Origin of the sequence: Azospirillum sp. A23 (assembly GCF_042938965.1) — a bacterium.
Taxonomy (GTDB): Bacteria; Pseudomonadota; Alphaproteobacteria; order Azospirillales; family Azospirillaceae; genus Azospirillum; species Azospirillum melinis.
In genome coordinates this window covers 173,015-228,870 of record NZ_CP170672.1, presented here as the reverse complement: position 1 = coordinate 228,870, position 55,856 = coordinate 173,015, and the positions used below count along the sequence as shown (strand labels likewise).

The 55,856-nt window shown below is 61.7% G+C and carries 56 protein-coding genes and 4 pseudogenes (2 of these 60 running past the window's edge); 37 read left to right on the top strand and 23 right to left on the bottom strand.

The window, feature by feature from the left end; all coding sequences use genetic code 11:
• Window positions 1-111, bottom strand: the 5' portion of a protein-coding gene (locus ABNQ40_RS35975) for an NAD(P)-dependent oxidoreductase (protein WP_170296062.1). It extends 888 nt beyond the left edge of the window; only the first 111 of its 999 coding nucleotides appear in the window; its start codon is at window positions 109-111; its stop codon lies beyond the left edge, outside the window.
• A gap of 939 nt (window positions 112-1,050) precedes the next feature.
• Here ABNQ40_RS35975 and tnpA point away from each other — a divergent pair.
• The 7 genes and pseudogenes from tnpA to ABNQ40_RS35940 all read left to right on the top strand — a co-directional run bounded on the left by tnpA (window position 1,051) and on the right by ABNQ40_RS35940 (window position 6,669).
• Window positions 1,051-1,443, top strand: a complete 393-nt coding sequence (gene tnpA, locus ABNQ40_RS35970; RefSeq protein ID WP_377806517.1) for a transposase — start codon at window positions 1,051-1,053, stop codon at window positions 1,441-1,443.
• Window positions 1,440-1,787: an IS66 family insertion sequence element accessory protein TnpB gene (gene tnpB, locus ABNQ40_RS35965; RefSeq protein ID WP_109047194.1), complete on the top strand. Its 348-nt coding sequence runs from the start codon at window positions 1,440-1,442 to the stop codon at window positions 1,785-1,787. Before tnpA ends, tnpB begins: the two co-directional genes overlap by 4 nt.
• An 82-nt stretch (window positions 1,788-1,869) precedes the next feature.
• Window positions 1,870-3,285 (top strand): annotated as a pseudogene (gene tnpC, locus ABNQ40_RS35960) (IS66 family transposase); the annotation flags it as partial.
• Window positions 3,266-3,760, top strand: coding sequence for a hypothetical protein (locus ABNQ40_RS35955; RefSeq protein WP_391349817.1), 495 nt, complete (start codon window positions 3,266-3,268; stop codon window positions 3,758-3,760). The pseudogene tnpC and the gene ABNQ40_RS35955, both read left to right, overlap by 20 nt.
• Before the next feature lie 2 nt (window positions 3,761-3,762).
• Complete coding sequence (locus tag ABNQ40_RS35950) at window positions 3,763-5,835, top strand: recombinase family protein (protein WP_377806519.1); 2,073 nt, start codon at window positions 3,763-3,765, stop codon at window positions 5,833-5,835.
• A 25-nt stretch (window positions 5,836-5,860) separates the two neighbouring features.
• Window positions 5,861-6,085: pseudogene (locus ABNQ40_RS35945) on the top strand (transposase domain-containing protein); the annotation flags it as partial.
• A 104-nt stretch (window positions 6,086-6,189) separates the two neighbouring features.
• Window positions 6,190-6,669 (top strand): transposase, encoded by a 480-nt coding sequence (locus ABNQ40_RS35940; protein WP_391349730.1) that lies wholly within the window; start codon window positions 6,190-6,192, stop codon window positions 6,667-6,669.
• Window positions 6,670-6,806: 137 nt separating this feature from the next.
• On the opposite strand, the gene ABNQ40_RS35935 is transcribed toward ABNQ40_RS35940, so the two are convergent.
• From ABNQ40_RS35935 to ABNQ40_RS35905, 7 genes and pseudogenes are all read right to left on the bottom strand, one after another.
• A complete protein-coding gene (locus ABNQ40_RS35935) occupies window positions 6,807-9,239 on the bottom strand; it encodes an ATP-binding protein (protein ID WP_377806521.1) in 2,433 nt (810 codons plus the stop codon).
• Window positions 9,240-9,355: 116 nt separating this feature from the next.
• Window positions 9,356-11,020 carry a methyl-accepting chemotaxis protein gene (locus ABNQ40_RS35930; protein ID WP_391349727.1) on the bottom strand — a complete coding sequence of 555 codons (1,665 nt, stop codon included), beginning with the start codon at window positions 11,018-11,020 and terminating at the stop codon, window positions 9,356-9,358.
• Between the two features lie 531 nt (window positions 11,021-11,551).
• Window positions 11,552-12,346 (bottom strand): EAL domain-containing protein, encoded by a 795-nt coding sequence (locus tag ABNQ40_RS35925; protein ID WP_377806741.1) that lies wholly within the window; start codon window positions 12,344-12,346, stop codon window positions 11,552-11,554.
• Window positions 12,347-12,372: 26 nt separating this feature from the next.
• Window positions 12,373-13,851: a PAS domain S-box protein gene (locus tag ABNQ40_RS35920; RefSeq protein WP_377806522.1), complete on the bottom strand. Its 1,479-nt coding sequence runs from the start codon at window positions 13,849-13,851 to the stop codon at window positions 12,373-12,375.
• Between the two features lie 636 nt (window positions 13,852-14,487).
• Window positions 14,488-15,073 (bottom strand): annotated as a pseudogene (locus ABNQ40_RS35915) (Tn3 family transposase); the annotation flags it as partial.
• A 456-nt stretch (window positions 15,074-15,529) separates the two neighbouring features.
• Window positions 15,530-16,489: an AraC family transcriptional regulator gene (locus tag ABNQ40_RS35910; protein ID WP_377806523.1), complete on the bottom strand. Its 960-nt coding sequence runs from the start codon at window positions 16,487-16,489 to the stop codon at window positions 15,530-15,532.
• 300 nt (window positions 16,490-16,789) lie between these two features.
• Entirely contained in the window at window positions 16,790-17,611 is an 822-nt protein-coding gene (locus tag ABNQ40_RS35905) for an IS5 family transposase (RefSeq protein ID WP_391349725.1), read from the bottom strand.
• Between the two features lie 335 nt (window positions 17,612-17,946).
• Between ABNQ40_RS35905 and ABNQ40_RS35900 the strand changes: the two genes are divergently transcribed.
• The 6 genes from ABNQ40_RS35900 to ABNQ40_RS35875 all read left to right on the top strand — a co-directional run bounded on the left by ABNQ40_RS35900 (window position 17,947) and on the right by ABNQ40_RS35875 (window position 24,183).
• Entirely contained in the window at window positions 17,947-19,131 is a 1,185-nt protein-coding gene (locus ABNQ40_RS35900; RefSeq protein WP_377806524.1) for an IS110 family transposase, read from the top strand.
• A 424-nt stretch (window positions 19,132-19,555) separates the two neighbouring features.
• Window positions 19,556-21,031: a DNA cytosine methyltransferase gene (locus tag ABNQ40_RS35895; RefSeq protein ID WP_377806525.1), complete on the top strand. Its 1,476-nt coding sequence runs from the start codon at window positions 19,556-19,558 to the stop codon at window positions 21,029-21,031.
• 218 nt (window positions 21,032-21,249) lie between these two features.
• Window positions 21,250-21,552, top strand: a complete 303-nt coding sequence (locus ABNQ40_RS35890) for a hypothetical protein (protein WP_377806526.1) — start codon at window positions 21,250-21,252, stop codon at window positions 21,550-21,552.
• 11 nt (window positions 21,553-21,563) lie between these two features.
• A complete protein-coding gene (locus tag ABNQ40_RS35885; RefSeq protein WP_377806527.1) occupies window positions 21,564-22,763 on the top strand; it encodes a DNA methyltransferase in 1,200 nt (399 codons plus the stop codon).
• Between the two features lie 230 nt (window positions 22,764-22,993).
• Window positions 22,994-23,413, top strand: coding sequence for a DUF4258 domain-containing protein (locus ABNQ40_RS35880; RefSeq protein ID WP_377806528.1), 420 nt, complete (start codon window positions 22,994-22,996; stop codon window positions 23,411-23,413).
• A 134-nt stretch (window positions 23,414-23,547) separates the two neighbouring features.
• Window positions 23,548-24,183, top strand: a complete 636-nt coding sequence (locus tag ABNQ40_RS35875; protein ID WP_377806529.1) for an HD-GYP domain-containing protein — start codon at window positions 23,548-23,550, stop codon at window positions 24,181-24,183.
• A 191-nt stretch (window positions 24,184-24,374) separates the two neighbouring features.
• On the opposite strand, the gene ABNQ40_RS35870 is transcribed toward ABNQ40_RS35875, so the two are convergent.
• Window positions 24,375-24,701 carry a hypothetical protein gene (locus ABNQ40_RS35870; protein ID WP_377806530.1) on the bottom strand — a complete coding sequence of 109 codons (327 nt, stop codon included), beginning with the start codon at window positions 24,699-24,701 and terminating at the stop codon, window positions 24,375-24,377.
• Between ABNQ40_RS35870 and ABNQ40_RS35865 the strand changes: the two genes are divergently transcribed.
• The 6 genes from ABNQ40_RS35865 (at window position 24,685) to ABNQ40_RS35840 (ending at window position 28,364) form a co-directional block, all read left to right on the top strand.
• On the top strand, window positions 24,685-24,999 hold the full coding sequence (locus ABNQ40_RS35865) for a hypothetical protein (protein WP_377806531.1): 315 nt from the start codon (window positions 24,685-24,687) through the stop codon (window positions 24,997-24,999). The two genes, ABNQ40_RS35870 and ABNQ40_RS35865, sit on opposite strands and share 17 nt — an antisense overlap.
• A 336-nt stretch (window positions 25,000-25,335) precedes the next feature.
• Window positions 25,336-25,818, top strand: coding sequence for a hypothetical protein (locus ABNQ40_RS35860; RefSeq protein WP_377806532.1), 483 nt, complete (start codon window positions 25,336-25,338; stop codon window positions 25,816-25,818).
• A gap of 108 nt (window positions 25,819-25,926) precedes the next feature.
• Window positions 25,927-26,739: a hypothetical protein gene (locus ABNQ40_RS35855; protein ID WP_377806533.1), complete on the top strand. Its 813-nt coding sequence runs from the start codon at window positions 25,927-25,929 to the stop codon at window positions 26,737-26,739.
• A 110-nt stretch (window positions 26,740-26,849) separates the two neighbouring features.
• The gene (locus ABNQ40_RS35850; protein ID WP_377806534.1) at window positions 26,850-27,350 is read left to right on the top strand and encodes a hypothetical protein; all 501 of its coding nucleotides are present in this window, start codon (window positions 26,850-26,852) and stop codon (window positions 27,348-27,350) included.
• A gap of 121 nt (window positions 27,351-27,471) precedes the next feature.
• On the top strand, window positions 27,472-27,738 hold the full coding sequence (locus tag ABNQ40_RS35845) for a hypothetical protein (protein WP_136705957.1): 267 nt from the start codon (window positions 27,472-27,474) through the stop codon (window positions 27,736-27,738).
• A 77-nt stretch (window positions 27,739-27,815) separates the two neighbouring features.
• Window positions 27,816-28,364 (top strand): hypothetical protein, encoded by a 549-nt coding sequence (locus tag ABNQ40_RS35840; protein WP_377806535.1) that lies wholly within the window; start codon window positions 27,816-27,818, stop codon window positions 28,362-28,364.
• A gap of 97 nt (window positions 28,365-28,461) precedes the next feature.
• Here ABNQ40_RS35840 and ABNQ40_RS35835 read toward each other — a convergent pair whose 3' ends face one another.
• Genes ABNQ40_RS35835 through ABNQ40_RS35825 form a run of 3 tightly spaced genes read right to left on the bottom strand, consistent with a single transcriptional unit; the run spans window position 28,462 to window position 31,159 of the window.
• Window positions 28,462-28,728 (bottom strand): XRE family transcriptional regulator, encoded by a 267-nt coding sequence (locus ABNQ40_RS35835; protein WP_109155062.1) that lies wholly within the window; start codon window positions 28,726-28,728, stop codon window positions 28,462-28,464.
• A gap of 51 nt (window positions 28,729-28,779) precedes the next feature.
• Complete coding sequence (locus ABNQ40_RS35830) at window positions 28,780-29,067, bottom strand: hypothetical protein (RefSeq protein ID WP_149228685.1); 288 nt, start codon at window positions 29,065-29,067, stop codon at window positions 28,780-28,782.
• A 58-nt stretch (window positions 29,068-29,125) separates the two neighbouring features.
• A complete protein-coding gene (locus tag ABNQ40_RS35825; protein ID WP_377806536.1) occupies window positions 29,126-31,159 on the bottom strand; it encodes a DNA cytosine methyltransferase in 2,034 nt (677 codons plus the stop codon).
• Window positions 31,160-31,307: 148 nt separating this feature from the next.
• On the opposite strand from ABNQ40_RS35825, the gene ABNQ40_RS35820 reads away from it, so the two are divergent.
• The 5 genes from ABNQ40_RS35820 (at window position 31,308) to ABNQ40_RS35800 (ending at window position 36,914) form a co-directional block, all read left to right on the top strand.
• Window positions 31,308-32,174, top strand: coding sequence for a hypothetical protein (locus tag ABNQ40_RS35820; protein ID WP_377806537.1), 867 nt, complete (start codon window positions 31,308-31,310; stop codon window positions 32,172-32,174).
• Window positions 32,175-32,550: 376 nt separating this feature from the next.
• Window positions 32,551-34,533 (top strand): hypothetical protein, encoded by a 1,983-nt coding sequence (locus ABNQ40_RS35815; RefSeq protein WP_391349718.1) that lies wholly within the window; start codon window positions 32,551-32,553, stop codon window positions 34,531-34,533.
• Window positions 34,534-34,663: 130 nt separating this feature from the next.
• Window positions 34,664-35,308 (top strand): hypothetical protein, encoded by a 645-nt coding sequence (locus ABNQ40_RS35810; protein ID WP_377806556.1) that lies wholly within the window; start codon window positions 34,664-34,666, stop codon window positions 35,306-35,308.
• A 53-nt stretch (window positions 35,309-35,361) separates the two neighbouring features.
• Window positions 35,362-35,619 (top strand): hypothetical protein, encoded by a 258-nt coding sequence (locus tag ABNQ40_RS35805; RefSeq protein WP_149228695.1) that lies wholly within the window; start codon window positions 35,362-35,364, stop codon window positions 35,617-35,619.
• A 302-nt stretch (window positions 35,620-35,921) separates the two neighbouring features.
• Complete coding sequence (locus ABNQ40_RS35800; protein ID WP_377806557.1) at window positions 35,922-36,914, top strand: hypothetical protein; 993 nt, start codon at window positions 35,922-35,924, stop codon at window positions 36,912-36,914.
• 314 nt (window positions 36,915-37,228) lie between these two features.
• On the opposite strand, the gene ABNQ40_RS35795 is transcribed toward ABNQ40_RS35800, so the two are convergent.
• Complete coding sequence (locus tag ABNQ40_RS35795) at window positions 37,229-37,945, bottom strand: hypothetical protein (protein ID WP_377806558.1); 717 nt, start codon at window positions 37,943-37,945, stop codon at window positions 37,229-37,231.
• 1,246 nt (window positions 37,946-39,191) lie between these two features.
• Window positions 39,192-40,463, bottom strand: a complete 1,272-nt coding sequence (locus ABNQ40_RS35790) for an IS110 family transposase (protein ID WP_377806559.1) — start codon at window positions 40,461-40,463, stop codon at window positions 39,192-39,194.
• A 5-nt stretch (window positions 40,464-40,468) separates the two neighbouring features.
• Here ABNQ40_RS35790 and ABNQ40_RS35785 point away from each other — a divergent pair, with 5 nt between their 5' ends.
• Complete coding sequence (locus tag ABNQ40_RS35785) at window positions 40,469-41,029, top strand: hypothetical protein (protein ID WP_377806560.1); 561 nt, start codon at window positions 40,469-40,471, stop codon at window positions 41,027-41,029.
• A gap of 148 nt (window positions 41,030-41,177) precedes the next feature.
• Here the strand turns inward: ABNQ40_RS35785 and ABNQ40_RS35780 are convergent, their stop codons facing one another.
• The 7 genes from ABNQ40_RS35780 to ABNQ40_RS35750 form a co-directional block, all read right to left on the bottom strand.
• On the bottom strand, window positions 41,178-41,630 hold the full coding sequence (locus tag ABNQ40_RS35780; protein ID WP_377806561.1) for a PIN domain-containing protein: 453 nt from the start codon (window positions 41,628-41,630) through the stop codon (window positions 41,178-41,180).
• A gap of 5 nt (window positions 41,631-41,635) precedes the next feature.
• Window positions 41,636-41,881, bottom strand: a complete 246-nt coding sequence (locus ABNQ40_RS35775) for a type II toxin-antitoxin system Phd/YefM family antitoxin (protein ID WP_377806562.1) — start codon at window positions 41,879-41,881, stop codon at window positions 41,636-41,638.
• A 102-nt stretch (window positions 41,882-41,983) separates the two neighbouring features.
• Window positions 41,984-42,280: a hypothetical protein gene (locus ABNQ40_RS35770; protein ID WP_377806564.1), complete on the bottom strand. Its 297-nt coding sequence runs from the start codon at window positions 42,278-42,280 to the stop codon at window positions 41,984-41,986.
• A 37-nt stretch (window positions 42,281-42,317) separates the two neighbouring features.
• A complete protein-coding gene (locus tag ABNQ40_RS35765; RefSeq protein WP_377806565.1) occupies window positions 42,318-42,518 on the bottom strand; it encodes a hypothetical protein in 201 nt (66 codons plus the stop codon).
• 30 nt (window positions 42,519-42,548) lie between these two features.
• On the bottom strand, window positions 42,549-42,947 hold the full coding sequence (locus ABNQ40_RS35760; protein WP_377806566.1) for a hypothetical protein: 399 nt from the start codon (window positions 42,945-42,947) through the stop codon (window positions 42,549-42,551).
• 52 nt (window positions 42,948-42,999) lie between these two features.
• Window positions 43,000-43,296, bottom strand: coding sequence for a hypothetical protein (locus ABNQ40_RS35755; RefSeq protein WP_377806567.1), 297 nt, complete (start codon window positions 43,294-43,296; stop codon window positions 43,000-43,002).
• A 112-nt stretch (window positions 43,297-43,408) separates the two neighbouring features.
• The gene (locus ABNQ40_RS35750; RefSeq protein WP_377806568.1) at window positions 43,409-43,663 is read right to left on the bottom strand and encodes a hypothetical protein; all 255 of its coding nucleotides are present in this window, start codon (window positions 43,661-43,663) and stop codon (window positions 43,409-43,411) included.
• Between the two features lie 241 nt (window positions 43,664-43,904).
• Between ABNQ40_RS35750 and ABNQ40_RS35745 the strand changes: the two genes are divergently transcribed.
• The 11 genes and pseudogenes from ABNQ40_RS35745 to ABNQ40_RS35695 all read left to right on the top strand — a co-directional run bounded on the left by ABNQ40_RS35745 (window position 43,905) and on the right by ABNQ40_RS35695 (window position 51,055).
• On the top strand, window positions 43,905-44,510 hold the full coding sequence (locus ABNQ40_RS35745) for a recombinase family protein (RefSeq protein WP_377806569.1): 606 nt from the start codon (window positions 43,905-43,907) through the stop codon (window positions 44,508-44,510).
• 77 nt (window positions 44,511-44,587) lie between these two features.
• Window positions 44,588-45,241 carry a trypsin-like serine peptidase gene (locus ABNQ40_RS35740; protein ID WP_377806570.1) on the top strand — a complete coding sequence of 218 codons (654 nt, stop codon included), beginning with the start codon at window positions 44,588-44,590 and terminating at the stop codon, window positions 45,239-45,241.
• Window positions 45,242-45,394: 153 nt separating this feature from the next.
• Window positions 45,395-45,694 (top strand): hypothetical protein, encoded by a 300-nt coding sequence (locus tag ABNQ40_RS35735; protein ID WP_377806571.1) that lies wholly within the window; start codon window positions 45,395-45,397, stop codon window positions 45,692-45,694.
• A 39-nt stretch (window positions 45,695-45,733) separates the two neighbouring features.
• Window positions 45,734-46,264 (top strand): annotated as a pseudogene (locus tag ABNQ40_RS35730) (RelA/SpoT domain-containing protein); the annotation flags it as partial.
• 341 nt (window positions 46,265-46,605) lie between these two features.
• Entirely contained in the window at window positions 46,606-46,692 is an 87-nt protein-coding gene (locus tag ABNQ40_RS35725) for a zinc finger domain-containing protein (RefSeq protein ID WP_391349813.1), read from the top strand.
• 641 nt (window positions 46,693-47,333) lie between these two features.
• A complete protein-coding gene (locus ABNQ40_RS35720; protein WP_377806572.1) occupies window positions 47,334-47,546 on the top strand; it encodes a hypothetical protein in 213 nt (70 codons plus the stop codon).
• A gap of 23 nt (window positions 47,547-47,569) precedes the next feature.
• Entirely contained in the window at window positions 47,570-47,890 is a 321-nt protein-coding gene (locus ABNQ40_RS35715; RefSeq protein ID WP_377806573.1) for a hypothetical protein, read from the top strand.
• Window positions 47,891-48,082: 192 nt separating this feature from the next.
• Complete coding sequence (locus ABNQ40_RS35710; RefSeq protein ID WP_377806574.1) at window positions 48,083-48,778, top strand: hypothetical protein; 696 nt, start codon at window positions 48,083-48,085, stop codon at window positions 48,776-48,778.
• A gap of 930 nt (window positions 48,779-49,708) precedes the next feature.
• Window positions 49,709-50,203 carry a GNAT family N-acetyltransferase gene (locus tag ABNQ40_RS35705; protein ID WP_377806575.1) on the top strand — a complete coding sequence of 165 codons (495 nt, stop codon included), beginning with the start codon at window positions 49,709-49,711 and terminating at the stop codon, window positions 50,201-50,203.
• A 176-nt stretch (window positions 50,204-50,379) separates the two neighbouring features.
• Window positions 50,380-50,766: a hypothetical protein gene (locus ABNQ40_RS35700; protein WP_391349811.1), complete on the top strand. Its 387-nt coding sequence runs from the start codon at window positions 50,380-50,382 to the stop codon at window positions 50,764-50,766.
• Between the two features lie 25 nt (window positions 50,767-50,791).
• Window positions 50,792-51,055, top strand: coding sequence for a hypothetical protein (locus ABNQ40_RS35695; RefSeq protein WP_377806577.1), 264 nt, complete (start codon window positions 50,792-50,794; stop codon window positions 51,053-51,055).
• 932 nt (window positions 51,056-51,987) lie between these two features.
• Here ABNQ40_RS35695 and ABNQ40_RS35690 read toward each other — a convergent pair.
• Both ABNQ40_RS35690 and ABNQ40_RS35685 read right to left on the bottom strand, forming a co-directional pair.
• On the bottom strand, window positions 51,988-54,171 hold the full coding sequence (locus ABNQ40_RS35690) for an ATP-dependent RecD-like DNA helicase (protein WP_377806744.1): 2,184 nt from the start codon (window positions 54,169-54,171) through the stop codon (window positions 51,988-51,990).
• A 170-nt stretch (window positions 54,172-54,341) separates the two neighbouring features.
• A complete protein-coding gene (locus tag ABNQ40_RS35685) occupies window positions 54,342-54,827 on the bottom strand; it encodes a MucR family transcriptional regulator (protein WP_377806578.1) in 486 nt (161 codons plus the stop codon).
• A 192-nt stretch (window positions 54,828-55,019) separates the two neighbouring features.
• Between ABNQ40_RS35685 and ABNQ40_RS35680 the strand changes: the two genes are divergently transcribed.
• Window positions 55,020-55,856: the 5' portion of a phosphoadenosine phosphosulfate reductase gene (locus ABNQ40_RS35680; protein ID WP_377806579.1), read on the top strand. The gene runs 219 nt beyond the window's last position; only the first 837 of its 1,056 coding nucleotides appear in the window; it begins with the start codon at window positions 55,020-55,022; its stop codon lies off the right edge, out of view.

Here is a 55,856-nt window from a genome sequence, read left to right as displayed (position 1 = left end):
ATCGTTTCGCGTTAAGAACCGCGCCACACTATGGCCGCGCCGTTGCAACTCGTCATGGGCTGGATTGAAGAATCGATCAAAGGAGGACGATCCCACTAAAGCAACAATCAAGATTTTAACCTCCACATGAGTTGCCTGGACAATCCTAGTTGGCGGGTCCTACCATTCAAGACCGAGCGTACGTTGTAGTCGTAGACTGCGACCAGGTCTGGCTAAATTGCATATCTTCGCTTAGTGTGTACGAACACAGAAATCCATTGGACCTAACGGCCGATCACGCCGTCGTCCATGAAACCAATTTCGCTACGTCGCCGAGCCACTTATCAGCGGCAACCTCAATGTGATCCACCACCGTTCCGAAAAAGAACTGTCAACGAGCCATATTTTGTCGACACCGCCTTGATTGTCCCGCGGGACAAGCTCGATTTGCCTGCCGCCGTTTCCGGCGACTGGCTTTTCTGCCCTGCTAACCCTTGCAATCGGGACGAGAAGATGACAATCCCGAAAAATCCAGCTTCTAAGCCAATTCATTTAATCTAGTACCGGCGACCTCGCGTCTCACCTTCGGGCCATGATTGGCTGGAGAACCCAAAGCATCTGCTGACCTATAGAAACGGATAGCTCGGCTCCTGATCAAAAGAGCTAATCTACCACAACTGCACCGGCTATCGATACCTGTCCTGGTGGCTTATCCCCGAGTGTCCGGTGGCACAACGAGGCTCTCGCCTTCATCGCCGACGAGGCCACCTTCTGGATCGGCGCATGATAGGAATTATAACCCATAACGCGCAAAGTCGAGGATCACTTTCGTGTAGTGACCCTAAATACAGGTCGGCGTGGTCGGAGCTGATGTGGTGGAAGACGCCGGCGATCGTGCGCCGGACACGATCGTTGAAGCCCTCGGCCCCGCGCTCGAGCCGTGGGCCCACCTGCTGGTGGACAGCTCCGGGCTGAAGCTGTGTGTACCCCTCCGCCGAGCGCCGCCTTGTGACGGCCCTGGGAAGCTGAATCATGGGGCCTGTCCCTATGGCTATCCCTATGGCAGTCCCTATGACTATCCAACGCGTCGAGGTGATTACGGGTCTGGAGAAGCGTCGGCAGTTCACCGACGAGGAGAAGCTGCGGTTGGTCGAGGAAGCGTTCCAGCCCGGCGTCAAAGCGACTGAGGTTGCCCGATGCCAAGGCGTGGACGTCAGTCTGCTCTATCGCTGGCGCCGCCAATTCTTCGGTCCGCAACCCCGGCTGCCGGCCTTCATGCCGATCACCGTCGCCACCGATGAGCCGTCGCTGGAGGACGCACCGGAACCGACCCCAGCCTCCTGCACTCCGCCCGACGGCATCATCGAGGTTGAGTTCGCGGCGGCCCGTCTGCGGATCACCGGCCCGGCCGATCCGGCTCTGGTCGGAACGGTGATCGCCGCGTTGTCGGGGCGGTCAGCATGATCCCGGTGCCGTCAGGCGTGCGGGTCTGGCTGGCCGGCGGGGTCACCGACATGCGTTGTGGAATGAACTCGCTGGCGCTGAAGGTCCAGGAAGGGCTTGGCCGGGACCCTCATGCCGGCGATCTCTACGTCTTCCGTGGGCGTCGCGGCGACATGGTGAAGTGCCTGTGGCACGATGGGCTCGGCATGTCGCTTTACGCGAAGAGGCTTGAGCGAGGCCGTTTCATCTGGCCCAGCCCGGCAGACGGAGCCGTGGCCATTTCCGCTTCACAGCTCGCGTATCTGCTCGACGCAATCGACTGGCGCAATCCCCAGCAAACCTGGAGGCCACGCTCGGCCGGATAGGCTGCGACACAGTGAATCAGCCCGCCGTGATCCGGCAGGAAGAGCAAGGATCGATGCGGGTTTCAGGGTATAATCCGGCCCTATGGACGCCTTGCCCGACGACATTGCCAGCCTGCGCGCCGCCTTGGCGCAGGCCGAGGCGCGGGCGGACGCGGCGGAAGCCGACGCGGCCCGGGCCAGGGCGATGGCGTCGAATACCGAGGCGCTGATCGCCGGCCTGAAGCTGGAAATCGAGAAACTCCGGCGCGAACTCTATGGCACGCGCTCCGAGCGTAAGGCGCGCCTGCTGGACCAGTTGGAGTTCCAGCTCGAAGAGCTGGAAGCGACGGCCAGCGAGGACGAGTTGGCGGCCGAGCAGGCCGCTGCCCGAACGACCGCGGTGGCGGCCTTCAGCCGCAAGCGGCCGTCGCGCCAACACTTTCCCAACCACCTGCCGCGCGAACGCGTCGTTGTGCCGGCCCCGGCGAGCTGCCCGTGCTGCGGCTCGGACAAGCTGTGCAAACTGGGCGAAACGATCACCGAGACGCTGGAGGTGATCCCGCGCCAGTGGAAGGTGATCCAGACGGTGCGGGAGCGGTTCTCCTGCCGGGCCTGCGAGACGATCAGCCAGCCGCCGGCGCCGTTCCACACCACCCCGCGGGGCTGGGCCGGCCCCAATCTGCTGGCCACCCTGCTGTTCGAGAAGTTCGGCCAGCATCAGCCGCTGAACCGGCAGGCCGAACGCTTCGCGCGGGAGGGTGTGCCGCTCAGCCTGTCCACCCTGGCCGACCAGGTGGGCACCGCCGCCGCGGTGCTGAAGCCGCTGCACGACCTGATCGCCGCGCATGTGATGGCGGCCGGGCGACTGCATGGCGACGACACGCCGGTGCCCGTGCTGGCCAAGGGCAAGACCGACACCGGGCGGCTGTGGGTGTATGTGCGTGATGACCGGCCGTTCGCCGGCCAAGCCCCACCGGCAGCGCTGTTCCACTATTCGCGCGACCGCAAGGGCGAGCATCCCGAACGGCACCTGGCCGGCTTCACGGGCTGGCTGCAGGCCGATGCGTTCGCCGGCTACAACCGGCTGTACGAACCCGACCGCAAGCCGGGGCCGATCCGCGACGTGCTGTGCTGGGCGCATGCAAGGCGCGGCTTCTTCAAGCTGGCCGACATCGCCGCAAACACCAGGCGCGGCAAGGACGCCCCGCCGCTCTCACCGCTGGCGCTGGAGGCCGTGAGGCGCATCGATGCCCTCTTCGATCTCGAGCGCGCCTTGAACGGCAAGCCGGCGGCCGAGCGGCTGGCGGCCCGCCAGGAGCACGGCGTTGCCCTGGTAGCCGCGCTGGAGGATTGGATGCGGACGGAGCGCGCCCGGCTCTCCCGCCATGCCCCCGTGGCCAAGGCGATGGACTACATGTTGACCCGATGGGACGGCTTCACTCGGTTCCTCGGCGACGGCAGGCTATGCCTGACGAACAACGCCGCCGAACGCGGCCTGCGTGGGATCGCCATCGCCCGTCCATTGTGCCCATGCCGGGCAGGATGTTGACGTCCATTACCGCTGGCATCCGCTGCATGGCCGTCGCGTCCGGGTGATGTGGAGCGAGGCGCGCGCCATTGGCCATCTGGTTTTCGTCGAGGCGGCACCCGGCATCATCACGGTGTTGCCGGAATGGATGCTGGACCCTGTCATCTGCGCCGACATGGAACTCGGTACGCCGCGGGTCGCGGTGGAAGCGCTCATCAACCTTCAGCGTCAGCTGAGCGACGGCGGATTCAGGCGAAGCTCTCCAGGCGATGCGATCATCGTCCCGGAGGAGCGACATGAAAATGCCGTCAGCAACAACACGACGGGCCAAGACCCGGCGCCAGTTCAGCATGGCCTTCGACACCGCAAGGCTGCGGACGATCAGCCCGGCCGACCGCGCCGCGGCAGTGGTGCAATTGGCCCTTCTCCTGATGGAAGCCGCAGGTGCCAGAACCGGGGAGCGTGACGATGGCGAACCCTGATCTCCTGCCGCCGTCGGTGCTCAAGCGCAAGGCCGTGGTCTACGTCCGCCAATCCTCCCCGGCGCAGGTCCAGACCAATCTGGAGAGCAAACGGCGGCAGTACGAACTCGTCGACGCAGCCAAGCGCCGTGGGTTCCGCCGGGTCGAGGTGATCGACGACGATCTCGGGCGCTCCGCCAGCGGTACCATGGCGCGGCCCGGGTTCGAGCGGCTGGTGGCGTCGCTCTGTGCCGGTGAGATCGGCGCCGTGCTGTGCCTCGACGCCTCCCGGCTCGCCCGCAACGGCCGGGACTGGCACCACCTGCTCGAACTCTGCGGGCTCGTCGAGGCCAGAGTGATCGACCTCGACGGCGTCTACGATCCGGGGCGACCGAACGATCGGCTGCTGCTGGGTATGAAGGGCAGCATGAGCGAGTTCGAGTTGGGAGTGCTGCGGACCCGGATGCTCGATGCCGCCCGCAGCAAGGCGCGGCGGGGCGAACTGCGCATCAGTGTGCCGATCGGCTATGTCTGGCACCGGGAGATCGGTCTGGGCTTCGATCCCGATCTGCGGGTCCAGGAAGCGATCCGCCTCGTCTTCGCCCGCTTCCGGGAGCTGGGCAGCGCGCGCCAAGTCCTGCTGTCGCTGGCAGCGGAAGGAGTCTGCTTCCCACGGCCGTCCGACGGGAAGAGACTGATTAGCTTCGACTGGACGCCGATCCGCTACCGCAACGTCATCAGCGTGCTCAAGAACCCCTTCTATGCCGGCGCCTACGTCTACGGAAAGAGCCAGCACCGCACCGAAATCGTCGAAGGGCGGGCGCGGAAGAGCTATGGCCACGGCAAGCCGCTTGAAGAGTGGGAGGTTCTGCTGAAGGATCACCACGAGGCCTACGTGGACTGGGACGAGTTTGAGCGCAACCAGACGCTGCTCGCCGCCAACGCCTACGGCCGGGTTGGCGGCGCGAAGTCGGGACGCGGCGGGCGCGCCTTGCTGGTTGGCGTCCTGAACTGTGCGCGGTGCGGACGGCGGCTGACGGTGTCCTACCGTGGCCGTAGCCCGAGCCAAGCCGGCTATCGCTGCGACCGTCCGAACCAGATGCTCGGGCTGCCACGATGCCTTGGGTTCGGAAGTTCCCGGGTGGACGAGGCGGTCGCCGGCGAACTTTTGCGAGCCGTCGAGCCGATGGCGATCGAGGCCGCGCTGGAAGCTGAGCGGAGGCATATGGAGCACCAGACCGAACGACGGCGGATGGCGGAGCTGGATCTTCAGAAGGCGCGCTATGAGGCGACGCTTGCGGAACGGCGCTATGCCGCCTGCGATCCCGACAACCGGCTGATCGCCGCGCAGCTGGAAAAGAACTGGGAGGCGGCGCTTCAGCGTGTCGAGGCGTGCGAAGCGCGGATCGCGTCCGTGTCAGCTCCTGTTCCGGCTCCCGCGGCGCCGGACTTCGCCAGGCTGGCGGACGACCTGCAGGCCGCCTGGAACGCGCCGGGGGTGACCACCAGGGCGCGTCAACGGCTGCTGCGGACGTTGATCGTCAACATCATCGCCGACGTCGACGAGGCGGCGCGCGAGGTCATCCTCACCATCCATTGGCGCGGGGGCCAACACTCGCAGCTGCGTCTCATCAAGCCGCAAACCGGGGAGCACGGTTGCCGAACGCCGGAGGAAGCGATGGCGGTGATCCGCAGCATGGCGACGCGCTGGTCGGATGCGGACATCGCCGCGCAGCTGAACCGGATGGGCATGCGCACCGGGCAGGGGAAATCCTGGACCGGGCACCGTGTCAGCTCGTTGCGCCGGGTCCATGGCATCCGCGCCTACCGGTCGGCCGAGAAGGATGGCGAATGGCTGACCCAGTACGAGGCCGCCGCGGCACTCGGCATCTCGCGCCACCGCCTTGTCCGGCTCATCAATGCCGGGCTGATCGTCGCTGAGCAGGTCGTGCCCGGCGCTCCCTACCAGATCCGTGCCTCCGACCTTCGGGAGCAACGGGTTCTTGCCGCGGTTGGACGCAAAGGCGAACCGTGTCGCCTCGCTTCCGAGGATCAACTTTCAATGTTTCCAGACACTTGAAGAAGAGGGGCACAATGAACACACCATCGCTTTGGGCCGGAAAGCGTGGCTGTTCTGCGGCTCCGATCGCGGCGGGCAGCGGGCGGCGATCATGTATGGCCTGATCACCACGGCCAAGCTCAACGACGTTGACCCCCAGGTGTGGCTCGCCGACGTGCTGGCCCGCATCAACGACATCCCCCAAACCCGCCTGCACGAACTGCTGCCCTGGAACTGGAAGGCAATCCGCGAGCAGAAGAAAGCGGCCTGACCGCGGCGCTCAGCGGATGCTTACAGCTGTGTGGACCGGGCGTACGGCTGACTGAGAAGCACGGCACGAAGCGGCGGCGCTCCTGGCGCGTCCTGCACCTTAGGATGGGCGCGGGCAGCGGGCGGATCGTCGCGACCACGCCGACTGAGCGCGGCGTCGATGACGCTTGGCAGGTTGCCCCTTTGCTCGACCAAGTCGCCGAGCCGGTCGCTTCGATTACGGGCGACGGCGCCTACGACCGAACCGGGGTCTATGCGGCGGTCCACGAGCGCCATCCCGAAGCCGCGGTGGTGGCACCACCGCGCCGCGATGCCCTGCTCAGCGACACGGCCGAGACCGCTCCCACCCAACGCCACCGTCACATCCAAATGATCGCCGAGACCGGACGGATGAGGTGGCAGCAGACCAGCAACTACAACAAGAGGGCTGGCGTGGAGAGCCAAATGGCGCGCTGGAAGGGCGTCCTCGGCGAGGCGCTACACTCCCATTCCGATCAGACGCAGGCCACCGAAGTCGCCATTGACGTCATCGTCCTCAACCGCATGCTCGACCTCGGAGGCCCGAACTCCGTCCGCGTCGCCTGATCACCAACGGAACTGGGGCGTCTCTTGCACCGCTCGCCTCGCTGCAACACACCGGGCGCCGGGGCCAGCATCACGCAAAGTGCGGGAGAACCAGTATCCAGCCAACACTAATAGTGCCTTTTGGCCCCTCCACCACATCAGTGTCGCCCGGTGAGCGTCTCCAGCACCCTCTGCAGCTGCTGGGGCGTGGCCGGCTTGTGGATGACGGCCAAGCCGTGTCCGGCAATCTTCCCGCCAAGGTCGAAGTCGGCCTCGCCCGTCAGGACGAGAGCAGGAATATCGATGCCAATACTATCGCGCAGATGGAGGATAACATCGGTACCGACCTGCCCCCCGCGCAGGCGGTAATCGGTGACGATGACGTCAGGGGGACGACCGCCATCCTTGAGTTTGTCCAGGGCTTGATCGAGGGACTCTGCGGCCAGAACCGTAAATCCCCACTGTTCCAAGTTTATTTTCAGCCCCATCAGCACGTTGACGTCATCGTCCACCACCAGGGCGAGGCGGCCAATTGCGGGCGTCGTGGGGATCGGGGTGGGACCGCGGGATGACATGCCCCGACCGAGAGGCAGTTCGATGGAGAACACCGATCCCACGCCCCGCGTCGACCGGACCGTCACCGGGTGGCCGAGCAGTGCGGAAAGGCGACGCACGATGGCGAGCCCCAGCCCTAATCCCTGGTTGCGGTCGCGCTCCGGGTTGCCGACCTGGTAAAACTCCTCCCATACCAGTTCCAGATGCTCGGGCGGGATGCCGATCCCGCTGTCCGCGACGTCGAGGCGCAAGGCACCGTCCATCTCCTTGCAGGTGATGGAGACATGCCCCCGCTCGGTGTGGCGTATGGCATTCTTGATCAGGCTGCGCAGCATCTGTCCCAGCAGAGCACGGTCGCTGCGCACTGTCTCGTTTCTATGGATCACCTGCAGTTCCAGGCCCCGGGCGGCGGCCAGCGGTGCATAGGCGTCCGCGATCGGTCCAATCACGGCGCCTATGGCAAGTTCCTGGATGTCGGGCTGGACCACCTTCGCATCCAGCCGGGAAATGTTGAGAAGGTTGTCCAGCAAATCGCGCAGGGTGTTCAATCCACTTTCCAGATGCCTTGCCGGATCCTGACCGCCCGTGGCGATGTGCGGCTTGACGACTTCCAGGAACAGGAACAACGACTGCAAGGGTTGCCGCAGGTCATGGCTGACGGCCGCCAGGAAGCGCGATTTGCTCCGCGTCGCCTGCTCAGCGGTATCGCGGGCGCGTTCGGCATCCTCCATCGCCGTCTGGATCTGTTGCTCCGCCAGCCGGCGTTCCGTCACGTCGGTAGCGGCGCCGAACCATTCGGTGATTTTACCGTCAGCGCTTAGAAGCGGCACCGTTCGCGAAAGCGTCCACCCGAACGTACCGTCCGCGCGGCGGCTCCGGTGCTCCAGAACGAAAGCCTCCCGTTTGTGAACGGCATCCCGGATCGCCTCCTCAACCAAGGTCCGGTCTTGAGGATGGATGTAATCATGCAGCCAATTGCGGTTCGGTCGCTGCCTATCGGCAGAACGGCAGCCTTTGCCGATCAGGCGCATCTCGGTCCAGTCGGGGGTGGCGCGATAGACGACATAGGAGGTTGCTTCCACCAGCGCACGAAGCCGGGCCTCGCTCTCGTGGAGGGCCGTTTCGGCATGCCGCCGCCGGGTGGTTTCCCAATTCGTGAGCAGGAGACCCCACCCCTCCCCCCTCGGCAAGGCGACTCGGCTCAACCGCCAGTTGAACCATGCCGGTTCAGGGCACCTACCGTCCCTTTCCAACATGACCTGTTCGTCATTGACTATATAGGGCTCGCCGGTCTCCAGCGTCCGACGGCAGATCGCCTCGAAGTGCGGCAAGAAACCCGGCCATATCTCGTGCACGGCCCGTCCGACGACCGTCCTGTCGGGGACCATGGCCTGGAAGGCGGGATTGGCCAGCAGGATGGTGAGATCGGTTCCCCGGATCAGGGCGCTGCCGCCGAAGCTCTGCGCGAAGGTCGCGTCCAGCAATTCGCGCTTGCGTTGAAGATCGCGCGTGATCCGCCTATTCTCCGCTTCGACGCGATGCCGCACCGTGACCTCGACTGCCGTCATCAGGACGCCGCCGATGCCGCCGCCGGAGTCGCGGACCGGACTGTAGGCCAGATCGAACCAAGTCTTCTCCCCCATGCCGTGCCCCTGGACTGCCAGTTCCACATCCGAAACAAGGCCGGCCTCGCCGTGCAGTGCGGCTTCGACGGCCGCCGCATCCAGTCCCCAGGCATCCGCCAAGCAGCCGCGCACCGGTTGCCCCAGGATGGCGGATCGTCCACCACCGTGATCTCCGGTGGCGGCGATCCGGTGATAGGCATCGTTGTAGATCAGGACGAGGTCGGGTCCCCACAGGACGGCCTTCGCCAGAGGGGAACCCGACATCAGTTCCACGACGATGCGGAGGGACGCCGGCCAGTCCTCCGCCGGCCCGAGAGCCGTGCGGGACCAGTCGAAGGTTCGGATGACCTGCCCCAAGGCATCACCACAAGCCGGCCCAATCGTCGACAATCGGTCTTCGCCAGCATCCATGTTCGTCATCCTGGGTGAATAGGCCGCAGCCTTCGGGGGTAGGTGGACGGTTGGACAGGACCCTTCGGCCATATTCCTTTTGCTCATGGTCTTTTTCCCCTGGGGATCTGCGACGTTCAGGCGGCCTTGATCGACGACAGGAAGCGGTCGACGTTCGATCGCAGGGTTTCGGCCTGCTGCGACAGGCTGCCGGCCGAACCCCGCACCTGCCGTGCCGCCGCGCCGGTCTCGCCGGTCGCCAGGGTCACGGCGCCGATGATGCCGGACACCTGCCGCGTTCCGGTCGCAGCCTGCTGGACGTTGCGGGAAATCTCGGCGGTGGCTGCTCCTTGCTCCTCGACCGCGGCGGCGATCGAGGCCGAGATCTCGTTGATCGAGCCGATGGTTTCGCCGATGTCGGCGATGGCGCCGACAGCCTCTCTGGTCGCGTCCTGGATCGCCGCGATCTGGGCAGCGATGTCCTCCGTGGCCTTGGCGGTCTGGTTGGCCAGACTTTTGACCTCGCTGGCGACGACGGCGAAGCCCTTGCCGGCTTCGCCGGCACGGGCCGCCTCGATGGTGGCGTTCAGCGCCAGAAGGTTGGTTTGGCCGGCGATCTTGGTGATGAGCTGCACCACCGCGCCGATGCGCTGGGCGGTGTCGGCCAGCCCGCGCACCGTTGCGTTGGTGCGTTCGGCCTGGGTGACCGCCTGCCCGGCCACCGCCGTCGACCGCGTGACCATGCCGGCGATCTCGCGGACCGAGACCGCCATCTCTTCCGTCGCGCTCGCCACCGTCTGCACGTTGGCACTGGTCTGTTCGGATGAGGCTGCCGCGGTCGTCGCCTGGGTGCTGGTGCCTTGGGCCGTCGCCTCCATCGCCTGCGCCGTGCTGTCCAGTTCGGCGGCGGCGGCGGCCACCGTACGCAGGGCTTGGGCGGCGTCCTGTTCGAAGTGGATGATCAGCCGGTCGACCGTCTCGGCCCGCTTCTCCTTGGTGGCCTGTTCCGCGGCCTGGGCGGCGGCGAGCCGGTCCGATTCGATCAGCCCGTCCTTGAAGATCTGGACGGCCCGGGCCATCGCGCCGATCTCGTCGCCGCGCGTGCCGCCATCGATCGCGGCGGCATAGTCCCGACGCGCCAGGAGCAACATCGTGCCGGTCAGGCTCGAAATCGGACGCGAGATGGTTTTCACCGCCAGCCAGCCACCGAAGATGCAGAGTGCCAGAGCCAGCAGGATCGTGATCACCATGCCGACGACCGCCTCGTCGTAAGCGGCCTCACCAGCTTTCGCCGCCATCTCGGCCTGATCCGCATTGTATGTGATCAAGGTGTTGATTGTGTTTTCCACCTTGGTCACGGCGTCGCGGGATTCGCCCTGCATGACGGCCAGCGCCGCTATGTTGTTATTGTCGCGGGACAGCGGGAGGAGCTTTTCGCTGCTGATTGTTTGATAAGCCCGCCAAGCAGTGAGGAATTCGCCGTATAGGGCTTTCTCCCTGTCGTCGTCGACGATCATCTGACGGTACTGGTCGTGGGCGTCGTCGAAAGCCTTCAATGCGGCGGATAGCCGCAGCTCGACCTTTTTCTGGCTTTCCTCCGTTTCGCTGAGGATGTGCTGAGTTTCCTGAACACGATACTTCAGAGCGGCTTCATGCATCTCCGCAAGTGTCTGGATGGATGGCAATACATTTTCACGGACTTTCCTTGCTCCCGCGTTGAGTTTGGAAATCTCAAAGAATGAAAATCCGCCAAGGGCGATAAGAAGTGCGAGGAAGAGGCTCAGGAGAAGCAGAATCTTCATTCGAATCGATGCGGTGTGAAGTATGTGCATTGTGAAACCCTGTCCCATTGGTGGTTTGGTTTGGATAAACACGTGCCCTCTGGCGCTTCGTCGAAGCTGTTGAAAAGCGCAATACTCCTCTTCACCATGGGTGAGATTAACAAGCCCCGGTGTGCCATGGCCTGCCGAGCGCTTTCGTCACCCGTAACCGTGGTCTGGGCCTTTTCGAAGCATCAGGCCGCTTTCCAGCATCCGGGACATGAATGCCCCTGCGCATGGCGCGGCACCGCGGCAAGCCCTGCTGCCGCGCAACGGCGCGCCTTCGGCGCAGGGCCTGGCGGCCAGGCGTGCCGCGCAACCCTTTCTTCGTCCCGAAGGCAGGCTGATCCCGCGCTCAGTGCGCGGGTGTCATTGTTGGCCAGTTCTCACGCGGATGCGGCCTTTGCTGGCTTACGTCTCCCTGCTTCTCCTCCATTTCGTTTGAGGCACTCTAAAGTGCCTTGCGAAATCGAGCATAATCGATCAACAAATGTTGACCGAACATTGCGGCAATTAATGTGGCACTAAAGCTTGATGCGATATCAACCTCGTATAATCTTCAAATTCCAGTGGAACTGACAGAAAATATCCTTGACCAATTTGACAACCGGAGGTCTTCAGCCAATCAAGTTGATCTTTGGTCTCTATACCCTCGGCAACGATTTTCAGACCAAGCGAATGCCCAAGGATGATCATTGATCGGATGATCGCCTCATCTACATATGTATGTCCAATGCCAGATACAAAGCTCCTGTCTATTTTAAGCTCAGAGGCAATTTTATGCTTGATATATGGAAAAGAAGAATATCCGACGCCGAAATCATCAATTGATATGCCTATCCCTGCCTGCTTTATGAGTTCCATCTTCTTCAAGGATCCAGAGTTTGTTTCCAAACGCTCACGCTCCGTAATCTCGATTCCCAGTATCCGTTGAGGAATATCTGCATCTTCAACGCTTTGAATAAGCTCATCGATAAAGCCGGGAATACATAAGGACAGAGGCGATATGTTGACGCTGATCGGCGGGAAATTGAGGGCGAACGCCTGCCAAGCCTGAATCAGCCCAATAATCCTTCTGTAAACGAAACGATCGAGATCGACGATCTGGTTGGTCATTTCGGCGACGGGAATGAAATCGGCCGGCGAAATCTCTCCGAGACGCGGATGGCGCCAACGAATCAAGGCTTCGGTACCAACCAAACGACGACTGTCGTCTAGGGCATATTGGGGTTGAAATACCATCCTGAGCCATTGGCTGGAGTTGGTGAGAGATTCCCGCAGAGCGTCGGCGATGGCCGTGTGCATCATGGTCTGCACCTTGACTTCTTTGTTTCTCAACGTGCGAGTATCTGCGCAGCGTTCCTTGTCTTTAGCAACGCATCGGCACTTTGGTTGATGGCAGTGGAAATCTGAGCAATGTTTCCGGTGATCGTTCCGACGACGATGGCTGCGCTTTGCATATTGGACGACATGTCGCGCGTGACGGCCGTCTGCTCCTCCACGGCAGAAGCCGTAACAGACACGTTCCGCTGTACATCCCTGATGGAGTTTGTAATGCGGCGGAGGGAGGATACGACGTCATGCGACGTGGATTGAATCCGTTCGATTTCCTGGCCGATCTGCTCGGTGGCTCTTCCCGCCTGATTGGCCAGGTTCTTCACCTCGCCAGCCACCACAGCGAAGCCTTTTCCGACTTCGCCTGCACGGGCGGCCTCGATGGTGGCATTCAAGGCGAGAAGATTGATTTGCGCTGCGATGTTTTGAATGATACCGAGAATGTTGCCCATGTCGGCGGCGGCCTGTGAAAGACGCTGCGACGAGGTGTCGGCGGACTGGGCTTGCTCGGCTGCCCGGTCGGCGGCGATTTGCGATTCGACCATCCGTTGGGCGATTTCGTTGATCGAGGCGGAAAGCTCTTCGGAACTGGCTGCGACGGTCTGCACGTTGCCGAATGTCTGACTGGCGGCGGAGCCGACGGACAAAGCCAAGGAGTTGGATTGCGAAACGGCAGCCTCGATTTCCGTGAAGTTGGAATCGATCATCGTCTTGAGGTTGGCCAGCAGGCTGACCTGGTCGGTGATGTCCGTGGCGAACTTGACGATCTTGAACAGCGAGCCGTTCAGGTCGAAAATCGGATTGTAGCTGGCCTCCAGCCAAATGATGCGACCGCCCTTGGCAATCCGCTTGAATTGCCGGCGCTGGAATTGCCCCTGACGGAGCTTTTCCCAGAACTGCCGGTATTCGAGGCTGTCCCGGAATTCCCGCTCAACGAACAGGCTGTGGTGCTTTCCCTGGATTTCGGGGAAGCCATAGCCGATCACTGCAAGAAAATTATCATTTGCCGAAATGATAGTTCCGTCAGGAGTGAATTCGATGACGGCTTGCGATTCCTTAATGGCGTTGAACTGACCGATCAGATTGGCATATTCCCGTTTCTGGTCGGTGACATCCGTTGCATATTTGATCACCTTGCGGGGGGTGCCGTCCTTGCGCAGCACCGGATTGTAGGACGCCTCGAGCCAGACCTCTCTGCCGCCCTTGCCGATGCGCTTGAACTGCGTGCGTATGAATTGGCCGCTTTTCAGCTTGTTCCAGAAATCCTGGTATTCGGGGCTGTCCCGGAAGGCTTTCTCGACAAAAAAACTGTGGTGCTTTCCCTTCACTTCCTCGAAGGTATATCCCATCGTTTCAAGGAAGTTGCCATTGGCGGCGAGAATGGTCCCTTCCATATCGAATTCGATGAAGGCTTGCGAGCGATCCAGGGATGCAAGGACTGCTTCAGCGTCGCTGCGCTTTGATGATTGAAAGAACACCTTAGAATCCTTCTCGATTTCCTACTGCTGATACTTGGTGTTTTCACTTTTCTGGGATACTTGGTGTTTTCACTTTTCTGGACATGATGATCACGTTCTCAGCCGCTTTCTGCGCTTTCAGCCGCAACTGAATCATTAGCCGGATGGGTGATCGGGCCGTAGTGGCTTGGAAAGCTATACGGGTTTTCTCTGCCGCAGAACTGTATTTCTTGGCGCAGAAAACGATTACATTTCAATTTATGATTAATCTCTCGTTTTAATGCCAACTCCCTAGTCATCAAGTGATTTGCAGACGTATGATTATCAAATCTTTCTGACTGAAAATCATCCTAAAACAGCGATTTCGCGCTAAGCGAATGGGTTTTCTGCACCGATAGAAAGTCCAGACCAAAATAGTTTAAATAGTTAGCTATATGGAATAAGTAATAGATATATGCATATGGGGAGGTTTTGTACTTTTTTATCACCTAATCATCTGATTTGTATTCGGCAGATTACAAAAAATTACTTTTAGGATTTTTTTCTCTCTCTACGCATGCGCTCACGCCCCAGGGCAATCGCTTGATCCTCATGCCTGTAGTATTCGGAGTTCCGGGAGTAATGGAACAGACAGCCGACATAAGGGAGTTTGGAGCCTCAGGCCAATTCGTCCATGACCTGGGCGGGATCATGAAGCGGGTGCAATTCGCCGCGGACAACCCCATCCGATAAGGTGAAGGCGTAGCGGCCGAGCGTGTTGATGTGTTCGAAACCGAGCGGCGACAGCAGCGCCACATCCTCGTCACGCACATCGAAGCCTTACGTCCGCAGTTGGTCGAGTGCTGCATCCATGAAGATCGTGTTCCACAGGATGATGGCGTTGAGGAACAGACCGGGGGAGTCGAACTGGTCCTCCTCGCCTTCGGTAGTACTGGCGCAGTTCGCCGCGCTTCCCATGGAAGACCGTACGGGCAAGCTGGTGACGGCCCTCGCCACGATTCAGTTGGATGAAGATGCGGCGGCGGTGGGTTTCGTCGTTGATGTAGGCCAGCAGGTCGAGCGTCTTGATGATCCGTCCCAGAGCCTCCAATGCCCGCGCCAGCTGGGTCGGCCGATCGTTCGTCTGCAGAGTCCGCATCAGCCCGCCAGTCTGGACAAGGCCCAGCTCGGGCGATCCGGCAAAGCGCGACAGGTCAACCCAATGTTGGACGATCAGGTTGATGTTCACCGTATGAGAGGCTAGCCGCCTTTATTCACCGTGGTGGCGAGAGGCCTGATGGCCGAGTGGAGATCCTCATCGCAGGATTGTGTGGAGGCGCGCCGTCAGCCGCCATGTAGAAGGCGTGGTGAAGCGGGCGGAGTGGTGGACGGGATCGGGTGACGGGCTGGAGCAGGCTGCCCCGGTTCTCAGGAGATGAGCCGTGGCAAGCGGCTGAGGCCGAGATGGATAATCATCCATAAGCCCTCTCGTTCCCGCAACGATCCGATTTGCCGCTCACCCAAGCAATAGAACGGAACGGGACCAAAAGACAAGAATCGGACGGGGCGGAGGGCGTCTACCATGCGCCCCATAATTGGCGCCGCGGCTTCAGTCCCGCGGCGCCACGGTTCCGGAACGTAGACACGCTTTGGCTTGGCGGTGCTTCGTTGTTCCCGGAAATCCCAGAACAGGGCTATATGCCAGAACGACGACACAGTTCTACTTTTTCCCACTTCGTCTCCGCCATTCGGTCGGAGGCACTCCGAAGGCCTTGCGGAATCGAGCCGTGAAGTGATCGGCATTCACGAAGCCGACAAGGAGGGCGATTTCCGCAATCGTTTTGGCATTATAGCGTCGGTCTTCCAGAAGGGATCGGGCTTGAAAGAGGCGCATGCCAAGCAACTCCCGCATGAAGCTGTTGCCCGAAACGGTGAACACTGCATGCAGGGTGCGAACGGAAATTCCATGCTCGGCGGCAAAGCTTGTCGGGTTCAAGGACGGATCAAAAAGGCGGTCGCGCATATTCTGGCGAAGCCTTTCACGCAACGAGCGCTGACTGCTGGTCAAATGATCGATTTCAGGACCGATCGATAAGGCCAGTAGTCCCAGGACATGATCCGCGACGGCGCCGGGAGGGAGGGCAAGATGATCGATGGTCCGTGGCGTGATCTCCCTCATCACGGCTGCCAAAGCCCTGCCCCATCCGGTCCCCGAGGACATTTCTTTCAGATGTAAGATCTCAGGATTTGGGATGATGGATCGCATGTAAGAAATATCGAAGTAGATCGCTGTGAAGTTCAGGGAGCGGTCTGCGGCGAAATGGTAGGGAATTGAATTTCCGCCGCAATAAACGCCTTCTCCCTTCCACATGAGGTCACGGCTGCCACATGACACCTCTGCATTGCCATCCAATACTAGCGCAACGCAGAAAGCTTCTGAATTGTCTCTCGATATATAATATGGGGTACGTTCCGCCTCATGGGATCCATTCAGCCGGAAATGAGTAAGGGTGCCAAAGCTGAATACTTTGCAATCGACATCCGCTTCAAAAATCTCGTCATCATTAAAGTTAAGCTTCACATTGTAGCATGCATTGCCGACATGGTCTGACCAGTACTCTTTTGCTTTCTTTTGGTTCAACCCTTTTGTTGTCATGTGCAGAAAAGTGTCAGTCGTCATTTACTCCCCCATAACTGCCTTTCGAAACTCAAAGGCTGTCTCCAATTTATATAAGTTCGATGAAAAAATTATCAATCAGATTTCCTTCGGTTAAAATGTAAATTCCCGAGCATGTGGGATGTTATTCGATGTCATCCAAACAAGAGATTGGCGTATGATCTCCAGTAATGGGCACTAGATGTTTTGTTGCCAATTCGAGGTTATAATATAATCGAGAGCATCGTCACATAAACCTTGTTGTTGGCGAGCTGGGTCTGCCCTGGGCATGGTGGCGGGATGAGAGCCCGTTTGACAACCGGTTCAATGGCAGACTCGTCGAAGTAGCAGGCTTGCCATGGCGAGCTGCATCATGCCGCCGGAGACGTCGATCCGGGCTTCATAATCGCGAACCAGACGTCTCCAGCGGGTCATCCATCCGAAGGTCCGCTCGACCACCCAGCGTCGCGGCACGACCTTGAACCCTGGCTCGGTGTCGGTTCGCCGGACCACCTCGACGGTGAAGTCGAGGAAGGCAGCCTTGTCCATCAGCTTCTTGCGATCATAGGCGCCATCGGCGAAGAGGTGCTTCATCCACGGCCACCGCTTGCGTATCGCTTCCAGGATCATCTGGGCTCCGGCGGAGTCGGAAATGTCGGCGGTGGTCAGGTTCACCATCAGCAGGCGGCCATCGGTGTCGACCGCGATGTGCCGCTTGCGTCCGTTGACCTTCTTGCCTGCGTCGTAGCCTCGCTCCATAGCGGCGGGAGCTTTCGCCGATTGGCTGTCCACAACCCCGCCGCTCGGACTGGCTTCGCGTCCAGCCCGCTCACGATCGATCATCAACGTCACGTCGTGGATCGTCTGAAACAGCAAGCGCCGCAGGAGATGCCGAAACCACCAGTACACCGTCTGCCACGGCGGGAAGTCCTTTGGTAAAAGCCGCCAGCCACAGCCCGTCCGAGCCAAGTAGCGCAAGGCATTCAAGACTTCACGAAGGTCCACACACCTCGGACGGCCGGTGGGGGCCTTCTGTGGCATCAGCGGTTCTATCAGAGACCATTCCTCATCGGTCAGGTCCGTCGAATACCGCTTCGTCTGCTTCTCAATCTTGGCCATCCGGCTGCGCGTCGCTTCGGTCCACATCTGAAGTTTGAATCACATCACGCTTTCAGCGCCAACTCTTTTCAAACGGGCTCTTAGCGTATATTTTCGCCCGTTCTTGTATGTTCTGTGTCCGCCCTTCCGGCTGCCGATGCCGATCATCCGCGGTTGAGAGGGCTGGGTTCGGAAGAGGGGTGTCGTCGCCCGTTCCGGGGTTCGGCCCCGCGCCATAGATTGGCACCCTCGTCCGTTGCCCCGGGGCCTGCACGGTATCACGACGCATCGGCATCGACTGGCCGGTGGCGCCGCATTCACAAGGACAGGTGCCGGCAACGGCTCCGAGGCTCTTCGCGGCCCGTAATGACAGGAGGGACGCCATGACCTTCGTGGGCATCGACATCGGCGCGGAAGTCCATGCCGCCGCCGCGGTGAACGATCAAGGCTCGACCGTGTGCAAGCCATTCCGTTTCGCCGCCGACCAAGCGGGACACGCCGCCCTGTTCGCCGAGCTTGAGCGGCTCGCACCGGTCCAACTCGTCGTGCTGGAAGCCACCGGACACTATTGGAAGAACCTCGCCGCCGCGCTGGTTACCCGCGGCCTTCCGGTGGCCGTCCTCAACCCGCTGCAGTCCGCCCGCTTCCAGCAGGAAGCGCTGATGCGCACCAAGACCGACGCGCTCGACGCCCTGGGGCTCGCCCGCCTCGGCCAGCAGAAGCGGCCACTGCCGGCGACCTTGCCGGATCACGCCACCGAGCAGCTGCGCGAACTGGTCCGTCATCGCGACCGCCTCGTCCAGGACTGCGGCGACCGCGTGCGGCAACTCCATCGCCTGCTGGACCTCACCTTCCCCGAGTTCAAGCACCATGTCGCCCTGCTGGACACGGCGCTCGCCCTGACGATCCTGAAAGCGTTCCCAACCGCGACGGACGTCGCCGCTGCCACGCCCCGGCGTCTGGCCAAGCTGCGCCACGGACCGCGGCACCTCGTTGGCGACCCGTTGGCGCGCCAGCTCATCGCCGCCGCCAAGCAGACCGTGGCCGCCCAGAGCGGCGATGTCTATCGCGTGCGGATCCGGCATGCCTGCGAGGATCTGGCGCTCTGGCGCACCCGGCTTCTCGCCATCGACGCGATGATCGAGACGTTGCTCGACGATCATCAGATCGGTCGTCTGCTGACCTCCATCGAAGGAATTGGCACGACAACGGCGGCGCGTTTGGTGGCCGAGCTCGACGATCCCGGGCGGTTCCGCTCGCCGGATGCTTTGGCCTCCTACATCGGCCTCGTTCCGGCCCTCAAGCACTCCGGCAAACAAACGCCGAAGCGGGCGGGGCTGTCGCCGATCGGCAAGGCAGCCTTGCGGCGGGCGCTGTGGATGCCAACACTTCACGCGGTGCACGCCAGTCCCTGGCTACGCGCCTTCTACGATGGCCTGCGTGCCCGCGGGAAGCCGGGCAAGGTCGCGCTGATCGCCGCGATGCGCAAGCTGATGGTCGCCGTCTGGACTGTCGCCAAACAGCGGCGCACCTGGTCGCCCTCACCACCTCAGGAGACGACCGCCTGAGCCCCAGCGGTCGGTCGCCCCGACCGACCCATGCCAAGCCATCGCCGGGCCGGACGGCGCGGGTCAAGGCCGCAGCCGCCGTAGGCGGGGGCGCGTCAGCGCCCGCCTTGACCCGGAGCGGCCGGTCTGGCCTCCAACCCGCTTTGCCGCTTCACAAACGCCACGGTATCTGTGGCGTCACCCCAAAGTATCGGTAAAACACCGGGATTTCGGAACAGAGAACAGTGATAGCGCGAGCATCATCATTGTTCTTGGTTTGATCCTGCGTCTGTGTCAGACGGGGCGCACTCTTCGTCCGATGCTGACGCCAGTCGTCGCCATCGGCCAGACGCTGCTATATGCGCTCTGTACGATTTAACGCTTGATGCGCTCTGTACGATATGGCAGGATTTGGACCATCCCCACACCGCATCGGTTCCCCATCATGCACATCGCCCACGCCCGCATTGGCTGCAACAAGGGTAAGTCCCGCCTCTGGCTTGAAGGACCGCGCTTATCGCTTGTCGCTTTTGAACCCGGCTCTCGCTTTCACCTCCGCACCGACGCCGCTGGACGCAAGATCGTCCTCGAACTGCGCCCGGACGGTGAGCGCATGGTCAGCAGCCGCACCCGCCGGTCGGGCGGCGTGATCCGCCCTATCATCGACCTCGCAGGTGCCATTCTGGATCGTGTGTTCGGGGCCGCGGAGAAGGTCCGCGTCATCTACCGCGAGCGCGAGATCGAGGTGACGCTGCCGCCGCTGGCAGTGGCTCAGGCGCAACGCGAAGCGGACCTGCGGGATCGGCTCGGCGCTGGCCGCCCCTTGTCTGTCGGAACCCTGTGCATCGGCGCCGGCATCATCGACCATGCCGTCCATGCCGGCTTGCACGAGGCGGGTATCGCGACTGAGGCGGCGCTGGCTGTGGACATCGATCCTGAGGGGCTGGACGTGGCGGTCACCGCCAATCCGGCGACTAAGGGCTGCCGGATGAGCATTGAGGCCAGCATCGACGAGATCGAGCCCGAGATCATGCCCAAGCTGTCCGTCCTCCTGGCCGGGCTGCCGTGCACCGCGGCGAGTGTCGCCGGGCGGGCACGCAAGCGCTTGACCATGCCGGAAGCGGACGAGCAGGCGGGGCACCTTTGCCACGCATACCTCACGCTGCTGCGCGCGTCGGAGGCGCCGATCACGGCGATCGAGAACGTCCCCCAGTACGCCTCGACGGCCTCCGCCGCAATCATTCGCACGCAACTCAAGCGCCTCGGCTACAGGGTTTTTGAAGTGCCGCTCGTCGGGTCGGAATTTGGCGCTATCGAAGCCCGTCGGCGTTGGACGCTGATCGGCATCAGCGAGGGACTGGCGCCGGATACCTTCGAGGTGCCAGCGCAACCCGGCTCCGCCACCCGGCTGGGGGACATCCTTGAAGACGTGCCCCCGGGCGATCCGCGTTGGCAGGATCATGCCTATCTGGATCGGCACGCTGAGGCGCAGGCGACCAAGGGGAACAGCTTCAAGCGCAACATCGTGACCGCCGACAACACCACCGTCGGCACGATCGGCCGGTCGTACTGGAAGCACCGGACCAGCGAGCCGTCCCTGCAGGCCCCCCACGACGCTTCGCTCTCCCGCCTGCTGACGCCAGCGGAGCACGCCCGGGTCAAGTCGATCCCGGATGACCTCGCCGCTGCGATCATCAACGGCCGCTCCGCCACCGCCGCGCATGAACTGCTAGGGCAGGGCGCCGTGTGGAGTTGTTTCCACGCCCTGGGGCGCGCCCTTGGACAGGTGCTCGCTCCGCTCACCGGGAGCAACGTAGTGCCGCTTCCGTTGCGCAAGCCTGCTGCAGTTCTCCCGCTCCGCCGGCCGTCCCGCTCCAGCAAGCCCGCGGCCGACTTCGGCCAGCTTGCGCTCGATCTGTGAGGGAGGCAGTAATGCGGTTCTTCCCAAATTCCTTCTCCGACGCTGGTTGGAAGACCGTCCGAGAAGCCTGTGCAAGGCTCGGGCTCCCTGGCGCCGAGGCGCTCTACGAGCAACTGGAGCGCGGCGTGAGGTGCCTTCAAGAGCGGCTCGACGACGCAACTGGGCGCCGCGTCAGCCTCACCCTCCCATGGCCGACGGCTGGCCGATGGTGCCTCTTCATGAGCTTTTCCGACCCCATGCTGCCGGCCAGCGAGATGGTGATGGTGGCGCTGGATGACGTGCTGGAGGCCAGCACGAGGCTCGTCGACCATCTCGTGTCCCTCAGCGAGACCATTCAGCGGGCCGCACATCCCGCTCCGGTCTCTCCGACCTCCGCTGCGCCGGCCAAGACTGACTACGCGCCGCCGAGGGCCCCACGGCGCGCGCAGGGTGCCGTCCGGCCGGAACCGCGCCCGACGCCGGCCGTGCAGCCCCACATGGCTTCGGTGGTGAACACCGGCCAGTTCGCTCTTGCTCTTTGAGGAATGGAAGCATGACCAACCGCACTCGACAGTGCCAGCTTCTGCTTCCATTGCTGGAGGTCCTTGACGACGCTCCCAAGGGGCTCACGGCGGCGGAGGCGGTGACCGCCGTCGCCGACCGGTTGAAGCTCTCCGAGGAGCAGCGTCGCGAGACCGTGCAACTGCCATCCGGCACCTACCGCGCCTTCGACCGGGATGTACGGTGGTGCCGCCAGAAGGCACTCCTGGCCGGACACTTGGATGGATCGGTTCGGAACTTCTGGCGTCTCACTGCGAAAGGGAAGAAGGACCTCCGCTTCGCTATGCCCGGCATCGTGGTCACCGTCTACGAGACGGAAAATGGCGCAGCGGTATGGGCGCAGGCCGAGAGCGCGTTCAGCCACATCGAGGATCAATCGCTCAACCTGATCTTCACGAGCCCCCCATATCCGATCCTGACAACGAAGGACTACCAGACGGCTGAAGACGTCGGCTCGTATCTGGATTGGATGACTGGCCTTGCCAGGGAGTTTCACCGCTGCCTGACACCCGACGGCTCGCTGGTCCTGAACCTCGGGGACGCGTGGCAACCCGGAAGGCCGGCCCTCAGCCTGTATCAAGAGCGCCTTATCCTGAAGCTGGTGGACGACCTTGGCTTCCACGTTGCCCAGCGCTGCCACTGGCACAATCCGGCCGCCCTGCCGTCGCCGGCGCAGTGGGTCACGGTCAAGCGAGTTCGGCTTGCACAGAAGGTCGAGAGCCTTTGGTGGTTGTCGCGGTCAGACACCCCCAAGGCCAACAACCGGCACTGCCTCCAGCCATACAGCGAAGCCATGCAGAAGCGCTTGGCACAAGGTGGTGAGAAGGGCGCGGTGCGGCCGTCGGGGCATGTACTGGCCCAAGGTGCCTTCGGAGCCGACAACGGGGGCAGCATCATGTCGAACCTCGTGATCGCCCCCAACACCGCCTCGAACAGCGCCTACCAGCGCTACTGCCGCGACCACGGACTGCCGGCACACCCGGCTCGCTTCCCCGAGGCGATCGTCGAGCCTTTCATCAAGCTCACCACAGAGCCCGGTGACACGGTGTGCGACCCATTCGCGGGCAGTCTTACGACGGCGGCCGTAGCGGAACGCCTGCAGCGTCGGTGGATCGCCATCGAACAGAGCCTGACCTACCTGCGGGGAGGTGTTGGTCGGTTCGAGCCCGATGGGCTGCAGTCGGCCGCGTGAAACAGAGAAGACCATGAGAGGCTTCGGCATCCTGAACGGCCCGCGCTCTCGAGTGTCTGTTTCTGACGACAGCGCGCGTTGCCCAACTTTCCCGTGGCTCCTCGTCAATTCCGGTTACGGGGGCGCTCTGAAGCGCCGCTACGCCGACCCGGGCGTCGTCGAACAACGAGCCCGCCGACTGGCGCGCACCCTGCGCGCCGATGGAGCCTCCGTCATCATGGAGATCGCCCATGCTGCCCGCTCGTAATACGCAGTCCCAGACTACCGTTCCGAGCTTCGTCCCGCCGCGGCCGCAAAAGCCGTCGACGCCGGCGCAGGTCCTCCCGTTCCGGCGGCCGATCCGATGGTCAGCGCCGCGCCTGGACGATCTGGCGCGTCTCGCTGTCGATCTGTTGCGGGAGGAAAGAGTGATCTTTACGGCCCATGCCTACAGCGACCGAATGTCGGAGCGCGACATTGCTCAACGCGAGGCCCTGGAGATTATCTCCAAGGGCATGCCCTACAAGGTCGAGCCCGGCGCGGCCGACGGTGAATGGCGGGTGAACTTCAGCCGGCGGGTGGGCGGCCGGGACGCGGCCGTGGCCGTGAGCCTGACGCAGGGGCCCTCTCCAGCGAAGGTGGTCACCGTCATGTGGCTCGATCGCCGATAGCTCATCCTCCTGGTTAGGCCGCTGGCCAGTCACACGACGCACGGTGCCGAAAGACGTCGAATCGCTGCGCCTTTCAGCGGCGCGCCGGTGTCGGCCGCGCTGCTAGAGTCTCCTTCAAACACAAGGGGGGTACCTTGAGACAATCGGCATCCACGCTTCGCCGCGTCGACGTCAGCGAGCCGGCAGCGGCGATGAGCCTGAGGCACACCATTGCGCAAGCCCAGGAATTGTTCGGGGAGGATACCGCTGGGGTGGGCGCCTACAATGAGCGCGTAGGAATGTTGGTCGAGGCCTTTGGCGTTCATGTCGGACTCAGCATTGAGACCGCCCAGCGCTGGGCCCGTGCGGCATGTCTTCACGATGTCGGCAAGCTCTGGGTTCCGGCCGGGATCCTGCTGAAAAGTGGTCCCCTTTCCGTCGATGAACGTCATGTGATGAAGCAGCACACCCTTATGGGATACCTGCGTCTGCAGCCCGTGTGTGAGGTGGCGGCGGCCATGGCGCTCTCCCATCACGAGAACTTTGACGGAAGCGGTTACCCCTTCAATCTGGTCGGCTCAGACATTCCGTTTGCCGGCTGCCTCGTGAGGCTGCTGGACGTGTACGACGCCCTGCGGTCGCTCCGGCCCTACAAGCCAGCGCTGAGCCATAATGAGGCCGTCGCGATCATGCTCCAGGGGGACGAGCGGGTCCGACCGACGATGTTTGATCCACGACTCCTGCACTGCTTCGAGCAGTATCATCGCCTGATAGAGGCCCGCTACGGCTGAAGAGCGTGACAAGCCGCCGCACGCGAGTACCGCTGTGTTCTGTGACGTGTTTGTTGTTGCTAGGCTACACTCGAGGAGGGGGCAGAATGACATCCCATGCGACGATCGCAAGGATGTTCACGCGGGTGTGTTTGGTAATGTCGATATCCTCTATCACCGCAACTGCGTTGGCATATTTGGACGGCAATGAATTACTGCTGCCAGACTTCATATTGATCTCTGCTGTTCTCATGGTGGTTACCGGCCTTTGTTTTTACGAGTATCGGTGCGCGACGGCCCGGTAGACGCCTTTTTTCTTCCTCGCCGAAGGCAGGTACATGCGGACTGCAATCGTTTCGGCTGACCATAAGCAGGGCGAACGCGGCAATGTGAACTGGCGCGCCTTCAGGACCTGAATGCGCGAAATGCCGCTTCCGAAAGAGGAACAACGGGTTCGGCTGCCCCAAATCCAAACACCTTCCGTCGGTGTTGAACACTGAAGCACCGAGACGGGAGGGCGACATGCGGTCGATGCTCATGACAACCATCGCTGCAGCACTGGTAATGGCTTCCCCCGGCGGCGCCGGCGCCGAGAGCGTAGGCTACGCCGAGGCTGGACTGATCTGCTTTCAGAACGGCCGGGTCATCCTGGCGCTCGACGTTGTGACGGACTTCGAGATCCAGGAAACGCCTACCGGGCGCCGGTATGTCGGCCGCTGGGTGCGCAGCACCTACGCGGCCCCGGAGCCGTTCAGGATCGATGCGGGAAGCGACACGACCTGCTTCTCGCACAGACCGGAGAGGGGGTTCTTCTTCAGCAGCGGTGCCGGTCGGTAGGTCAGTTCCATCGGGTCGAAAGACGTGCAAAACCGTCGCCTTTCGGCTCTATCGCACTCAGCGTCGGACCGGTACATTGGGCTCACTTAGCGCCGCTTGCATGCTGCAGCGTTTGCAAAGTGTCCAGCTTCGGCTGGAGGACCTAGTTGGGGTCTTGAAACAACCAGCGCTCACGCCGCGGCCTCAGTGCCACGGCATCCGGCGACACTCGTCGCCGATGATCCCCCTGGGGAGGCATTCTCCCCACACAGGGGAAATCCGCCTCCTCGAACAGCCCCGGAGGGTCAGCCCTTTGGGCCGGCAACCCTCCTCTTTCCGTAAGGGAGTTGTGCTACTATGTCTGTCGACAGGTTGTTCGAGTACGAGGAAGAGCTTCGCGCTGGCGGCGCGCCGAATGCTGAGGTGTTCACCAAGGCGCTGCGCGGCGTTCTCAGGGAGCTCAAACAGGAGAGGTCCGGTATGGAGGCTTCTGTCACCGAGCTGAAGGGCGGCATCGACAAGCTCGACGGCCGCTTCGACAAGCTCGACGCCAGCATCGACAAGCTCGGCGCCCGCGTTGACAAGCTCGACGCCCGCGTTGACAAGCTCGATGACCGCATCGACAAGCTCGACGGCCGCGTTGACAAGCTCGACCATAAGGTCGATGCCGTTGAGCTCCGGCTCAATGCTCGCATCGACTTGGTCAAAGCTGAGCTCACCACCGAGATCCGAAACAGTAGCCTTGAAATCATGAAGGCGATGAACAACCAACTCTACAAGACAATGGGGTCGATCGGCACCATCATCGCCGTTTTCTACCTCGTCGAAAAGTTCACCTGACAGCAGTCGGGCGCGACACACAAATACCCCGCGGGGAGGCCTCCTCCCCACCAGGGGAGAACTGCCTCCTCGCATCATCGTCCATTTGCGACAACGAGGAAGCAGACCATGAACAAGCACTTCAAGACCGTCTTTGCCTTGGCCGAAACGTCGCCCGGCTTTGACGTTGCTGCGAACCGTTCTGAGATCATCCAGGCCAAGCGCGAGCTGGCGGCCCATGCCGGGCTGCAGGCGGCTGCTGAGGCGCTGATCGGCGCTTGGGGGAAGGGAAACCTCTCCCAGCCAATGCAGGCCATTCAGAAGGCCGTGGATGCGTTTTCTGCCCTATCGTCCTTGCCGGCGCCGGGGCATGTCCGCAAGTTCCTTGACCTCTCGACTGCTCACCTTGACGCGGAGGGAAGGGATCATCTGGAACAGGGTGGCGAGGGGATGGTCGTCTATCCCACCGCCTACGGATGGTTCGTCTACGTGTCGGAACCCGATGCGCTGGCGAGCTACACCGTGCCGCAGTGCCTGCTCGACATCCTGGATCGCGCCCGACAACTCGGATGTGACTATGTGCTCCTCGACTGCGATGCCGAGGAGGACAGCGAACTTCCGACGTTCGACGAGGCCGGTGCCGTGGAGGTTCCGGAAGCCCCTCCGCAGGAGCCCGAGCCCGTCGCGGAGGTGGTGGCGGACGCTTCCAACTTCTGTGCCGAGCCCGGCACTCCCCCCTGGGACGAAGCCTGGGCGGCCCTGGTCGCCGAGTTCGGCGATCCGGTCTGTCTCAGCACCGACGGGTGCCATAGCTGGCAGTATCTCGGCACCACCCAGAAGCCCGACGGCACCTGGAAGCACATCTTCCGCCACCGGTCGCTCTCGGCCGCGGGAGGCCAGCGGACCTATCGTGAGTACCCGGCGACGCCGCCGGCTCGCTGATCGGCGCTGATTCACGCCTGCGCTCCGTGCGCGGCACACAACACCAACCCGACCGGGTGCGTCTCCCGGTGGGGGCGCACTCCGTCCCCATCGTCCAAGGAGGACTCCCGATGAAGAAGTTGACGCTCAAGGGCATCCCCGCCTCGCTGGTCGTTTTCGACTACCAGGCGGTCGGCGGCCCAATGCGCGCCTACTGCGCCGAGATGCCGGCGCGTAAGTGGCTCGAGGCGCACGGCTTCTGGGCCGGCCATTTTGTTCACATCCAAGAGATTGTTGAATGGGAACGGTCGCCCAAGGACCGGGCTGCCGACGTGTTGTTCCGGATCGGAACGCACGAGGCCAAGTTCTCCGACCTGATCCGAACCGACCTGCCGGTCGGCACGGGCGGCACCGCGGAAGCAGGAGACTTGATGCAGCTTGAACTTGACGGAGCCTGGGCGTTTTTCGACCACTCCTGCGCAAGCTGGACTGGCTTTTCCGTTACAAGCTCCGCAATGGACGGCCGCCGCGGCTTCACGCTGGACCCCGAGTTCGCTCGGGCCTGGCTGGACCGAGGACGTTGCCGCCTGCGGCTGCACACGCAACGGCTTTCGGCCAAAGCGGCTGCCTGAGCGTCCCTCAGGTTTGCCACTTCGCACGCGCTGACCGGCCTTCCGCCGGCAGCGACACTTAACCCCACCGGGGCGACCACGCCCCGGGATGGGTGTCGTGCGCCCGCCAATGGAGGATCCCATGCTGAATGAGGAAAGCCCCCGTGCTCGTGCGTACGCCATCGTGTTCCTTTACCGCGTCCAGAAGATCTCTTTTCTGCGCGCGATACGGGAGCTGGTTGCGCTCGGCATGCCCGAGCTGAGTGGCAAAGGCTCGTGCCCCGTGGTCGACGCCCTCTATGCCCACTCGCTGGACGCGCTCCGTCGGATCATTCGGGAGAACGTCCCAGAGCCCAGACCCCAGCTACCCGATACCAGCAAGCTGCTTCGCCTTGCGAGAGCCGCCTGACCCACATCATCACAAACCCATGGGGACCATGCCTCCCCAATGGGAACCGGCGTGCTCCCCGTCCGAGGAGAACTTCGATGAGCACCCCGCAAGAGACCGTCCGACGTTTCGTCACGTCTGATGGCTTCACCTACTTTCACCTGGATAACGTTTGGCGCGACTCAATCCTGTCCGGGCTCGTCGATGTGAGCTGGGACGGTGACGAAAACGGCCCGATCGGCGAGGATGGCTCGATGTCGGGCATCCTCGATGTCGTGCAGCCGGTGCTGCGCGTCTCGTGGATCGACGGTCCGCGCCAAGGTCAGGTGGCGAAGATCCCCATGATCGCCGTGCCCAAGCTGGTCAATGTCGGTGGCCAATGGCTCACCGGATGGCGGCTGGCTGCCGGCGACGCTCCATCATGGGTCACTGAGGTGCTCCAGTATGCCCTGAATGAAGGGCATACCCTGGAGGGGTCCCGGTTCATCGCCGACGAGATCGGCGACGAACTGGACCGGGGTGACGACCGGCCCAACCTGACATTCACGGTCGATTACCTGGCGACCACGACACCTGCGGTGATCGTGGGCGAGCGGGAGATGCAGGAGACCCAGGCGTCGGTGCAGGCATTCCTGTCCGCACCCTGAGCCTCCAGACGGCCCTTCATCACCCCTCCCGGTGGGGAGGGGCCGTCCTTCCGCGAAGCCACACCGTCAAACTGAGACCGTGGCGCAAGGAATGCCCTCAGCGCCGGACGGTCCACGGCGGAAGGCGGTGGAACAGCGCAGTGCACGCGAGCGCGAGAGTGAGCGGGTAAACGACCGGTTTGCCGTCGCCGCGGCGGCCGGAGCGATAATGCTTGATGGACTCGACAGACAACCTCAGCGCCGCCGCGGCCTCCTCGCGCGTTTCGAAGCCCATGGCATCCATCCAGTCATTGAATGCCTCGGGCGTCATGGCGCCCCAGTCATGACCGGCGTCGGGGCGGGAATCCGGCGGCGTGCTGCTCATAACGTCCTGATCCTCGATCTGCCCGGCTGCGCGCCGGTCTGCGCAACAGGTTTACGCCGCTGCTTTGAGATCGACAACGCGCGAACGCAGTTCCGCTTTCGTTGGCCGCACCGCACGGCTGATGTGGAGCGCATAGACCGCCACAGCTCTCCAGTACACGGCCAGGGGGCCTTTCTTGCTGGTCCAAGACTTCTCGGCGCGCACCTTCGCGTCCAGGTACAGGTCGCGGAGGACATCGGCGAGGGCAAGCCGGAGTTCGGGCTGCAGCGTGAGCAGCCTGGCGACAGCCGGCAGGGCGAGAACAGGATTTCGAACTTCGGGGCGCGAGCTACGGTCCATGGTCGGGTCCTTGTTCGTGTTCGACGGAGAGGGAGGTGGTGGAAGCGCACAGCGTTCTTTAGGCGGCGATCTGCAGCCGGCGGCGCGGCGGCGAGTTTGCCGCTACCAGCACTCGGGCCATCTCCGGGCACACGCTGTTGCCAATCCGGGCGATCTGCTGTTCCTGGGTCAGACTGCGACCGTCGGAAGTGCGATCAATGACGTACTCCGGGGGGAAGCCCTGGATGAGCTTCAGCTCTTGCGGAACCAGCATCCTCATCGACAAGTCGACGATCTGGAACCACTCGCCCTTCACGCGGCAGAGGCCCAAAAGGTGCGGCAGTTCGGTCGCCGGGCCTACATAGCCAAGTTGGGCAGCGAGCGCGGTCAAGAAGGCGTCCGGCTCCGCCGACGGTAGTTTGCGCAGGCCGCGCGTGCTCTTCCAATCGACGCGCGCCAGGAACCGCCGCACGGCCCGAATTTGCTCATGCAGTCGCTTGGGGAAAGCAGTCAGGAGAGCGTCCTCGAAGGTAACGCTCACATCGTCTAAGGCCGTACCAACTGGCTCCAGTCTGGTCTGGACGAGGCCCTGGTGCATTCCGGACGCCAGAACAGCCGGAGCCGATCTATCAAGGGCCCGGCCGTCTTTGCACGTACCCTTGAGCACCACAAGGTGAGCGCCCTGCAGCCCGTGCGGATTGCGGGTTGCGGGGGTCGCGGCGGCCCCCTCCAGCCCCTGTCCGACACTCGGGGCATGGAGCTTGTGGATGGTCGCGGTGACCGGCTGCTGGTGGCTTCCCGTTGTGGTGATGGTGGAGGCGGGGTCCAGCAAGCTGTGCCCAATCTCGCCCGTGTTGTGCTGGGCCAGATAGGCGACGCTGCCAGTGTCTGCGCCCGACAGGGGGTGCGCGTGGCTGGTGAGAAGAGCACTTTCGTTCTTGGTGACGATCGTCGGGTGCGGCACGCGTGGATCCCGAACCTTGATGGACCGGCTGCCGCGCTGGCTGATTTGCGTTGTGGCCGCAAGCACAAGCCCATGGGCGTCGCGGGCGGCGGTGATGGTCTTGGCCGGCTCGGTCGAAGCGAAGCCCCGAAACCCCTTGCCTGCATGGTTGAGCGTGGCGACGAACGGCTCGTAACCGTCGCGCATCGACGATGCGATCATGAAGCGGTGCGCACCATGGGCCAAGCGGTCCAAGGTGGCGGGCGCGAGCGGCTTCGTCCGACCGAAGATGCTCTTGGAGGGCAAGGAGAAGTCAATGCAGGTGGACACCGGGGTGTAGGGCTTCAACAAGCCCGTGCGAACCTCGTCAGAACGTGGGTCGCCATGGGTCGGTGTCGGCCAAGCGACTGGGACGCCATCGCGGCGTGCGACGATAAACAGGCGGGTCCTAATAGTCGGGACGCCAAAGTGATGGGCGGCCAGGCAGCGGAACTCCAGATGGTACCCGAGCCGCTCCAACTCCTTCCGCCATTGTCGGAAGTAGAGCCCTTTCAGTGCTTCAGCCGGCGCGCTTTGGCTGTCCGGTGGAACCCCGGAGCCGTCAGGGAACGGATAGAGGATCGGCTCGTCCTCGGTGGGGCCTGCGGTCAGCATCTCCGGAACATTCTCGACGTAAATAATTTTCGGGCGTTGCCAATCCGGAAGGCGCGCCCATCTAATAACAACCCACATCAATCCTCTGATTTTTGGACTTCTCAGCGCCTTGCCTGACGCTCTTGACCAATGACGACAGTCCGGCGACGCCCAGAGATTTCGTATGCTGCGGCCTCTACATGCGATTACTGGATCGACTTCAAACACGTCGCTATGAAAATGTTCGGTGCGAGGATGATTGACTTCGTGCATGGCGATTGCAGCGGCATCATGATTCACTGCCAGATCGACGGGTTTGCCAAGGGCCTGCTCCATTCCCTCCGATGCGCCGCCGCCACCGGCAAACAGGTCAACGTCCAGTTCATCGTCCGCAGTCGACTTCAAGGACAACGAAAACTGCGCCGCAGGACTCTCCGCCCGTCCCATTGAGCGACGCGCCTCATTACGGCGGCGCGCGCGGGAACGAGCTGGCATGTGCGGAACGGAAATGGGGCGGGGGTGAACGGACATCGCCATGGACATGACCTCAGCACTATGGGCGGAGCGGGTAATTTTTACCCGACTGCTCCCATATAGCTCTTGCCTCCTTCCTCTGGCAAGGGTAATTTGTACCCACGCCGCACGGGCCGATAAGGCTGGGTTCCAACACAAAGAGGCAAGAAAGATGGCCGCTTCCTCTCAGCTCGCTTCTAAGACCGCATCTCCCACCGCCGGGGAAAAATTACCCGCAACCGTCATCCAGGTTCGTGGCGTGCCGCTGCGTGTTGCTGACCAAGCACTGCACGCCGTCCGCTTCGGCTATTGCCCGGTCTCATCGACTGGCTACCGGTCGCACTATTGCCAGCCGCTTCCCTCACCCACTGCGCTGGAGGAAATCGCCAAGGAGGCGGACAAGCAGCGTGCTTCGGCGCTCCGGCGGCTTCGGGAAGCAAAGGCGGGATCGCCGAAAGGACGCACCCCGGACCAGCGGTTTTCGGATTTCATCATGTTAGAGGGCGCGATCTCCGCTGCCGTCAACCAAGCCTACCTCGCGCCGCCGTCGGACCAGGACAAGCTGTTGCGGGAGATCGCAACCACAACCGAGGCTTTGGCTCCCTTCATGGTGATGGGCCATGCCAAGCCGCTCGACCCCGGTTCGCACTGGACCCCCGAGTTTCTGGTCGAACGCGCGCAGGCTTACCACCGCCTCTGTGCTTTGACGTGCCGCCTACTTGCCCGCCTGTGCCAGCGTGGAAGGGCCATCGACATCGCCGCCTGGGGCGCCTTCGTCGATGCGCTTCCTCGCGGCCCCGGCTTCTCGATGCTCCCTCCGACCTTGCTGTTGAAGCTGCTGGGCCGGGACGGCTCCGAGAAGGCAGGAACCAGTGGCAACGCGGTTGAGGTGTGTGGCGCATCCGCTCCGCAGGTGGTCGATGACATCGAGGAGCAGCACTATGAACCGGAGCCCAACGTCGCACCTGCAGAGCTGGTGGCCGCCAATGCGGCGCCGGTTTGGACAGTCGACAAGCGGGGTCAGCTGTCCATGTTCTGAGAAACCCTGCGAAGTGCCGGAACACGAGCGGAGGGGGGCAGATCGAACGGCGGCGGTGTTGGGTGCGACTGAGCCGACGGCTGGCGCGGCGATCGTCACCAACCACACCAGGGCCGCATAGGCTTTGATGGGCGAGAGACGATCCATCTCGGTCATGAACTCGCATCGAAACGTGGTCGGCGGAAGCGTCGGTTGTGTCGAGGCAATCAAGGTGCGCATCAAGCGCCTTCATTGTCTGACCGTGACAATGGTTACATTCAAAGGATCATTGGTCTCTTGTAATTCGCTGTTAAGATCGAATGCATGTTTTCTCGCTTGTGCGCTCTGTACGGTATGATAGGATTACTTCATCACACCACAGACTGATGCCGCCGCCATGACTGCGCTCTTCTCAACAGACAAGCTGCTGGATGCCAAGTTCTCTTCTGAGACCGTCGAGAAGATCGCCGCAGCTTATCGTGCAGTGCGCGATCTCATCGAAAAGGATGTCCCTCTCGCCGTTGCGGTCAGCTTCGGGAAGGACAGCACGGCAATGCTCACCATCGCGCTGCTGGCCCACCATGATGCGGTGCGCGAGAACCCGCTGCGCCACCCGTTGACCGTGCAGACCGCAGACACCGGCATCGAGAACCCTGTCATTCATCAGCACGTCCAGAGCCAGATTTCCTTGCTGGAACGCTACGCCCGTCGACACGCGATCCCTCTGCGGATACGCGTTGGGCGTCCCACCCTGGCCTCGTCGTGGATGACTGCCGTGATCGGCATGCGCAAGGTGCCCACGTTTTCAAATTCGGCAAGTCGAGACTGCAGCGTAGAGCTAAAAGCCCGCCCGAACATGCGCGAACTGCGCAAGCTGGTGCCTGAGTTGAAGGCTGAATACGAGGCGATGCTTCGGACTGCGGAGCCGGGCGACTTCTTCCGCATCTCCGAGCTTGCTGCATCCCTGGACCGGGAGAGCGTGGTGACCCTCTTGGGCACCCGCTTCTCAGAGTCTTCCAGCCGAGCCGATCGGATGGGTCGCAGGGGCGACGCGGCCCGCGTCATTACCGTTGCCGGGGACGGTCAACGAACGCTGCCACTGATCGCCGACTTCGACACGGATGAGGTATGGGAATGCCTTGCCCTGGCTGGGGAGGGGCGGGCGCTGGAAGCCTATGCACCGAACTTCGACCAGACCCGTGACCTCTATCGCGCGGCCACCGGCGAATGCCCGGTGGTCTCATCCGGTAAGTCTGCCGCCTCGGCCTGTGGAAGCCGCTTTGGCTGCGCGCTTTGCACCGTATCGGGCAGCAGCGACAAGAGCATGACCATCATGCTCCGGGACCCGAAGTATGCCTGGATGAAGCCGCTCAATGACCTGCGCGACTTCCTCGTGGCGACCCAGTACGATCTCGACCGTCGGCGTTGGACGGCCAGAACCACGGACCCGGTTACCGGGCACGTCCGGATCCAAGCCGACGTTTACTCCCCAGCCATGGTCCAGGAGCTGCTGGGTATCTGCCTGACGATCGACGCCCGCGAGAGGGAGCGGGCCGCCGCTTTGGACGAGGACCTCTGGGCCTATTACGCTGGTGAGGCCGTGTCGTGGTCCGACCCCTATATGCGCGCGATGGCAGCCGCTGGGACGCCTGGCATCGCCTGGGCGACGCGTATGGCAAAGCCGCAGTTCCAACTCGTAAGCCCTGAGCAGGTGCTGGCAATCGACTTCATGTGGGCACGCTACGGCGCCTCCGTCCCCTTTGAGGCCCTGCACATCTGGCGCGACGTGACCAAGCGGGGTGTTCGCTTTGAGCTCCCCAAGATCGAGGTTCAGCCGAACCGGCGCGATCTGCGTATGCCGGAGGCGCGCTGGGTTGCGCTTCCCACGAATGAACGGATGTTGCACCCGCTCTACGACCCGCTGACCACGTTCTACTATGAGCGCCCTGGCCGGGATGTGCCTGCGGTCACCGCGCAAACGTGCGTCGAACACCAGGAGGAGGAGACCTTCTCGGTTGACGCCGAATCCGCTCGTATGATTTTCGAGTTCGAGGCTGACCGCCTGCTCGATGTCTACCACAACGGACGCTTCGGGCCGACGGTGGCGGTACAGTTCTACCTACGCTTCGGCACCATTGCACTCGCCGCCGGACGGCTGCAGGAACTGGCGAACACGGTCGACCACGCCCAGCGTCTTACTGACGCAGGCCTCGGCCCAGGCACGTCGGCCGCGGAGTTGCTCACCCGCTCGATTTCCGATGGTGAGCACAATCGGCTGAAGGCTGCCACCCTGATCCCGGCGAAGGTGGTGCCGGCGCAACGACGGCAAGCCAACATGCCGATCGGGCAAGGCGACCTCTTCGCCTCCTTAGCCGCCTGAGGTACAACTATCGAAGGTCGAACGGCACAGTCACACCAGCGAAAGGCGGCGGAAATCGCCGTCTTTCAAGGTCGCGGGCAATGCTGAAATTCGGCTAACCAGATGCCATCGCACGTTGGAGTACCCGACCGTGAACAGACTGCCCGCCGCCGCCCTGCGATCTATCGTCGTCGCCACGGTTGCCGTATCCCTGGCTGCCTGCACCACGACATCCCGGCCTCCTCCCGCAGACGGATGGAAGACGGCTCGGGATGCCCAGCAACAGCTGTTATCCCGCGCTGGCCTCGAGAACCATTTCAAGCAGCCCTTAGTCAATGGGACGCCGACCGTGATCACAAGCCGGGACGCCATCCTCGACGCGCTGAACATCAGCTACGATCCGCGCTACATCACCTCGGAGGAAGTCACTGAAGCCGGCAGCACCTTCTGCGAAAAGAAGAAGCAGGGTCGGCAGCCTATTCTCCTGGAGATGAGCGCCGGGCAGTTGGATGAAAGCAGTCGGGGCGCTCGTGAGCTGATCCAAAAGGTGGGCTCTGCCACGATTTTCTGCACCAATGGCTCCGCGGCCGATGAGGCCTTGCTGGCCGCATATAAGGGCTCCCGGACAACGGCGCTCCAGCAGGAGGCGCAGCGCTCGGCGATGCAACGTTCGGCACAACTCCGGGCTAGGATCGAGGAATCGCAGGAGAACCGTGCCCGGTGGGACGCCATTAAGCGCCGCGACGAACAGCGGGTGAATGGATCGACCGGCTACACCTACGTCCCGACGCACTGACCATCGTCCACCCACGACATCAGAACCGCCATCCCTTCGGAGAAGCAACCGCCATGAGCACCCCCGTCACGAACGACCGCGTTTCTCTGGATATCCCCGATTTCGTCGGCCACACGAAGGGCTGGGATGGCGGCGTGTCGTTCGGGAACCTGGAGATCTTCCAGTTCTGCTCGGTCATGAAGCAGATCGATCCAAACGGGCAGCTGCGCCAGCAGATCACAGACGCGCTGAACGCTGCTCCCGGCCTGCGCGTGGCGATGATGCACGGGACGTTCAGCCGTGCTCCGGTGGTTGCCACAGCGGCTGAGTAAGAAAACCCAGCCGTAAGCCGCGTTCCCTCCCGGCGTTGCACCGCGACGCCGGACAACGCCGGTCGAACCGGCGAAGCGGTGCGGGAGGGAGTTGAGCGGCGACCCTGGCTGTCCGCAAAATGTGCATCGAAGATGTCTTTGGCTTGGGACGCCACAACCGCGGCGGCTGTCTGGTTCTCCGGCACGGCGCGGAGTAGCCCGGACTCCTTGACCGGCCGCGCGATGCTTTACCGGTTCACCAGAACTGCGATAGCGATGGTGTCTGGCTGGTTTAACCTCATTCATGAAGGGTCCAATCCCCAGTGCCGATCAGCCTGCCCTACAACACAGCTGTTCGTGAGCGGCGTCGGTCAGCCCCCGAGGCGCTGGACTTTCTCCCCACTCAACCGTGGGCGGTTCGGGCGCTGGTGCACCAAATCCTTGGTGTCGACGCGCTGTCCGGAAGCGTCGTCTGTGAGCCCGCGGCCGGTGCGGGGGATATCGCCCGCACGATGCTGGAGTTCACTCCGCATGTGCGTGTCGCAGATGTGGCGGATTACGGAATCAGGGACATCTACGAGCAGCCGATCAGCATTCGCGATTTTCTGACTTGGACGCCCGGTGCAGCGGAAGCTCCGGATTGGGTCTGCACGAACCCACCCTTCACCTTGGGAGAGGCCTTTATACACCACGCCCGCCGCTTCGCCCGCCGCGGCGTGGCGGTGATCGTCCGAACCGCATTCCTGGAAGGGCAGGGCCGTTACGAGCGGCTGTTCAGCCAGTGTCCGCCTGACATTATTGCCGTTCACGCCGAGCGCGTCCCGATGTTCGTGGGGCGGCTGGATCCCAAGAGGAGCAGCGCAACCTCGTATTCATGGCTGATCTGGTTCCGGGACGGAGCTGGCGACGCGCGGACACGCTGGATTGCCCCATGCCGTTCCGTCTACGAACGGGCGTCGGATTATCACGGGTGGCGCTGGTGCATGCATGGCGGCCGTCCGCTGCCACACCTGTCGATCACCGGCCCCACGTATGCCGCACACGACGTCGCTCGAGCGCTACCGATCCTTCGGGATGCGAGCCGAGCTGTGATCCATTCCGGCCGCCTCCGCGTGGTGTCCAGCCTGATCGAGGCCATGCCTGACTGTCGCGAAAGCAACCGTGTTCTGCGAAGCGTGAACTACACCACTAAATCTGCAATTCCTGTCCAGCTCATGCGTGTCTTCAGCGTCGATCCGGAGGCCAGCCACCATATTCTCTCGGTCGTGGCCGGCCCCTGGGTCAGCCACTTCCGAATGGCGGTTTTGCGCCGATAGTGTTGAAAAACTCCCCAGCGACTGCTTCGCCGCCGTCTTCGCGCAACAATTAGTCATTCCGGCAGCGCTTCAAAGCGACATCGCTGCGCGGCGCGGCCAAGGCAAGACGGAAAATTTCTCACTCTGTCGGGCCTGGGAGTTTTTCAACACTATCCGCCACAAGCAGATGATTGGTTCCTTTCCCTGGCGTCGAAAATGGTCTGCCCATGCCCCTGAAATGATGAAGGCCGTCGGCTTGGTGCCGGCGGCCCTGTTGTCGTGGAAAGGTAGATTATGTCGCAGTCGCCGGTGTGCCACCGTTTACCACAGCAAAGTTACCTTGTTCTGCCGGGTTTTCCGCAGTCAGGTTCTTTTCCCATATTCTTACAAACTTCGTTTAAGACTTTCACTCTTTCGGGGTCTTTAGGATTGCCAAAATCTATAATTGGTCTCGAAATAGTTACGAATGATAAAATTCCACTTTTATTGTTACCAATGTGAGAGTAATCGTATTTTTTCATATTCTCGTCCATTTTATTTTTACAGAATGCGCGCTGACTTTCATCAAGTTTACCTGGTATAGTTATTACCAAGACGGTGAGATCAAGCCATGACCGGATCCGATTGGTAAAGGAGCCACTTTTGCCAACCCATACTGCAACAACCCTGCTATTTGATGCCTCGATAGCATTCACAGTTTCGTTTCCATTCCCATATGCCTTTGCATAAGTTCCAATTGGAAAGCCATATTTAAAATTCCCATTCGAGCTATTATTTTTGATTGAAGCAAAGCAAATAGAAGTTGATGGATTTGTAGAGAAAGTGTATTTAGCTACGATATCATCTCCGTTCCATGGAACCTCGTGGCTTATTCTTCCCTCCCACAACGTCCACTGAGGAGATCCTGACTTTTGAAACATTTTATTTAAATCATCAATATCTGAGGTAGGCAGCGGTATACCCTGCCTAACAGATGGACTTTGAGCTTTGCTTTGCGTAAGGGAAAAAAACAAGTATGTAGCAAGCAACGCAGTCAGCAACCGGTTATTCATATATGCCTCCCCGTGATACAGTGAATTTATCGGCGCTTTGCGGGAAGCTTGTTCAATTACTGAATATAAAATTCAGTAATAATCTGTTGTATAAGATAATTCCTAACACATATTTTTGCAGTTATCCATGCAAGAAGATCGTTCGCTTGAGCATACATTGTGCTGATTTGATGGTCTCATATTGATGCACATATCATAGTTTGTATTGCACTGCTTGCTGCAGACGTCCCAGCATATTGCAGGCTGCCCAACTTGTACTTTTTTCAAGTACATTTCAACGTGCTCCGTTTGGCTGGCCGCATGCGGTGCCAAAATACGCTGCAAAGCCGATGTTGAGGCTGCTGCCGCTGGGTTAATTATTGTCAGAGCTATTATTAATGAGGTGAGAAGACGTGCGATTATCATGATTTCCACTCCCAATAACGTCAGAGGATATCGGGTTTTCCTAAAGCGCCTGTCAGAGCCCAAGTCTGGTGTGCTGAAGTGGCTGGTATACCTCCGCTCCAGACCATTCCTGATCGGCGCTTTAAACTATTCTCACATCCGGGCAACCACGATGGTTGCGACATAAACATTCCGCAGGAGGCGCAAGATTATCAGATAATTTTTGCAAGTAGGAAAGGGAAAAATGGATATTATCATTTGATAATGATGAGTGGTACATACTCTGATACTCAGAGACGGACGAGCTGACCGATTGAGAGTAAATTGTCCGATGCTTGAGAGCGTGATTAGAGCAAAGTGTTAGGACGTGACATGTCGGAAACGGTCGGCCCATGGTCTGGGAACGACAAAGGCCGCAGGCTGGGCGCCAACAGGCCTCAATGTCGCGGAAGGGTGCGAATGGGGCGTTCCGGCTGCTGTCGTGGAAAGGGGCACCAGCGGGCATTGACCGCGTCTGCTATGGGTCGATAGTGTTGAAAAACTCTCTGGTGAGTGCTCCATAGCCATTTTTACGCAACAATGAGGCGCTTCTTTCAGGCAGCAGGAACATATCTGCGCGGGAAACGGCCGCCATGAGGCAGAAAATTTCTCATTCTATCAGCCTGAGAACTTTTTCAACACTATCGGCCAGATTCGGACGTTCGAGACTGCCTCGAAAGCGAGAGCTGAACCGGTGGTGCTCCGCGTCAAGGCGGGCGCGGACGCGCCCCCGCCCTGCGGGCGGCTTCGGCCTTGACCGGTCCGCGCCGCCGGTTCGCTGTGTTCGGCATCGGTCGGCGGCGAGCGCCGACCGTCGGCCTTCTTACGCGGGTTTCGCTTCCCAGTTGGCTCCCTTCGCGAGCATGGCGTTGAGGCGGACAATCAGCTTGCGCATACAGGCGGCCAAGGCGACCTTCGGCGGCTTTCCTCGTCCGATCAGGCTCTGGTAGAAGTCGGCGATGACGCCCTTGGCGTGGGTGGCGGCGGACAAGGTGGCCAAAAACAGCGCACGGCGCACGCCGGCCCGCCCGCCGGCGATATGGCGTTGCCCGCGCAAGGTGCCGCTGTCGCGATCGAAGGGCGCGACGCCGACCAGAGCGGCAATTTTCCCACCGGAAATCCGGCCCAGTTCCGGCAGCAGGACAGCCAGCGTCACCGCCGTCAGCGGACCAATGCCTGGAGCGGTCTGGAGTTCCTGTAACGTTCGGGACAGGGATGACAGGGTTTTGGCTGCCTGGGCAATGGCGGCATCCAGCGTGGCGATCTCCCGCGCCAGATGCTCGACCGCGTTGGTCAACGCCTCCCGTGCGGCGGCTGGGGCATGGAACATGCCCTTGCTGAGATCGGCTCGCTTGTCGACAAGCAGGCGGCGGGCCTTGATCAGGCCGGCCAACTCCTCGCGGGCCAGATCGGCCGGAAGCAGCGGCTCCGCCGTCTGGGTGGCAGTGAACTCGGCGATCACCGCCGCGTCGAGGCGGTCGTTCTTGGCCCGTCGCCCCTTGGCCTTGGCAAAATGGCGGACCCGCGCCGGATCGAAGATCCGGACCGAGACCCCGGCAGCGCGTAGCGCGTTCCGGACCGGCCGCTCATAGCCGCCGCTGGCCTCCAGGCCAGCCACGCCGATCCCCCGTTCCGCGATCCAGGCCACCAACTCCCGGTGTCCCTCGGGCGTGTTGGCCACCCGATGCTGGCCGGCGCCGGGGAACACGCCAGCATCCAGGAAATCCTTGCCGCAATCGATCCCCACGGCTCGTTCAGATTCCGGCATCCTCGTGATCCTTCCTTGTGATGCGAGCTCGAGCTCAAGCAACCGTTCGGACTTGAAAGGATGGTTGGCCGCCCTCAAGCTTTCGCCCGGCCTCGAAGCCTTGGGAGCGACGGGGTCAGCCAACCCGGACGGCTGGTTGCCACCGACCGTCCGAGCTTCAATATGGACCGGCTCTGTCATACAAGGGTGCTTGGCCGCATCAGTGTGTGGCACGCCGGTGCCGATCCGCTGGAGGCGCGGGGGGTGCTCGAGCAGACCCTCGTTCGTCGCGGTCTCAAGATCGACCTTGCCGGTGTCGATACCAAGCTCGCGGCGTGAAATGGGCATGTTCGATGACGGGCTGCCATCCCGATGCGGCACCGAGCGATGACCAAGCTGACACCACCCCAATCTGCCCAATTGATGCGGATCGACGCCGGCGGCATGCACGGGATGCCCGCGCTGCCGGCTTCACGGCGTCTGCACCGGAAAAGCGCCTGCTGGCGCGCGGGCTCATCCATGCCTGGACAACCAGCATTCCCGCCGGCATCGTCGCCTTGACCATCAAGCTTAGCTTGGCGGCCGTGACTAACGATGGGCACCGGCTGTTCGCTGATCTTGGCTTGCCCCCGTCTGCCGACATGGCTCGGTTCATCGGCCGGCGGCAGGGATGGTGCAGCACCGACTACGAGCTGCTGCGGGTCGCTCACCTGAGGGGCTATGTCGAGCCCGTCGAACGGGGCGGTATTGGCGGCTGCACTACCCGATGGCGCCGCACAGACGCCGGAAAGGACGCTCTGATCCTGTTCCATGAACATGAGCGGATGGTAGCGGAGCAAATGGCCAAGCTTGAGGCCGTGCATTTGGCTCGGAGCAAGACGCGAGCTACGGAAAAGCCGCGGACTCGGGGCTAGGGTTCGTCAGCCCATCGCCCCATGACCGCCGCCGTCTGAGCCTGACGGCAGAAGCTACCTGCAGGTGGCGCCGAGCCGGGCGAGGAGGAGACGTGGGCTACGTGCCGGCCTCGGCAACTGGCGTTCACCGTTATTCGGCAGAGCGCGTTCAGTTCACCCCCAGCGCCTCATCAAGAAGAAGCTGCGGGCCGTCGGCAAACGGATTGATGATGGTGACCCCTCCCAGCGTACGACCGGCCTGACCATCTTCCGAAAGGAGGAGACGGCACCCGTGACGCTTAGCCGTCGCCCAGATCATCGCATCCCAGAACGACCAACCATGATGGGTGACTGCGTCCATGGCGTCCGTGAGGCACGCGTCGTCAGCCGCCACCACCGGCAATGTGTCGCGCCACTGCTGGACAATGTCTGTTGCTTGCGCCGGCGGGATCCCCTGCTTCGCGCTGGTGAGGGTGCGGAAGAGCTCCGCCAGGGACTGGAGCGTCAGCACGCAGTCCCGGCCGGGGAGACGGTGGATCAGGGCAACTGCCTGGTGGTGCCGCTTCCCGGCGGCCCGGTCAACTGCATAAACCAGGATGTTCGTGTCGAGCGTGAAGCGCATTGCTGTTACCGGTCATAAAGGGCGTCACGGTCAAACCGCTCGCCCCCGAGCTCCACGCCATCTTCCAGCGTCTGGAACAGACGGTTCCAAGCCGAGCCGCCATCTGTTTTGGCGGCAGACCGATCATAGGGCGCCAACTGCGCCACCGGCTGCCCGCGCTTGGTGATGATCACGGTGTGCCCACTGGTAGCCTGTCCGAGGATCTCGGAGAATTGCCGATTGGCGTCGGCTGCAGATACGGTACGATGCATCTCAGCTTCCTTGTAGTGATCTCACTACTATAGGAGCGGGGCTGGCTTGGGTCAATGTGCGGGTAGTGTGGCCACTAAGTTCGGGCAATGTGTCCTGGCTGCTCAGGCGTGCGAGACAGCGCTGGTGATCGTCGCAATCTCAGCGAGCTGCACGATGTCCAACTTGCCCGATAGCTTTAGCTGCTCCAGCCGACCGGCGTTGTTGCGCAGCACCCCGGTACCGGCGGCGGTGCGCGTGTAGCAGTCGCTGATCCGAGCCCCCTCCCGTTTTACCAGCAAGAGCCGTTCGAGGCGGAGCAGCGCGGCAGGTCCGATCCCCCGCGGCATGTCGCGTACCCGCCTGCGGTCCACCTCAGACAAGGAAGAAAGAGCGATCAGATCGTTGTCGGTGATGGCCATGTCGGACAGCCTCCTGGCGACGGGCGCTTGCTGGATTTCAGTCGGTGATGCCGGCGGCGCGCTCACGCTCGTAATCGTCCAGGGCATCAGACAGGAACGTCGGGCTGCCGGTCCACCGCGGCTTGGGCCAGTTGGCGACGATCACCTGCCCGGTGGCCGGATCGCGCTCAACGGTGGTGCCGGCCTCCTGAAACATCTCGTCCATGGTGTCGTTGCCGGTCTTGATCGGGGTGGCCATGTCGGACTCCTTCGGGTTGAGCGGCGTTTTCTAGAGGCTTTCCAGGGCTTCAATCCGGTGGATCAACGGTCGAAACTCGTACATGTGGAACTGAAGATCGGATACAGCCATCCCGTCCCCGTCGTCGTGCTCGATCACGCTCGCGATCTGATCTGCCTGCATACGGAGCTGCATCGCAATTTCAAGCCATTCACCCTTGTTCGTTCGGCCGGGAACGCCAAGCTCGTCCAGCCTTCCTGGGGCAGCAAGATCGATCGCCTGGCGCAGGACCTCCGAATGCAGATCCTCAGGACGACGGTTACAGAAGGCGTAAATCGCCGCCGCGTCCAATGTCGCGGTCAGGCCGGAACCGTCGTGCTCCAGCAACGCTGACGCGCGGTCCCGACCAAGGATTGCGTCGAGCGCATCACGGAGGGCTGGATGGATCATTGGTGCGGGGCCTTTGCGGCTGGGGTTGCAGGGCAGACGGGGATTTGCTGGATCAGGCGTTGTCGCTGTAGACGGGTGGCGCGTCGGGAAGCGTGTCGTGGTGGCCGGGCCAGACGCGGCATATGCTGTCGTCGCACAGAAGATCCAATTCGTGCTCCTGCTCGGCGAGCGCCATGTCGAGGGCGCCGGTATCGTCCTCGTCGGGGAGATCATCGTCGTCCAGTAGGATCTCCAGCGCCGAACAAGCTGCTTGGTCGGCGGCGGTGGCCGGGTCTTTGGAAGTCACCTTCACCAGCATCGGTCTGGGCAACTGCCGGTGGGCAACCTCGACGGTGTAGGGGAGTGCCATCAGGCGGTTCCTTGTGTATGTGTCGGCGTTTTCTGGATGGTCACCGAAACCTCCCGTCCATGGCGAGGGGCTTGGATGAGCCGGGATGATAGCCTCCCGGCGGGGCTGGTGATCAGGGGGCGACCGCGTACGTGACCTTGTCGCCGTTGGCATCGGTGATGGCGACGACGTGCGTGAACTCGCCCCAGCCGATGAGCGGCGTCACGTCGGCGGCGTCCAGGCCGTCGACGTTAGCGACGACGTCACCCCAATCCTCGATCTCGGCATTCGGGTTGATCTGCAAGGTGTCGCCCTCGAAAGACGCCATGCGGGCGGTGCTGCCCAGAGCGATCAGGTCGGCGGTGCTGCTGGTGGTCGTGGTGGTCATGGTCGGCTCCCGAGGTTGGCGGCGCATCGCGCCGTGTTCGTGGATTATCTTCTACCATGCCGCGCATAAACCGTCTACAAATCCGTCCATCAATTGGTATGCGGTAGCGGCATGACCGGCCCGCGTACAATGTCCATCAAACCGTCTATCAATATTGACGGTCTTCCATCATCCTATCCATCAACGCATTTTCGTGGTGCGAAATGGTCAGCATGCCACAAGTTCCGAGACAGAAAGCCCTATGTTGATCGGCTACGCCAGGGTTTCCACCGACGATCAGAACCTCGACATGCAAGTCGAGGCGCTGAAGAAAGCCGGCGTGGAGGAAGATCGGATCTACACTGACAAGGCGTCCGGGGCCGCGGTGAAACGTGAAGGGCTGGCGAACGCTCTCCGCGCTGTCGAAGAGGGTGACGTGCTGGTGGTCTGGAGCCTTGACCGACTGGCCCGCTCGTTAAAGCAGCTCATCGAGATCCTCGACTTCCTCGACCGTAATAAGGTCGGCTTCCGAGCGGTGACGGGTGCCATCGACACCACCACGGCCGGCGGCCGGCTCATCATCCACGTGTTCGGCGCCGTCGCTGAATTCGAGCGCGCGCTGATCCGCGAGCGGACCAAGGCCGGCGTTGCGGCGGCCAAGGCCCGCGGCGTTCGGGTGGGCAGGAAGCTCGAAGCCACACCGGAGAAGATCGAGCAGGCGAAGGAGCTGATCCGCGGCGGCATGGCCTTCCGAGCTGCGGCGAAGGCGGTTGGCTTGGCCGTGTCCACCCTGTACCGCGACATTCCGGGCGGTGCTTCGTCCCTGGCGGACGGGGAGAACGACGTCGACATTCCGTCCAACCGCTGAACATCAAAGGAGATATTCAACGCATGGTTAGAAGTAGTTCTATTTTTGGGATAATTTTGATGTGCTTTGGGACAACGATGTCTGCAGCAGCCGACACCATTCCTAAGGAATTATTGTACGGCGGAATTGCGTTGTCATCGACCGTAAGCATAGAAGCCGGAGCAATATCCGGATCAGCCGTATATATTGGCAACGGTTTGCTCCTGACAGCCGCCCATGTGGTTGATCACATGAAGCAAGGGGAGACTCTATTCTTTATGAATCGGAGGATGATCGGATCGGCGGCCATCAAGGCACATGCAGTGAGTTTCAGCCCCGGCTACAACGATCTTGCTCTCATAAGGATTAATGATGCAGCAGCTATTAGCGTCGAACACAACGGCCTCTTGCCGGCACGCCTCTGCCAAAATGACCGCCCCGTGCAGCACGCATACTTGGGCGCGCATGGCGCACTCGTCGGTATCGCTAAAGCGGTCAAGGGAGCGAGAAATGTTCTGCATGCTGCTGTCAGCCCAGGTGACAGCGGGGGAGCCGTGATTGACGCATCGCGCAATTGCCTTGCTGGAATCATTTCTTATGGCGAGTTCCTCGACTCGTCAAACTTCATAAAGCAGAACCAAGAGGCGGTGAAAAGTGGCTTGGGCCGTTTTCAGTCTTCGCCATATGTCAGGATGGTTTACACGCCCGCTTCACACATCTCGGAATTCTTAAAGGATGCTGGCGTAAATTAGGCCATGATGTTAAATTTAGAAAAGGAGCAGTAGGTGTCCGATATCGGCCAGCTTCAAGAGTACGCGGCAGCTTTTCGAGCGCGCCTCGATGCCGGCCGTGATCAGCTCCCCCGAGATGTGTGCTCGCACTTTCCCGCCGGGTGCTGTGGGAGCGTGAGCGAAGTTCTGGCCGAAGCTTTGCACCGGGACCTTGGAGTTGCGGCGGCCTATGTCTGCGGCTTCCGGTATGAGGATATCGGCACATCTACCCATGCATGGATCGAGGCGGATGACATCATCATCGATGTCACCGCGGACCAGTTTGGCCAGCCGCCGGTTATGGTCACACGAGATCGTGCTTGGCATGATACGTGGCCCGATCAGGAGCGGCGTGAGCACGTTGATCCCGACACCGATCCGACTTGGTGGGCCTGGTATGGTAAGAGCATCCTTATGGTTGGTACTGGAAAGTGATTTGAAGATTATTCTCAACAGAGGAGCATTTGAGTAACTATGTCAGATTATCCATTCTGCAAGTATACAAAAAAGGAAATTGCAAATGCGGGGAAGATACTCAGCGGTACGATTATTCATGATCCAGATAAGGCGGATGAAATTAGTGAAGTCTTCCGCATTGCTTATAATTGGCGTGACTCGCATGCATTCCCCATGCGCCGCATCCGTCACGAACTAATTCGAGGTCTGAGGCAGGAGGGAATAGCAGGCCTGACGTCTGCCAGAATGAAACGTATGACGTCAATACGTCGCAAACTACGAGCGAGTTCCATCAGACTCCAACAAATACAGGATCTCGGAGGGTGTCGAGCAATACTTGAACATTCTACCGATGTGACCGCCGTGATAAGGCGCTACCGTGAGGGCGCCAGTCATCATTTAGTGCATGGCGAGAGCGACTATATTGCCGCACCGAAGGTTGATGGATACCGCAGCTATCACTGTGTATTACGTTTCCAGCCAAAATACGATCATGATGTTTCGTATGTTGATCAAAAGATTGAGATACAGGTCAGAACCCGTCTCCAGCACTCTTGGGCTACTGCCGTCGAGGCCGTTGGGATGATGCATGGTGAGGACTACAAATCGGGAGAAGGTAGTCTGAATTGGAGACGTTTTTTTGCGCTTATGTCTGCGGAGTTCGCTGAGCAGGAGGGTTGCGCTGTTGTTCCAGACACGCCGGTGCAACGCAAAGAGCGGCACCAAGAACTAGAGCACCTAGCTGCGAAGCTAGATGCAGTTCGCTTCCTAGAAACTATGAATAAAGCGTTGAATGTAATTGATCGCAATATCGCAGCAAATGCAAAATTATTCCTCATTCAGTTTCAACGCCAACCCGGCGCTTTCGATAGCATCGTCCGGGTTAAAGGATTTCATGGGCCGGAAGGTGCGGCAGAGTCATACGGCGCAGAAGAAGCAGCCAACGCTTCAGTGAATTCTGTCCTAGTAGAGGTTGACAAAGCTGAAAATCTCAAGTCAGCTTACCCAAATTACTTCCTCGACGTAACGATGTTCACGGACAAGCTTCGTGATATCCTCACGCCAAACTGGCGGCGGAACTTAGATTCTGACCCATCCCGCATTGCTAGCACAAGAACAACGCTTCAGGCGTGGCAACTCTGGAGACAATCAAAGCGAACATAGCTACTTCGGAAGAAATACTTGCATTTGGCGGACGGCCTGAGGCGAAGCCTCGGCGCCGATCAGCTGCCGGACCGCCGGCAGCCCGGCCCCGCCGCGGTGGTGGTGCTGAGCGAGCGCCCGGCGCCACCCTCCGCCGGCAGGCCCTGCGCGTCGAAGCCGCCGATCAGCTGCAAAATTTTCGCGCATGGCGAGCATGCGCGCGGTAGACTCCTTCGGCAGACTAAGCGAGGCCTCATGAACCGCGGGCTATTCCCCGTCCAGGATCCCGAAATGATCGACAGACGCTGCCCAGCAGATGCCGAGCCCCCAGAGGCACTTGATCCGGCCGCGGCATTCGCACTGGGGCAGTGGGGCATGGCGAAGCGGCTGGCCCAGCCTGGTCGATCGCCACGCCGGCGCTGAGTGTCCAAGCTGGCGTTGACCTGCTGCGGTCTATCAATGGAGGACAAAGATCATGGAACTGCGTGTTGGGAAGTTAGGGAATGGTCGGGCCGGATTGACGGAGAGCGTCTTCGTTGAGGAGGACAATCATGTCGTCGTGCTGGGCACGGTTGGGTATGGCAAGGGTGTGGACGCGTCGAGCATCCCGGAGGAGAGCAAGGTTGCGGTGACCCTCACCGCGCTGGTCGTGGGCGACGATCTGCGCTCAATGCCCAACGAGGACTGACACTCCAGAACAAGGAGCAAAGCATGGCATCGTCACCCGTCCAACTGAACCCCCAGGCGCATGAACTGATGCGCGCGCTGCACCAGGTGCTCGTGTGGATCCGGACGAATGCCGTACGCCCCGGCGACGAGTCCTACAAGACCATCGCCGTGCTCGCTGATCTCGCGCACAACTGGCCCGACTGGGTCGCCGGCAACGATTTCTTCCGGATCGAGATGTTCATCGAGGACCTTGAGCAGACCGCTGGCCGCGACGACCTGTCCAGCCCGTTCTGGAAGGAGACGGTCGCCCCCTACCTGCGCCGGCTCGCCACTTCGCTAAGCGTGTTCCAGGGCGAGGCCTGAGGATCTACAGAATAGGAGGAAAGCAGCGTGAGCCTGACTATGCCGGCTTCTTGGCGATATAGCTCCCCTGGCGCCATGCCTATAGCCGCTGTGATAGCTTTCAACGGACTGGTTCACACAATCGCGTCCCAGACCCAATCGTCGTGGGCGGTCTTCGAGCTTTTTAAAGCGAAGTTCGGAGGAGGCTATTCCGTGAGTTCAAGCGAAAGCTGGGCAATGACTGATTTACACAACGTGATGATATCGGCAGCGGACAACGCGCCTGCTTTCATCAGCGCCTTCTGGGATGGCTGCGAACAGGTGCATGCTGAATACCCGAAAGTTGGGTTGCCGGATGCCGACGTCCTCAATCAGGTCCTCTCTAAGCATAACGTGCCTTTTGAAGTTCGCCCGCCGGCTCTGCTGGCCCGCCACTCGCAGATGCCCATCACTGTCCACGCACCTCAAAAATCGCTCGGCGAGCGGGCCTATGCGCTCATCCACGCTTCGTTGGACCAAGCTGATCGACTTCTCCTTGAGCAGCGGCCGCGGCAGGCTGTTCAAGAGATCCTTTGGTTGCTCGAAACTGTGTCGACCGCTTTCAACGGTCAGGAGAGCGGCTCTGGTACGGTTGAGGGAAAATACTTCAACGAGATTGTCCGTGCGCTTCGCAAGAACCATCCCGGCAGTGCGCTCGCTGAAGCGCTTGGTTGGATGACCAAGATGCACGGATTTCTATCATCACCGGGCGGGGGTGGCGTCCGGCATGGCACGCAGCTTGCCGCTGGCATTTCGCCAACGCTCAAGGAGGCACACCTCTACTGTAACCTAACGCGGAGTTACATCAACTATCTCCTCGCCGAGTTGCCAGAACCAGCCGGCCCCCTGTCATCAGCGCCAACAAGGTGAAAGCCCTCTCGCCTATGGCCGAAACGTTCGGTGCGGTATCCGCAACCGGCCACTGTGTAGCCTCTTGGCCTACATCTGATCGGCGTCGATACGGGCCGAGTCCAAACTACGGGCTGCAACACGTCAATGATATCAGCGCTTAGGTCAAACAGCCGCCTGGGAGCCTGCGCGCCGATAGCGCCAATCAACAGCAAAAATCTCGCGCGGAACGAGCGTGCGCGCGGTAGACTCTCTTGGCAGACAAAGCGAGGTCTCATGAACCGCCGGCTATCACCCGTCCAAGATCCAGAAATGACCGACTGGCGCCGACCGGCAGATGCGGAGCCTCCGGAGGCTCTTGATCCGGCCGCGGCATTTGCGCTGGGGCAGTGGGGCAGGGCGAAGCGACTGGCCCAGCCCGGTCGACCGCCGCGCCGGCGCTAAGATGACGCCTGCATCGCGGCCTTGCGGCGAATAGTCGGCGGCAAGAGGGCATTGCCGCCTGGAAAATACCGACAGCACTCCCACGAGCTTGGAGTGGGTCGCCCGGTGGGCGATAATGGGCCGGTGGGTTCGTCGCTGAGACGGTCTGCGCCCGACAGCAGTAAAGGAAATCAGAAGGTGATGTTGAACTCGGACTTCGGGGAACCCCTCGACAAGCTCTGCCCGAAGTGCGGGAGTGCAAACCTCGTCCACAGCGTGGAAACGCAGCCAGTCCGTTTCCCCTATGGCCCCGGAGACGTGCTGATGGCGACCGTCGATGTGCAGGTCCCTGTCACCACGTGCGGCGCCTGCGGGGACGCCTGGACTGATGCCCGCGCAGAGAGCGTCCGGGAAGAAGCCGTCTTGCAGCGCCTCGCTGAGTTGAAGGCCTAAGAGGTCTGCAAAAGCTGAGGCGGTACGGGAGCCGCGGCACTCCGAAGTTGGATCTATCAGTGGAGGCCGTGACGGATGGCTTTGGTGAGACAACTCGTGCCAGAAGATGCCGAGGCCTTGCGGATCCTCCGTCTTGAAGCCCTGGAGTTGCATCCGGAGGCCTTCGGATCGAGCCATGCTGAGGAGAGCGCCCGCCCGGTCGATGCATTCGCGGCATGGACCACGGGCGGCTACATCGCCGGCGGGTTTGTCGACGACCAGCTCGACGCCATGGCCGGCTTATCGGTTCCCAAGACGGCTAAGCAGATGCACAAGGGCATTCTCTGGGGCGTCTATGTCCGGGAATGCCGCCGGGGCAGCGGCCTTGCCGAAGCGGTGATAGACGCTGTTCTCGACCATGCCGGAACACGGGTTGAGCAGGTCCACCTCTCTGTCGCCGTCAACAACGACCACGCCATCAACCTCTACCGGCGCCTAGGCTTCGAGGCGTACGGGACCGAGCGGAGGGCGCTGATGGTCAACGGCATCTATATCGATGAACTCTTGATGGTGAAGTTTCTGAGCCATTAGGCGAGCAAGCGTTTGGGTCGTGTATGATCGTGGCGACAGTGGCTGAAGCGGTCGCCAGGTCGGTATAGAGAAAGGGAGCGTTAGCGGTGCAGGACCCAGGCTGGTTTCGAGAAACGCTGGAGTTCGCCAAAGCCCTCCACCATGGGCAGGTCGACAAGGCCGGCGCTCCGTACTGGATGCATCTTGAGCGGGTCGCCCACCGTCTGGTCGAGCGGTTCCCCGATGCCACGAAGGCGCAGGTCCAGGCCGCGTTGTTGCACGATGCAGTCGAGGACACTGGTGTGACCGCGGAGGAACTGCGCGCGGCAGGGATTGAGGAGGAGGCCATCTCCGCGGTCCAACTCGTCAGCCGGAACCTGGACCGTGCCGGGAGCTACCTGGACTGGATCGAACGGATCGCCAGCAGTGGGAACATTACGGCGATCCGGGTGAAGATAGCCGACAACCTGGACAACAGCGATCCCGTTCGCGTTGCGGCTCTCCTCGCCGGCCCCCGGATGGTCGCTGAGCGATACGCGCCAGCCCGAGCTGTACTGGAACGGGCTCTGGCTCAGGGGGCATGATCCATTAATCCAGAAAAGGAGCGCCATGATGCGAACTCTGGTGAAAGGCATGCGCGTTCGCGCCGAATGGTACGAGGTCCGACCCTTTGATGACGTGTCGTTGGCCGGCGTCCAGTTGAAGGTTGCCGCCAAGCCGAAGGTGGTCGAGGGTGCTGTGTCTCACATCCGGGGCAATGATCCAGTGGCACCAACATCCGTCGGTGTCTGGATTATGACCGACGCTGGCGAAGAGGTCGTCGTCGATGCTCGCCACATAATCAGCGCCAGCGCGCCTGCCGATCCAGCATAGGAGGGCCGACGGCGCCGACCAGCAGCAGGATCGCCGCCGTCCCGGCCGGTCAGCCGCCGCGGTGGAACTGGCCGCGCGCCCAGCGCGCCGCCCCCGTCAGCAAGTAACGCGAGCCGAGGGCGCCGACCTGCAAGACCGCCAGCTGCCTTAAGTTGTCGATTAACGAGTTTGCGGCTAGGGTGCCGCACTAGAACCGGCACCGTACAAACCCGCCGTCCACCTGCGACGGCGGCGTTATCTGAGGAATACCATGACGCGAAATGAACGACTTGCGACTGCTTTTACTTCCATGAATGAGGCATTCGAAGTGTTGCGCCCTCTCGCGATCGGGGGCAGCGAAAAAGGTCCTGCGAGTGAGATCGTCGCGCAAATATTGGAAAGATTGTACCACGACATGGACACGCTTGTTGAGGTCATGGCCAACTCGGCAAACGAAGAGCAAGCGATCAATAGGCCGAACTGACCCGCAGCCGCCCGACCCAAGCCTCGGCCGTCGCCTTCGGTCTGGTGATGTGGGCTGGCAGTCTCCTCCGTAGTTTCCCCGCCGCCTGATAAACGCCCGATGTGGTCTGGCTGTTGACCAATCGCACCTGAGGCCCTGATGCACCAGTCCCCGGTTTGGTCCGTTCGTCACATTGTCACCCGCATTCACGGGTGCGATCTCGCTGTAACCTGGCGCCCTGAATGCTGGGTATGGAACGTAACCGTTGCCGGCGAGCAAGTTGCCAGCGGGAGATCGCGCAGCCAAGAGGGCGCCCAGAATGCCGCTGTGCAGGCAGCACGGCGCCACGCGGACGATGGCGGCAAGGTGCAACTCCCATTGTTCTGAGATCAACGGCGACCGGAAGCCGGCCCGATCTGGCGTTCGACGGGGAGGTGAAACTGACGAAGCGCCCGTACCCTCTTGGAGCCGGAAGGCATTCCCATAACGGTCAGGCTGCTTTTGCGAAAAGCCATTCCTTCAGCTTCGACCACCGACGCCCCTCCTGCCGTGCCCGCACCGCCATCCCGAGTGCCTTCCGCTGGCCCACGACGACGACCAGTCGCTTCCCGCGGGTCACGCCGGTGTAGACGAGATTGCGCCTGAGCATGCTCCAGTGCTGCATCGCCAATGGGATGACGACGGCCGGGTACTCGGACCCCTGGCTCTTGTGAATCGTCGTCGCGTAGGCCAGCGATACCTGGTCCAGTTCGCCGAAGTCGTAGGGGACCTCACGGCCGTCGAAGTCGATCAACAGTTCACTGTTCTCCGGATCCATCGCGATGATGACGCCAAGGTCGCCGTTGTAGACTTCCTTCTCATAGTCGTTCTCGGTCTGCATGACCTTGTCGCCGACGCAGTAGGTCCAGCCGAAGCGCTCGACCCGGACATCGCCCGGCGGGTTCAGGACCGCCTGGAGTTCCACGTTCAACGACCGCGCGCCGAGACCGCCGCGGTTCATCGGACAGAGCACCTGGACATCGCGTACAGGGTCGAGACCGAAGCGCTTTGGGATCCGGTTCCGAACGACCTCGATCAGCTTGCGGACACCGTCCTCGGGCTCCACCGCTTCGACGAAGTAGAAGTCCGAGCCCTCTACGGGCGTCAGGTCCGGCATCTGGCCCTGGTTGATGCGGTGGGCATTGACGATGATGCGGCTGGTGGCTGCCTGTCGGAAGACCTCGGTCAGGCGCACCACGGGCACGGCGCCGGATGCGATTACGTCGGCTAGCACCTGCCCCGGCCCCACCGACGGCAACTGGTCGACATCGCCGACCAGGATCAGGGCCGACCGGTCGGGGGTCGCCTTCAGCAGCGCGTTCATCAACGGCACGTCGACCATGGACGTCTCGTCGACGACGAGCAGATCGCACTCCAGTCGGTTCTCCTCGCTGTGCTTGAAGCCTCCGGCAGCCGGGTCGAAGGCGAGCAGCCGATGGATGGTCCTGGCCTCCATTCCGGTGCTCTCCGAGAGCCGCTTGGCCGCCCGGCCGGTCGGGGCACACAGCAGGATGCGGACGTGCTTGGCGGCCAGGATCTTCAGGATGGAATTGACCAGGGTCGTCTTGCCAACACCGGGGCCGCCGGTGATGACCATGACCTTGGATGCCAGGGCAAGCCGGACAGCCTCCCGCTGGCTCGGCGCCAGCGTCAGTCCCGTCCTTCCCTCCACCCACTCCAGCGCCTTCTCCATGTCGATGGCGGGCCAGGGCAGCGTCCCGCCCGCGAGCCCCCGCAGCCGGGCGGCGATGGCCTGCTCGGCCCGGTACAGCCCAGCCAGGAAGACGCAGTCCCTGCCCTCCAGCTGATCGGCGATGACGGCGCCGTCACGAAGCTCGTCCGCCAGCGCCTCGGCCACCAGATCGGTGCCGACCTCCAGGAGTTCGCTGGCCAGCTTCTCCAGGTCCTCCACCGGCAGGCCGCAATGCCCCTCGTCCATAGCCTCGGCCAGCGCGTAGCCGATACCCGCCCGGACGCGGACCATGGCCGTCTTCTCGATGCCCAGCTTGGCCGCGATGGCATCAGCGGTCTTGAAGCCGATGCCGCGGATGTCCCGAGCCAGCCGGTATGGGTTCTCGGTGATGAGTTGGATGGCCTCCTGCCCATAGGTCTTGTAGATGCGGACGGCCCTGGAGGTGCCGACGCCGTTGGCGTGCAGGAACAGCATGATCTCGCGGATGGCCCGCTGGTCGGCCCATCCCTTGACGATGCGGTCGGCCCGCCTGGGCCCGATGCCCGTGACTTCGCGCAGGCGACCGGGTTCGGCCTCGATGACGTCGAACACGGCCTCGCCGAACGCCTTCACCAGCTTTTTGGCGTAGACGGGGCCGATGCCTTTGATCATGCCGGAGCCGAGATACTTCTCGATGCCCTCCAGCGTAGTGGGCTGGGTCGCCTTCAGGAAGGTGGCCTTGAACTGGAGGCCGTGGGTGCGATCGTTGACCCAGCTGCCGCTCGCCTGAATCCACTCCCCGGCCGAGATCATCGCCGCATGTCCGACTACGACAACCAAGTCCCGATGTCCCCGGACCTTCACCCGGAGCACGCAAAAGCCGGTCTCGGCGCTGTGAAAGGTCACGCGCTCCACCAGCCCAGCAAGGGACTCCGTTGATGACGCGATAGCTTGCCCGGTCATGATGCGAGTGTGTTGGATTCCCGGCCGTGAGACCAGGATTGTCAGCTCCGCCCCGGCTGTCCCGTCATCCAGCTCCTCCAAGAGGCTGGTTTGTTCGATGCGGCCAGCAACCTCGGCGCCCCCAAGCAGCGGCGGCGGCAATCTAGTCGCTCCGCCGTATCACCCCGACCTCAGGGGGCCGCCTTACCGCGACCACGGCCACGCCCTGTGGGCTTTTCCAGTGCCACCGGCACCGGTGTCTGAGCGCGACGCCCAAGCCCCATGCCCTTTGCCATCTGGGATCGAGCGGCCGCGTAGGTGGGGGCCACCATCGGATACTCCGGTGGTAGGCCCCATTTCGTCCGGTACTCGTCGGGCGCCAGGTCGTGTTCGACGCGCAGGTGACGCTTGAGGAGCTTGTTCTTCTGCCCGCACTCCAGGCAAGTGATCGTGTCCTGCGACACGGAACGCTTGATGGGGACGGCCGGCTGCTGCCTCTCGGCTTGCGCCGATGCGGGGTTGCTCGCAGTGGAGAGTGCCCCATAGATTCCGCGCAGAACCGCAGGGATCTCAGCCACCGCCAGGGCATGGTTGCTCAGGTACGCGGACGCAATCTTGGTGGTGATCTGCACCAGGCCTGCGTGGTCAAAGCGATCTTCATGGTCCTGTTGGGACATTCAAAGTGTCTCCACTGTCGATGCAAGACGGTGATGCGGGCCGTCAAACTAGCACGAAGAACGGCATTCATCACAGCGCCAAATAAACAACTCAAAACTTGAGGGGCGCTCGCTTTTCATCTTGCAATATGCGCTCTGTACGATATAGTTCCCTTCATCAACGCCAACCCCCCACATTTCCGGAGTCTCCCCATGTTCCAGTACACGCTGGACATCTTCTCCGATTCCGCTTCAGCTCCGATCTCTGGACTTGGCCCAGTTTCGGTTCCTTTCTTCGAACCGGACCTGGCAAGCTATGACCGCATCCTTGTAGCATTCAGCGGGGGAAAGGATAGCGTCGCGATGGTCCTTGACCTGCTGGAGCGCGGTGTTGATCCTGCAAAAATCGAACTTTGGCACCATGATGTTGACGGCCGTGAGGACCACGGCAATTTCATGGACTGGCCGGTGACGGCAGATTACTGCCGGAAGTTCGCTGCAGCCTTTGGGTTACGCATTTACTTCTCCTGGCGCATCGGTGGCTTCAAGCGTGAACTCCTGAAGACTAACGCCATGAGCGCGCCAGTGGCCTTCGAAACGCCTGAAGGCGTGAAGGTGGCCGGTGGAGAGCGCGGCGAAGTCGCGACCCGGCGGCGCTGGCCAGCGCTCTCGCCCAATCTGCGCATTCGCTGGTGCAGTGGTGGTTTGAAAGTGGATGTAATGTCTATTGCGATCAACAACCAAGAGAGGTTTCGAGGCAAACGCGTTTTGGTGATGACCGGAGAACGGGCAGCGGAGAGCACCAACCGGGCCAAGTACCTACCGTTCCAGAACCATCGCTGCAACGCCCCTGGGAGACGGGTCAACCGGACAGTCCATGTCTGGCGATCTGTGCACGCCTGGAGCGACGAGGATGTCTGTGCGATCATCAGGCGACATGGGGTTGTAGCTCATCCCTGCTACTACCTGGGATGGGGTCGGGCGTCCTGTGCCGCGTGCGTCTATGGCTCGCCGTCGCAATGGGCCAGCCTGCGCGTGGCAGCGCCCGAG

Excerpts from the sequence above, each read along its gene's own strand:
- ABNQ40_RS35765 (WP_377806565.1), bottom strand. The coding sequence starts at position 42,518 with ATGGCCACCCCGATCAAGACCGGCAACGACACCATGGACGAGATGTTT.
- ABNQ40_RS35780 (WP_377806561.1), bottom strand. The coding sequence starts at position 41,630 with ATGCGCTTCACGCTCGACACGAACATCCTGGTTTATGCAGTTGACCGG.
- ABNQ40_RS35715 (WP_377806573.1), top strand. The coding sequence starts at position 47,570 with ATGGCATCGTCACCCGTCCAACTGAACCCCCAGGCGCATGAACTGATG.
- tnpB (WP_109047194.1), top strand. The coding sequence starts at position 1,440 with ATGATCCCGGTGCCGTCAGGCGTGCGGGTCTGGCTGGCCGGCGGGGTC.
- ABNQ40_RS35880 (WP_377806528.1), top strand. The coding sequence starts at position 22,994 with ATGCTGCCCGCTCGTAATACGCAGTCCCAGACTACCGTTCCGAGCTTC.
- ABNQ40_RS35720 (WP_377806572.1), top strand. The coding sequence starts at position 47,334 with ATGGAACTGCGTGTTGGGAAGTTAGGGAATGGTCGGGCCGGATTGACG.
- ABNQ40_RS35695 (WP_377806577.1), top strand. The coding sequence starts at position 50,792 with ATGATGCGAACTCTGGTGAAAGGCATGCGCGTTCGCGCCGAATGGTAC.
- ABNQ40_RS35755 (WP_377806567.1), bottom strand. The coding sequence starts at position 43,296 with ATGGCACTCCCCTACACCGTCGAGGTTGCCCACCGGCAGTTGCCCAGA.
- ABNQ40_RS35690 (WP_377806744.1), bottom strand. The coding sequence starts at position 54,171 with ATGACCGGGCAAGCTATCGCGTCATCAACGGAGTCCCTTGCTGGGCTG.
- ABNQ40_RS35805 (WP_149228695.1), top strand. The coding sequence starts at position 35,362 with ATGAGCACCCCCGTCACGAACGACCGCGTTTCTCTGGATATCCCCGAT.
- ABNQ40_RS35855 (WP_377806533.1), top strand. The coding sequence starts at position 25,927 with ATGAACAAGCACTTCAAGACCGTCTTTGCCTTGGCCGAAACGTCGCCC.
- ABNQ40_RS35745 (WP_377806569.1), top strand. The coding sequence starts at position 43,905 with ATGTTGATCGGCTACGCCAGGGTTTCCACCGACGATCAGAACCTCGAC.
- ABNQ40_RS35770 (WP_377806564.1), bottom strand. The coding sequence starts at position 42,280 with ATGGCCATCACCGACAACGATCTGATCGCTCTTTCTTCCTTGTCTGAG.
- ABNQ40_RS35740 (WP_377806570.1), top strand. The coding sequence starts at position 44,588 with ATGTCTGCAGCAGCCGACACCATTCCTAAGGAATTATTGTACGGCGGA.
- ABNQ40_RS35750 (WP_377806568.1), bottom strand. The coding sequence starts at position 43,663 with ATGACCACCACGACCACCAGCAGCACCGCCGACCTGATCGCTCTGGGC.
- ABNQ40_RS35890 (WP_377806526.1), top strand. The coding sequence starts at position 21,250 with ATGAGCTTTTCCGACCCCATGCTGCCGGCCAGCGAGATGGTGATGGTG.
- ABNQ40_RS35685 (WP_377806578.1), bottom strand. The coding sequence starts at position 54,827 with ATGTCCCAACAGGACCATGAAGATCGCTTTGACCACGCAGGCCTGGTG.
- ABNQ40_RS35815 (WP_391349718.1), top strand. The coding sequence starts at position 32,551 with ATGACTGCGCTCTTCTCAACAGACAAGCTGCTGGATGCCAAGTTCTCT.
- ABNQ40_RS35850 (WP_377806534.1), top strand. The coding sequence starts at position 26,850 with ATGAAGAAGTTGACGCTCAAGGGCATCCCCGCCTCGCTGGTCGTTTTC.
- ABNQ40_RS35760 (WP_377806566.1), bottom strand. The coding sequence starts at position 42,947 with ATGATCCATCCAGCCCTCCGTGATGCGCTCGACGCAATCCTTGGTCGG.
- ABNQ40_RS35895 (WP_377806525.1), top strand. The coding sequence starts at position 19,556 with ATGCACATCGCCCACGCCCGCATTGGCTGCAACAAGGGTAAGTCCCGC.
- ABNQ40_RS35840 (WP_377806535.1), top strand. The coding sequence starts at position 27,816 with ATGAGCACCCCGCAAGAGACCGTCCGACGTTTCGTCACGTCTGATGGC.
- ABNQ40_RS35775 (WP_377806562.1), bottom strand. The coding sequence starts at position 41,881 with ATGCATCGTACCGTATCTGCAGCCGACGCCAATCGGCAATTCTCCGAG.
- ABNQ40_RS35820 (WP_377806537.1), top strand. The coding sequence starts at position 31,308 with ATGGCCGCTTCCTCTCAGCTCGCTTCTAAGACCGCATCTCCCACCGCC.
- ABNQ40_RS35705 (WP_377806575.1), top strand. The coding sequence starts at position 49,709 with ATGGCTTTGGTGAGACAACTCGTGCCAGAAGATGCCGAGGCCTTGCGG.
- ABNQ40_RS35865 (WP_377806531.1), top strand. The coding sequence starts at position 24,685 with ATGCGGTCGATGCTCATGACAACCATCGCTGCAGCACTGGTAATGGCT.
- ABNQ40_RS35935 (WP_377806521.1), bottom strand. The coding sequence starts at position 9,239 with ATGGATGCTGGCGAAGACCGATTGTCGACGATTGGGCCGGCTTGTGGT.
- ABNQ40_RS35905 (WP_391349725.1), bottom strand. The coding sequence starts at position 17,611 with ATGTGGACCGAAGCGACGCGCAGCCGGATGGCCAAGATTGAGAAGCAG.
- tnpA (WP_377806517.1), top strand. The coding sequence starts at position 1,051 with ATGACTATCCAACGCGTCGAGGTGATTACGGGTCTGGAGAAGCGTCGG.
- ABNQ40_RS35785 (WP_377806560.1), top strand. The coding sequence starts at position 40,469 with ATGACGGGCTGCCATCCCGATGCGGCACCGAGCGATGACCAAGCTGAC.
- ABNQ40_RS35925 (WP_377806741.1), bottom strand. The coding sequence starts at position 12,346 with ATGATGCACACGGCCATCGCCGACGCTCTGCGGGAATCTCTCACCAAC.
- ABNQ40_RS35825 (WP_377806536.1), bottom strand. The coding sequence starts at position 31,159 with ATGGCGATGTCCGTTCACCCCCGCCCCATTTCCGTTCCGCACATGCCA.
- ABNQ40_RS35885 (WP_377806527.1), top strand. The coding sequence starts at position 21,564 with ATGACCAACCGCACTCGACAGTGCCAGCTTCTGCTTCCATTGCTGGAG.
- ABNQ40_RS35700 (WP_391349811.1), top strand. The coding sequence starts at position 50,380 with ATGCATCTTGAGCGGGTCGCCCACCGTCTGGTCGAGCGGTTCCCCGAT.
- ABNQ40_RS35830 (WP_149228685.1), bottom strand. The coding sequence starts at position 29,067 with ATGGACCGTAGCTCGCGCCCCGAAGTTCGAAATCCTGTTCTCGCCCTG.
- ABNQ40_RS35870 (WP_377806530.1), bottom strand. The coding sequence starts at position 24,701 with ATGAGCATCGACCGCATGTCGCCCTCCCGTCTCGGTGCTTCAGTGTTC.
- ABNQ40_RS35795 (WP_377806558.1), bottom strand. The coding sequence starts at position 37,945 with ATGAATAACCGGTTGCTGACTGCGTTGCTTGCTACATACTTGTTTTTT.
- ABNQ40_RS35860 (WP_377806532.1), top strand. The coding sequence starts at position 25,336 with ATGTCTGTCGACAGGTTGTTCGAGTACGAGGAAGAGCTTCGCGCTGGC.
- ABNQ40_RS35930 (WP_391349727.1), bottom strand. The coding sequence starts at position 11,020 with ATGAAGATTCTGCTTCTCCTGAGCCTCTTCCTCGCACTTCTTATCGCC.
- ABNQ40_RS35910 (WP_377806523.1), bottom strand. The coding sequence starts at position 16,489 with ATGACGACTGACACTTTTCTGCACATGACAACAAAAGGGTTGAACCAA.
- ABNQ40_RS35845 (WP_136705957.1), top strand. The coding sequence starts at position 27,472 with ATGCTGAATGAGGAAAGCCCCCGTGCTCGTGCGTACGCCATCGTGTTC.
- ABNQ40_RS35790 (WP_377806559.1), bottom strand. The coding sequence starts at position 40,463 with ATGCCCATTTCACGCCGCGAGCTTGGTATCGACACCGGCAAGGTCGAT.
- ABNQ40_RS35900 (WP_377806524.1), top strand. The coding sequence starts at position 17,947 with ATGACCTTCGTGGGCATCGACATCGGCGCGGAAGTCCATGCCGCCGCC.
- ABNQ40_RS35940 (WP_391349730.1), top strand. The coding sequence starts at position 6,190 with ATGGGCGCGGGCAGCGGGCGGATCGTCGCGACCACGCCGACTGAGCGC.
- ABNQ40_RS35950 (WP_377806519.1), top strand. The coding sequence starts at position 3,763 with ATGGCGAACCCTGATCTCCTGCCGCCGTCGGTGCTCAAGCGCAAGGCC.
- ABNQ40_RS35835 (WP_109155062.1), bottom strand. The coding sequence starts at position 28,728 with ATGAGCAGCACGCCGCCGGATTCCCGCCCCGACGCCGGTCATGACTGG.